The organism is Roseovarius nanhaiticus (assembly GCF_900156535.1).
Classification (GTDB): domain Bacteria; phylum Pseudomonadota; class Alphaproteobacteria; order Rhodobacterales; family Rhodobacteraceae; genus Roseovarius; species Roseovarius nanhaiticus.
Map to the genome: position 1 here is coordinate 1,518,793 of NZ_FTNV01000001.1, position 55,195 is coordinate 1,573,987.

The following is a 55,195-nucleotide window of genomic DNA, read 5'->3' on the forward strand; positions in this document are numbered from 1 at the left end:
ACAAAAAAGCGAAGCGGAAGTAAGTCATGGGCAAGGAAAAGAACCCCCGCCGCGTGGCCGATAACGAGGCCCGGAGCAAGCTCCGGATGCTTCGCACCAGCCCGCAGAAACTGAACCTTCTGGCACAGCTGATCCGTGGCAAGAAAGTGGACAAGGCCCTGACGGACCTCACCTTCTCGCAAAAGCGGATTGCCGAGGACGTGCGCAAGTGCCTCCAGTCGGCCATCGCCAATGCCGAGAACAACCACAATCTGGACGTCGATGAGCTTGTCGTGGCCGAGGCCTATGTCGGCAAGAACCTCGTGATGAAGCGCGGCCGTCCGCGTGCCCGTGGCCGGTTTGGCGCCCTGCGCAAGCCGTTCTCGGAAATCACGATCATCGTGCGTCAAGTCGAGGAGCAAGCCTGATGGGTAACAAAGTCAATCCGATCGGCATGCGCCTCCAGGTCAACCGCACCTGGGACAGCCGCTGGTATGCCGACACCAAGGACTACGGCAATCTTCTGCTTGAGGACATCGCCATGCGCGAGTTCATCAAGAAAGAGTGCAAGCAGGCCGGCGTCAGCCGCGTGATCATCGAACGTCCGCACAAGAAGTGCCGAGTCACGGTGCACACGGCCCGCCCCGGCGTCATCATCGGCAAGAAAGGCGCGGATATCGAAACGCTGCGCAAGAAGCTGGCCGCGATGACCGACAGCGAGCTGCACCTCAACATCGTCGAAGTGCGCAAGCCCGAGCTGGATGCCGCGCTGGTGGGTGAGAGCATCGCCCAGCAGCTGGAGCGCCGGGTCAGCTTCCGCCGTGCGATGAAGCGCGCCGTGCAGAACGCCATGCGTATGGGTGCCTTGGGCATCCGTGTGAACCTCGCCGGCCGCCTTGGCGGCGCCGAGATCGCCCGGACCGAATGGTACCGTGAGGGCCGCGTTCCGCTGCACACGCTGCGGGCCGATATCGATTACGCGCATGTCGAGGCGCTGACCGCCTACGGCATCATCGGGATCAAGACCTGGATCTTCAAAGGCGAGATCATGGATCACGACCCGTCCGCGCGTGACCGGAAGGCTCAGGAACTTCAGGACGGTCCGGCACCTCGCGGTGCTGGTGGCCGTCGCTAAGGGGGAATGACAGATGCTACAACCAAAACGCACTAAATTCCGCAAGCAGTTCAAGGGCCGCATCAAGGGCGAAGCCAAGGGCGGGTCTGACCTGAACTTTGGCTCGTTCGGCCTGAAGGCGACACAGCCCGAGCGTGTGACAGCGCGTCAGATCGAAGCGGCCCGCCGCGCGATGACCCGCCACATGAAGCGTCAGGGCCGTGTCTGGATCCGGATCTTCCCGGATGTGCCGGTGACGTCCAAGCCGACCGAAGTCCGTATGGGTAAGGGTAAAGGCTCGGTCGATTACTGGGCTGCCCGCGTCAAGCCGGGCCGCGTCATGTTCGAGATCGACGGCGTCAGCGAAGAAATCGCGTTCGAGGCCCTGCGCCTTGCTGCGATGAAGCTGCCGATCAAGACCCGCGTCGTGGTCCGCGAAGACTGGTAAGGTCGAAAACGCGCAGCGTTTTCTGGCCGGTGCGATATAGCGAATTCCCATAGGAAAATCGCGGATCGCACCCCGGGTGAGAAAATTAAAACCCCCGCCGAGAGATCGGCGGGGGTTTTTTCTTGGACGGGTCATTTTTCAGATCGTTGTTGCGAGGCTTCGGTTCACGATCCGCGTGGGGGCCGGAGTTAAGCGTCCCGATCGCCGTGCGCGCGTGTCATCGCCAGCGGCTCCTTGAATGTCAGCGTTCGATAGGGGAAGGGTATCTCGATCCCCGCATCATCCAAGGCGCGTTTGACCGCAGCAACCACCTGATCGCGGGATTGGCGCACGGCCAGGGGCGTGGACCCGGTCCACCATGTTACTTCGAAGTTGATCGAAGACGAAGCGAACTCCTGAGCAAAGATTTGCACCGGTTTATCGTCACTGATGACGGTGTCGCAGCCCTGAACGGCCTGCGAAATAACGGAGCGCGCCGTATCGACATCGACGTCATAGGCCACGCCGCAGATGACCGTGACGCGGCGATGGTCCAAATGGGTTTTGATGGTTAAGGGGTTCTTGAAAAGGATCGAGTTCGGCACGATCACAAGCTGCCCGTCGGTTTGCCGAATATGGCTTTCTCGAATTGCGATGCGCGACACCTCGCCCTCGATATCCTCGCATTCCACGAAGTCGCCGATGCGCATTTCCTTTCGAAAGAGGATAATGATCCCGGCCAGGAAGTTCTCAAAGACATCCTTGAACGCAAAGCCGATGGCGACAGATCCGATGCCGAGGCCGGCGAGAATGCTGGCCGGGGTGAGGCCGGGAAAGAGAATGACAGCGGCTGTCATGATGCCCAGAACCCAGACCGCGATCGAGGTAAGCAGGGCAAAAAGCTCTTGCAAGCTTTTGCGCAGCCGGGTCCGTTCCAGCATGCGCGAGAGCAGGCTCGCCGTTATTTTGCTGACCAGCCAAGTCAAAAGGATCACCACAAGGGCGACAGCCAGGCTGGGTAAAACTTCTATCGAATTTCGCGCGATGCCGCGCAACTGGTCCAAGAGGATGTTGACAGGTTCCAGGGCACGTCTCCTTGCTGCGATGCACAATAACGCGGAAGGATCGAGATGGTTCAATATGGGCAGATTCGGACGGGCCTATCCCCAAGCGTAGTTGAAGCTCACGCTGATCCGGTCGTCCTCGCTCATATTCACCGGCACCTCGTGACGCAGCCACGACTCCCACAGCAGAACCTCGCCCGCCTCGGGCGCCTCATAGCGAAAGGCGCGCAACTCCTCGCGCGCATCTTTGCGGCGGGGTGGGGCGGCCATCATGCGGGCCAGGCGCGGATCTTCGAGTTTGAGCGCGCTGGTCCCTTCGGGCATGGTCACATAGGTCGTGCCGGAGATCACAGAATGTGGATGGATATGCGACGAATGGGTGCCACCTTCGGGTAGGATATTGATCCAAAGGCTGTCGAGTTTCAGCTTTTTACCGCCCAGATCAAATTCCAGATCCTCGGCAAACGCCGCGACATGCTTGTCCAGCACCTTCTCCAGATCGCGGAAAATCGGGAAGCGGTAGGGCAGATCGTCGAGCGAGGCATAGGATGTATAGCCCGGATAGCCGTTCTCTTCGCACCATTCCTGGCCCGCCTCGTCATCCTCGGCGATGGACCAGCAAGAGGCCTCCAGCTCGGAGGCGTCGATGGGTTTGCCCAGCTCGCTCAGCTGGGCGCGGTATAGACGGGTTACGAAGAGGGATGTTATATGTGCCATGCCTCGCGTCTTAGCGCAGGGCGGCGCCCATGGCGAGACCCGTTTGAACTATGGGGTTGCGCCGGACGTGGTGGCCCTCTATACGCGCCCAATCACGAATGATCTCCACCGGAATCAGGGTGACCAACTGCATCGCGACCATGATGCATGTCGGGCCCTCCAGTGATGTTGAAAGGAACAAGGCGATGGACGCCAAGGAACTACGCGAAAAGACACCGGATCAGCTGCGCGAAGAGCTGTCGAACCTGAAGAAGGCACAGTTCAACCTGCGCTTTCAGGCTGCGACCGGCCAGCTGGAGAATGCTGCGCAGATGCGCACCGCGCGCCGCAATGCCGCGCGTGTATTGACCATTCTCAATGAGAAAGCCGCTGCTGCGGCAGCAGAATAAGGAGCCTGCAAGATGCCCAAACGTATCCTCTCTGGCACCGTGACCAGCGACGCCAACGCTCAGACCGTTTCCGTTTCGGTCGAGCGCCGCTTCAAGCACCCGGTTCTGCAAAAGACGATCCGGAAGTCCAAGAAATACCGCGCCCATGACGAGAACAACACGTTCAAAGTGGGTGACAAGGTGCGCATCATCGAATGCCCGCCCCGGTCCAAGACCAAACGCTGGGAGGTTCTGGAGGGCTGAGCCCACCAAAACCTGCCACATTAATCGAAACCCCGGGGCAAGGGCCGCATCGCCCCCCGGTAGGTCGGGAGAAACCAAATGATCCAGATGCAGACAAACCTGGATGTTGCTGACAATAGCGGCGCGCGCCGCGTTCAGTGCATCAAGGTCCTGGGTGGTTCCAAGCGTCGTTACGCGAGTGTCGGTGACATTATCGTCGTTTCGGTCAAGGAAGCCATCCCCCGGGGCCGTGTGAAGAAGGGTGACGTGCGCAAGGCCGTCGTCGTTCGCACCGCCAAGGAAGTGCGCCGCGAAGACGGCACCGCAATCCGTTTTGACCGCAACGCCGCCGTGATCCTGAACAACGCAGGTGAGCCGGTCGGTACGCGTATCTTCGGCCCGGTGGTCCGCGAGCTGCGCGCCAAGAAATTCATGAAAATCATCTCGCTCGCCCCGGAGGTGCTGTGACATGGCTGCCAAACTGAAGAAAGGCGACAAGGTCGTCGTCCTCGCCGGTAAGGACAAGGGCAAGGAAGGCACCATCGCCTCCGTTGACCCGAAGGCCGGCAAGGCTGTTGTTGACGGCGTCAACATGGCCATCCGCCACACCCGCCAGAGCCAGACCGCACAGGGCGGCCGCCTGCCCAAGGCAATGCCGATCGACCTGAGCAACATTGCGCTGCTGGATGCCAAGGGCAAGCCGACGCGCGTTGGCTTTGACATCAAGGACGGCAAAAAAGTGCGCGTCGCCAAGACCACGGGGGATGTGATCGATGCTTGATACTGCAAACTACACCCCGCGCCTGCAGACGCAGTTCCGCGACGAGATCAAGGCCAAGCTGAAAGAAGAGTTTGGCTACACCAACGACATGATGATCCCTCGTCTGGACAAGATCGTGCTGAACATCGGTTGCGGTGCAGAGGCCGTGCGCGACAGCAAGAAGGCCAAGTCGGCTCAGGATGATCTGAGCACGATCGCTGGTCAGAAGGCCGTCGTGACCAAGGCAAAGAATTCGATCGCGGGCTTCCGCGTTCGTGAGGACATGCCCCTCGGCACCAAGGTCACCCTGCGCGGTGCCCGCATGTACGACTTCCTCGACCGTCTCATCACGGTCGCGATGCCCCGGATCCGCGACTTCCGCGGTGTTTCGGGCAAGTCCTTCGATGGCCGTGGCAACTATGCCTTCGGCATCAAGGAACACATCGTCTTCCCCGAGATCAACTTCGACAAGATCGACGAGTCTTGGGGCATGGATGTCATCATCGCAACCACGGCGAAGACCGATGCCGAAGCAAAGGCGCTGTTGAAGCACTTCAACATGCCTTTCAACAGCTGATCGGCGGAAGAGAGAGTTATGGCTAAGAAAGCAATGATCGAGCGCGAGAAGAAGCGCCAGAAACTGGTCGAGAAGTACGCCGCCAAGCGCGCCGCACTCAAAGAGATCATCAATGACGAGAGCAAGCCGATGGAAGAGCGTTTCCGCGCGACCCTGAAGCTGGCCGACCTGCCGCGCAACAGCAGTGCAACCCGTTTGCACAACCGCTGCCAGCTGACGGGTCGTCCGCATGCGTATTATCGCAAGCTCAAAGTGTCGCGTATCGCGCTGCGGGAACTGGGCCAGTCTGGCCTTGCTCCGGGCCTCGTGAAATCCAGCTGGTAAGGGAGATTTGAAATGAATGATCCTATCGGCGATATGCTCACGCGGATCCGCAACGCCTCGATGCGCGGCAAGTCCACGGTGATGACCCCGGCCTCCAAAATGCGCGAGCGTGTGCTCGGTGTTCTGGCGGACGAAGGCTATATCCGCGGTTTTGAAGCGACGACTGGCAAAGATGGCCACCCGGCCATCGAGATCAGCCTGAAGTACTTCGATGGCGCCCCCGTCATTCGCGAAATGAAGCGGGTCTCCAAGCCCGGTCGTCGCGTCTATCTGGGCGTCAAGGACATCCCTTCGGTCCGTCAGGGCCTCGGTGTGTCGATTGTCTCCACCCCCAAGGGTGTGATGTCGGATGCAAGCGCGCGCAGCCACAATGTTGGCGGCGAAGTGCTCTGCACGATATTCTAAGGAGGCCTGAATATGTCTCGTATCGGCAAATTGCCCGTCTCGCTCCCCGATGGTGTCACTGCGTCCCTCAGCGGTCAGCAGCTTGAGATCAAGGGGCCCAAGGACGCCAAGGTGTTCACGTTCACGGATGACGTCACGATCGCTATCGAAGATAGCAAGATCACCGTCACCCCGCGTGGCAAGTCCAAGCGCGCCCGCCAGCAGTGGGGCATGACCCGCACTGTGGTGGCCAATATGGTCCACGGCGCCAAGGAGACGTTCAAGAAAGAGCTGGAAATCCGCGGCGTGGGTTACCGGGCTCAGCTTCAGGGCAATGTCCTGAAACTGAACCTCGGCCTGTCGCACGACGTTGATTTTCAAATTCCGGAAGGTGTGACTGTTACCGTCCCCAAGCCCACCGAAATGGTGGTCGAAGGTACGGACAAGCAGCTCGTCGGTCAGGTCGCGGCAAATATCCGCGATTGGCGTCGTCCCGAGCCCTATAAGGGCAAAGGCATTCGCTACAAAGACGAGTATATCTTCCAGAAAGAAGGCAAGAAGAAGTAAGGAACGGGTAGATGGCAAACAGCAAAAGAAAACTGTTTCTGAAACGCCGCCTGCGCGTTCGGAACAAACTTCGTCAGGTCAATGCAGGGCGCATGCGCCTCAGCGTTCACCGCAGCAACAAGAACATCAGCGCTCAGCTGATCGACGATGCGAACGGCGTGACGCTCGCATCGGCCTCGACCCTCGAGAAGGATCTGGGCATGGTCGGCAAATGCAACGTCGAGGCGGCCATCAAGGTCGGCACGGCGATTGCCGAGCGCGCCAAGAAGGCCGGGGTGAGCGAAGCTTACTTCGACCGTGGCGGCTTCCTCTTCCACGGCAAGGTGAAGGCTCTGGCCGACGCCGCGCGTGAAGGTGGTCTGAAGATCTGATTTCAGCGTAGGCGGCCCCCAATTCGGGGCCGCCTCGATGATCCGGGGGCGCTTTTGCCCACCTGGATTGAGACATTACAGGCGCCAAGCGTTGCGCCGCCAAGATAAAGGATTTGCCACATGGCAAGAGATGACAACCGTGGCGGTGGCCGCCGCAACCAGCGTGAAGAGGCCCCCGAATTTGCAGACCGTCTGGTCGCGATCAACCGCGTTTCCAAAACCGTCAAAGGCGGCAAGCGCTTTGGCTTTGCGGCGCTCGTCGTCGTAGGTGACCAGAAGGGCCGTGTCGGCTTTGGCAAGGGTAAGGCCAAGGAGGTCCCCGAGGCCATCCGCAAGGCGACCGAAGCTGCCAAGCGTGGCATGATCCGCGTTCCGCTGCGCGAGGGCCGCACTCTGCACCACGACATGGAAGGTCGCCATGGCGCCGGCAAGATCGTGATGCGGACCGCCCCCCAGGGTACCGGCATCATCGCCGGTGGTCCGATGCGCGCCGTGTTCGAAATGCTGGGCGTTCAGGACGTCGTTGCGAAATCCAACGGCAGCCAGAACCCCTACAACATGATACGCGCCACCATGAACGGCCTGACCAAAGAGTCGAGCCCGCGTCAGGTGGCACAGCGCCGCGGCAAGAAAGTCGCCGACATCATGGCGACATCCGACGCGCCCGCCATCAAGGGCGAGCAAGCGCCCGTCGCTCAGGAGGGTTAAGACATGGCCAAGACTATCGTGATCAAGCAGGTGGGCAGCCCCATCCGCCGCCCCGGCGACCAGCGCGCAACGCTGATCGGCCTCGGCCTGAACAAGATGCACCGCGTGCGCGAGCTGGAGGACACGCCCAGTGTTCGCGGCATGATCAACAAGATCCCGCACATGGTCGAGATCTTGGAAGAGAAGGGCTGAGGTTTACGCTTCGCCCGCGAGATAAAAGCGCCCCGGCCTGCGATGGCCGGGGCGCTTTGCGTTCAGCCCACGGAGAATTCTGCCATGTTCGTCAAAACCTTGTCCGACACCCTTGGCACCGCCGATCACGTAACCGGTGATGCGTTTGAAAGTCGCCGCGTCTTGCTGGCCCGCGACGGCCTTGGCTATTCGTTTCACGATACGCTGATAAAGGCCGGCAGCACGCAGCACCTTGAATACAAGAACCATGTCGAGGCAAATTATTGCATCGCGGGCGAAGGCGAGGTCGAGGAGGTTGCCACTGGCCGCACCTGGCCGCTGACCCCCGGCACGATGGGATAACTATGACGCCCACATCATACGGGCACGAACCGACATGCGCCTGCTTTGCGTTTTTACCCCTGCGCTGGCCGGAACGGAAACGCATGACGCGGATGGCAGCTACAATCTGCCCGAGTAGGCCGCCGGCATCAGGCCGCCCTTGCGCGCCGCCGCTGCCCCCGCTATACGCGCCCGAGGTCGGCCGGATTGCCGACTCACAACCCAAGCAAAGCCGCGTTCGGCCGCTCCCGTCGCTGGGGGCCGCATCCGGCACAAGGAGAAGCGACATGAAATTGCATGAACTGCGCGATAATGACGGCGCAACGAAAAAGAAAAAGCGCATCGGCCGTGGTCCCGGCTCGGGCATGGGCAAGACCGGTGGCCGCGGTATCAAGGGTCAGAAGTCCCGCTCGGGTGTGGCCATCAAGGGCTTTGAGGGCGGCCAGATGCCGCTCTACCAGCGTCTGCCCAAGCGCGGCTTTACCAAGCCGAACCGCAAGGAATACTCCGTCGTCAATCTGGGCCTGATCCAGAAATTCATCGACGCGGACAAGCTGGACGCGGGCAAGACCATCACAGAGGACGCGCTGATCGAAGCGGGCCTCGTGCGCCGCAAGCTTGATGGGGTGCGTGTCCTGTGCAAGGGTGATGTAACGTCCAAGCTGACCATCGAAGTCACCGGCGCGTCGAAATCGGCGGTCGAGGCAGTCGAGAAGGCGGGTGGCAAGCTGACAGTCACAAGCGCCGAGAAGCCTGAATAGTCTGGCGGCCGAATAAGAGGTTGTGAGCGGCGGGCCCGCCGCTTACACACTCCGTAGTTTTTCAAAACACGCCGCCGGGCCGCTGGAAAACAGCACCCTGGCGGCGTTGTCATTTCGAGAGAGAGCCGAATGGTATCTGCAGCAGAACAAATGGCGGCCAACACCAGCTGGGCAGCGCTCGGCAAGGCCACCGATCTTCGCAAGCGCATCGTCTATACCCTGATGCTGCTGATCGTCTATCGTCTCGGCACCTGGATCCCGGTGCCCGGCATCGACGGCGTCGAGCTGCGTGCGTTCATGTCCGAAGCAGGGGCCAGCATCGGCGGCATGCTATCCATGTTCACGGGTGGTGCGCTTGGGCGGATGGGAATCTTTGCCCTTGGTATCATGCCCTATATCTCGGCCTCGATCATCGTCCAGCTGATGACCGCCATGGTCCCCGCGCTTGAGCAACTCAAGAAAGAGGGCGAGGCGGGCCGCAAGAAGATCAACCAGTACACGCGCTACGGCACCGTTTTCCTGGCGACGCTGCAGTCCTACGGCCTCGCCGTCAGCTTGCAGGGCGGTGATCTGGTCACCAATCCCGGCACGTTCTTTATCGTCTCCTGCATGATCACGCTGATCGGTGGCACCATGTTCCTGATGTGGCTGGGCGAGCAGATCACGGCCCGCGGCATCGGCAACGGTATCTCGCTGATCATCTTTGTCGGCATCATCGCCGAGGTTCCCGCGGCCCTCGCGCAATTCTTTGCCAGTGGCCGCTCGGGCGCGATCAGTCCCGCCGTGATCATTGGCGTGATCGTCATGGTGATCGCCGTGATCGCCTTTGTGGTGTTCATGGAGCGCAGTTTGCGCAAGGTGCATATCCAATACCCGCGCCGCCAGGTCGGCATGAAGGTCTATGATGGCGGCTCGTCGCACTTGCCGGTCAAGGTGAACCCGGCGGGCGTGATCCCCGCGATCTTTGCCTCGTCGCTGCTGCTGTTGCCGACAACGATCAGCGCGTTTTCGGGCGGGCAGGGCAGTAGCCCGATCATGTCGACGATCTTGGCCTATTTCGGCCCGGGCCAGCCGCTTTATCTGCTGTTCTTCACCGGCATGATCGTCTTCTTTGCGTATTTCTATACCTACAACGTCGCGTTCAAACCCGATGAAGTGGCCGAGAACCTCAAGAACCAGAATGGTTTCGTCCCCGGCATCCGTCCCGGCAAGCGGACGGCGGAATACCTCGAATATGTGGTCAGCCGCATCCTAGTCCTTGGCTCGGGTTATCTGGCGCTTGTCTGCCTTTTGCCGGAAATTCTGCGTGCGCAGTTCGCCATCCCCTTTTACTTCGGTGGCACTTCGGTTCTTATCGTCGTGTCGGTCACGATGGATACGATTCAGCAGGTGCAAAGCCATCTTCTGGCGCATCAATATGAGGGCCTGATTGAAAAGTCGCAGCTCGGCGGCAAAGGAAAGCGCCGCGCACGGCGCAAAGGGACAGGACGTAAGTAAATGAACATCATTCTTCTCGGACCGCCGGGCGCGGGCAAGGGCACCCAGGCACAGCATCTGGTCAAGACGCGGGACATGATCCAGCTCAGCACCGGCGACATGCTGCGCGAGGCCAAGGCCTCCGGCACCGAGATGGGCAAGAAGGTTGCCGAAGTGATGGCGCGTGGCGATCTGGTGACGGACGAGATCGTGATCGGCCTGATCCGCGAGAAGCTGGAAGGCGAGAAGGGGGGCGGCTTCATTTTCGACGGCTTCCCGCGCACCCTGCCGCAGGCCGATGCACTTGGAAAATTGCTCAAGGAAGAGGGCGAGAGCCTGGACGCCGTGATCGAGATGCAGGTGGATGACGAGGCGCTTGTGGACCGCATCACGGCCCGTTCCACCTGCGGCGGATGCGGCGCGGTCTATAACGACAATACCAAGCCGATCCCGGAAGATGGCGTTTGCACCAATTGCGGCAAGAAGGACGATTTTGTCCGCCGTGCCGACGACAACGAGGAGGCGCTGCGCAATCGCCTTATGGAATACTACAAAAAGACGTCGCCGCTGATTGGTTATTATTACGCCAAGAATATGCTGAGTACCGTCAATGGCCTCGGGTCGATGGAAGAAGTGACGGCCTCGATCGCGGGCATTCTCGACGCGTAAACGCACGGGTTCGCCGCAGCCCGGTAGGGTAGGCGCACAAGATTTGCGCGCTGCCCTTGACGCCCCCGGCAAATCCCCCTAACCAGCACCATCCCGCAAGGGACGCTGATTCATATGGGGTTTGCCCATACCGAATCGATCACCTGAATTCAGCTACGGCCCAGGGCGACCGCCTCGGGCCTGCGTTGTGAAAAAAGGGCCCGGAATTACGGGCTCGCAACGAAAAGGAATATGCACGTGGCACGTATCGCCGGCGTCAACATCCCGACGCATAAACGGGTTCCCATCGCCCTCACCTATGTCACCGGTATCGGCCATTCGACGGCCAAGACCATCTGCGACGCGGTCGGCATCGACCATTCGCGCCGCGTCAACGAGCTGAGCGACACCGAAGCCGTCCAGCTGCGCGAGTATATCGACGCGAACCTGACCGTCGAAGGCGACCTGCGCCGTGAGACGCAGATGAACATCAAGCGTCTGATGGACCTTGGCTGCTATCGCGGTCTGCGCCACCGCCGGAACCTGCCGGTTCGCGGCCAGCGTACCCATACCAATGCTCGCACCCGCAAAGGCCCCGCAAAGGCCATTGCCGGCAAGAAGAAATAAGGGAGGGCTCACGACATGGCACGCGATACCCGCCGCACGAAAAAGAAGGTTTCCAAGAACATCGCCACTGGCGTTGCGCATGTGAACTCTTCGTTCAACAACACCAAGATCCTGATCTCCGACGTTCAGGGCAATGCGATTGCATGGTCCTCGGCCGGCAGCTGTGGCTTCAAGGGCTCGCGCAAGTCGACGCCCTACGCCGCCCAGCTGGCCGCAGAAGATGCCGGCAAGAAGGCGCAAGAGCACGGCATGCGCACGCTGGAAGTCGAAGTGCAGGGCCCCGGTTCGGGCCGCGAGAGCGCGCTGCGCGCTCTGGCTGCCGTCGGCTTCAACATCACGTCCATCCGCGACGTGACGCCGATGGCGCATAACGGCTGCCGTCCGCCGAAGCGCCGCCGCGTCTGAGGCCACTATTTCAAGTGGGGCTGCGCATGTCCGCGCGGCCCCATTTACGTCATTTAGAAACCTCGGGCGTCTCGGCCGTCGGACATGCGGGCGGGACTGGTATGGAGGGACACATGATCCACAAAAATTGGGCTGAATTGATCAAGCCGACCCAGCTTGACGTCAAGCCGGGCAATGACCCGCTGCGTCACGCCACGGTCGTCGCCGAGCCGCTGGAACGCGGCTTTGGTCTGACCCTTGGCAACGCGCTGCGCCGCGTTCTGATGTCGTCGCTGCAAGGCGCGGCCATCACCGCCGTTCAGATCGACAACGTGCTGCACGAGTTTTCGTCGGTCGCGGGTGTCCGCGAGGATGTCACCGACATCATCCTGAACCTCAAGGGCGTTGCGCTCCGCATGGAAGTCGAAGGGCCCAAGCGCCTGTCGATCAGTGCCAAGGGCCCCGGCATCGTCACCGCTGGCGATATCTCGGACAGCTCGGGCATCGAGGTTCTGAACCGCGATCACGTGATCTGCCACCTCGACGAGGGCGCGGATCTCTTCATGGAGCTGACCGTCAACACCGGCAAAGGTTACGTCGCGGCTGACAAGAACAAGCCCGAGGATGCGCCGATCGGCATGATCCCCGTCGACGCGATCTACAGCCCCGTCCGCCGTGTCAGCTATGACGTGCAGCCCACCCGCGAGGGCCAGGTGCTGGATTATGACAAGCTGACGATGAAGATCGAAACCGATGGCTCGATCAGCCCCGATGATGCCGTGGCCTATGCCGCGCGCATTCTGCAGGACCAGCTGAGCATCTTCGTCAACTTCGACGAGCCCGAGTCCGCTGGCCGCCAAGACGACGAGGACGGTCTTGAGTTTAACCCGCTTCTGCTCAAGAAGGTGGACGAGCTGGAACTGTCGGTGCGTTCGGCCAACTGCCTCAAGAACGACAACATCGTCTATATCGGCGATCTGATCCAGAAGACCGAAGCCGAGATGCTGCGCACGCCGAACTTCGGCCGCAAGTCCTTGAACGAGATCAAGGAAGTGCTGTCGGGCATGGGCCTGCACCTTGGCATGGATGTCGAGGATTGGCCGCCCGACAATATCGAGGATCTGGCGAAGAAATTCGAAGACGCCTTTTGATGAATTCGCAGGTCGGGCCCTATGGTCCGGCCTGCAAATACCCGGGCACATGCCCCAAGGAGAGCGGCGCGGCACGCACCCCGCCGCCAGACAAAGCAAAACGGCCCGTAGAGGGCAAATCTAGGAGTATTACACATGCGTCACGCAAGAGGTTACCGCCGCCTGAACCGCACCCACGAGCACCGCAAGGCGCTGTGGGCGAACATGGCCGGCTCGCTCATCGAACATGAGCAGATCAAGACGACACTGCCGAAAGCCAAGGAACTGCGCCGCATCATCGAAAAGATGATCACGCTGGGCAAGCGCGGCGATCTGCACGCCCGCCGCCAGGCTGCCGCACAGCTGAAGCAGGACCAGTATGTCGAGAAGCTGTTCGCGGTTCTGGGCCCGCGCTACAAGGACCGTCAGGGTGGCTATGTCCGCGTTCTGAAGGCCGGCTTCCGCTATGGCGACATGGCCCCGATGGCGATCATCGAATTCGTCGACCGCGATCCGGCCGCCAAGGGCAAGGCCGACAAAGAGCGTGTCGCTGCCGAAATGGCGGATCTGGACGAAGAATAAGCGCCGCCCGAAAGGGCAGGTGACGAGGGCCCTCGCCGGGATCGGCGGGGGCCTTTTGCTTTTCTGTCCAGGTGCGCGGAAACTTGCAATCGCGCGCTACGGGGCGCATATCGCGTGGGCAGACCTGCTTTCGGAGGCGCTCATGCTGAAACCCCTCGCCATCGCGCTTATTGCTTTTGCTGTGCCCGCCGCGGCGCAAATGACAGTCCCGCAAAGCAGTGCCCAGATCCAGATGGGCTTCGTGCCGGTGGTCAAGTCCGTGACCCCCGCCGTCGTCAACATCTACGCGCGCCGCGTGATCGAGGGGCGGGCCAGCCCCTTCGCCGACGATCCATTCTTTGGCCAGCTTTTCCAGAATTTCGGCGGGCAGCGCCCGCGCGTGGAAAACTCGCTCGGCTCCGGTGTCATCCTTGGCAGTGACGGTATCGTGGTGTCCAATTATCATGTCGTGGGGCAGGCGACCGATATTCGCGTCGTTCTGAATGACCGCCGCGAATTCGATGCAACGGTCCTTCTGGCCGACGAGGAAAGCGATCTGGCGATCCTGAAACTCGAGGACGGTGCCGACCTGCCCGCGCTCGCGCTGCGCGACAGCGACAGCGTCGAGGTGGGCGAGCTGGTGCTGGCCGTGGGCAACCCCTTTGGCGTGGGCCAGACCGTCAGCAGCGGCATCGTCTCGGGCCTTGCGCGGTCGGGGACCGCCACGGGCAATGCGCGCGGCTATTTCATCCAGACGGACGCGCCGATCAATCCGGGCAATTCGGGCGGCGCGCTGGTGGATGTGAACGGCGCGCTCATCGGGATCAACACGTCGATCCTCAGCCGCTCGGGCGGCTCGAACGGGATCGGCTTTGCCATTCCCGCCGCGCTGGTGCGCCAATTCGTCGATCAGGCCCGCGCGGGAGAGACGCGGTTTCAGCGGCCATGGGCGGGCGTCAGCGGACAGCCGGTCAGCTATGACATGGCCGAGGGGCTGGGCCTGCCGCGTGCCAGCGGCATCATCCTGTCGGACATGCATCCGGCCAGCCCCTTCGCCGCCGCGGGTCTGCGGACGGGGGACGTGATCCTGACGGTGGACGGGCAGGAGGTGAACGGCCCGGCCGAGATGATCTACCGTATGAGCGTCGCGGGGCTAGGCGCAGATGTGACGCTGGATGTGGTGCAGCGGGGCGAGACCCGGCAGGTCAGCGTACCCATGCTGCGCGCGCCGGATGAGCCGCCCCGCGCGACGCTGACCACCGGCGCGCGCGCGGCTGTGCCGGGCGTGACGCTCAGCACCGTGAACCCTGCCGTGATGGCCGAGTATGACCTGCCGCTGACCGCTCAGGGCGCACTGGTCGAGAACCCGGGCGAAGTGGGCGCGCGGGCGGGCTTGCGCGCGGGTGATGTGATCCTCAGCATAAACGGCGCCGCTGTCACCGATAGCGCCACCGCAGAGGCCGCGCTGGAGGCCGCCGAGCGGCGCCTCGCGCTGGATATTCAGCGCGGGCAGCGGCGGCTGACCATGCGCTTCCGGCTCTAGGTCATGGCGGATCTCTTTGATACCGGCGAGGCGCCGATCGGCCAGCCGCAGGGGCATCGCCCGCTGGCGGATCGTCTGCGCCCCAAGGCCTTGGGTGAGGTGATTGGGCAGGAGCAGGTGCTGGGCGATGAGGCGCCGCTCGGTGTCATGCTGGCCGCCGGCAGCCTTGGCAGCCTGATTTTCTGGGGTCCGCCCGGCGTGGGCAAGACGACCATCGCGCGCCTTTTGGCGGATGTGACGGATCTGCATTTCATCCAGATCAGCGCTATCTTTTCGGGCGTGGCGGACCTCAAGAAGGTCTTTCAGGAGGCCAAGCACCGTGCCGCGAACGGGCAGGGGACGCTGCTCTTCGTGGACGAGATCCACCGTTTCAACAAGGCGCAGCAGGACGGCTTCCTGCCCTATATGGAGGATGGCACGATCCTTCTGGTCGGCGCCACCACCGAGAACCCGAGTTTCGAGTTGAACGCCGCCCTTCTCAGCCGCTCTCAGGTCTTGATACTGACCCGCCTGACCCTCGCGGACCTTGAGCGCCTTGCCCAGCGGGCCGAGCGAGAACTGGACCGTGCGCTGCCGCTGGATGGCCCGGCGCGCGAGGCTCTGCTGGAGATGGCCGACGGCGACGGGCGCGCGCTGCTCAATCTGATCGAGCAGATCATGGCCTGGAAGATCGAGGGCAAGCTGGACACCGAAGGACTGGCCAGCCGCCTGATGCGCCGCGCCGCGAAATACGACAAATCGGGCGACGAGCATTACAATCTCATCTCGGCCCTGCACAAATCCGTGCGCGGATCCGATCCCGATGCCGCTGCCTACTGGCTGGCGCGCATGCTGACCGGGGGCGAGGATCCGCGCTATCTCGCGCGGCGCATCACGCGCATGGCGGTCGAGGATATCGGCCTTGCCGACACGCATGCGCACCGCGTCTGCCTGGACGCCTGGGAGACCTATGAGAGGCTGGGCTCGCCCGAGGGGGAATTGGCCTTGGGGCAGGCGGTGATCTATCTCGCCCTCGCGCCGAAATCGAATGCCGGATATGCCGCATTCAAGGCGGCGATGCGCGAGGCCAAGAAAACCGGATCCGAGCCGCCGCCCAAACATATTCTGAACGCGCCGACCAAGCTGATGAAAGAGCAGGGCTTTGGCGCGGGCTACGCTTATGATCACGACGCAGAAGACGCGTTTTCGGGCCAGAACTACTTCCCCGAGACAATGAAGCGCCCGGTCCTCTATCAGCCGGTCGAGCGGGGATTCGAGCGCGAGTTGAAAAAACGCGTGGATTACTTCGCCAAGCTGCGGATGAAGCGGGATTAGATCTCGTCGGCACAACCCCAGCGGGAAAGTGGCCTGTTTGCGACATTTCGGGCGGCCGAATTTGGGCGTGACGCCACGTAATCTGACGGTGGTGACCTCCCTTTTTTATAGGGCATTAGATCACGAACACTGCGGGTCAAGCCATAAAAACAAGGGATTGTGCGGTATTCTTACTGGCGGTGCGCGCTGTGACGTGTTGTAATCCGCACATGTCGCAATCAGTCTATTGCTTTGCAGTGCTGAACCAACGCCGCGCCGTCCCGGCTTTCACCGGGGTTGGGTGCCATGGGGGGCGCTGACATTTGCATGCCCAAGCCTGACTGATTGTACGATCAAACGATCCACCACAGACGGAGGTTTTCTATGACCAATACGAAAAACAGCGACCTGATGACGCGCCTCGGGGATGCCGCAAAATCCGGTACCATTTCGCGCCGCTCATTCATGAATTACTCGATGGCCGCCGGCGTCGGCGCCAGCGCGGCCACGGGCCTGTGGACGACCAAGGCGAACGCGGCTCCTCAAAAGGGTGGCTTGTTCCGCTTTGGTGTCCATGACGGCAACTCGTCGGACACCCATGATCCCGGTACGTATGTCAGCCGCCAGCAGATCTATCTGGCGCACCAGTATCGTTCCTATCTGACGATGATCAATCCCGACGGCAGCCTCGGCAATGACCTTGCCACCGGCTGGGAGCCGAATGACGATGCGTCGGTCTGGACCTTCGAGATCAACCAGAATGCCAGCTTCCACTCGGGCAAGCCGGTCACGTCCGAGGATGTCGTCGACTCGCTAAATTTCCACCGGGGCGAGGCATCGACATCGGCGGCGAAATCGCTTCTGTCGGGTGTGAAGGATATCCGCGCGGATGGCGAGCATACCGTCGTGGTCGAATTGACGGGCGGCAATGCCGATGTTCCGTGGCTCATGACGGATTATCACTTCGCGATCTGCCCCAGCAATGGCGATGGCACGATTGATTGGCAGTCCGGCGACGGCTCTGGCCCCTACAAGATCGATAATGCCGAATGGGGTGTCCAATTCCGGCTGTCACGCCACGATGGCTGGCACCTTGAAGGCGCCTATTTCGATGAGCTCCTGATGCTGGTTCTCAACGATCCGAACGCGCGCCAGACGGCGCTTGTAACGGGCGATGTGGACGCCGTGTCGCTGGTCGATCTCAAGACCAAGTCCCTGCTGGAGCGCGATCCGTCGATCGAGATCCTGTCGGTGCCCTCGGCGGCGGCCATCACGATGCCGATGTTCTGCGACACGGCGCCGTTCGACGATGTGAATGTGCGCAACGCGCTGAAATTGTCGATGGACCGTGACGAGATCATCCAGAAGATCGCCTTTGGCGAAGCGACGATGGGCAATGACTTCCATCACAGCCCTGCGATGCCCTACTTCCCCGAGGGGATCGAGCAGCGCACATACGATCCCGATCAGGCCAAGTCGCTGCTCAAGAAGGCAGGGGCAGAAAATCTCGAGGTCAGCCTCAGCACCGCGGATTCGGTGTTCTCCGGCGCGGTCGACATGTGCGTGCTTTACGCCGAGCAAGCCGCCGCAGCGGGCATCAAGGTGAACGTCGTTCGTGAGCCGAACGATGGTTACTATTCGGATGTCTGGCTGAAAAAGCCCTTCACTGCCGTCAGCTGGGGCGCACGCCCCACGCCCGACGTCATGTATTCGCTGGCCTATCAGTCGGATGCCGCCTGGAACGAGTCGCGCTGGCAGAACGAGAAGTTCAACGAGCTGCTGCAAAAGGCCAAGGCCGAGCTCAACGATGAACGTCGTTCCGAGATGTACCGCGAAATGGCGCTTCTGGCCCGGAATGACGGGGGGACGATCATCCCGTTCTTCAACAACTTCGTCTATGCGGTGCGTGACAACGTGCAGACTGGCGAAAATCTGGCCCCCAGCTGGGAGCTGGACGGTGCCCGCGGCCCAAGCCGCTGGTGGTTCGCAAGCTGATAGATCGAACGCATCAAGGGTCCGGCGCAGACGCGCCGGACCCGTCCATATGCGGCATGATTTCAGGCGACCTTACACAAAAGATTTCGGCTATCCTTTGCGCAAAAAAAGTTGAACGGCAGGAAAATGCGATCCAAATCATCAACTTGGTATAAAGTTGTGGATGAAGGGTCCCATTCGTGTTTTGCTGTTGAAGGGTCGGTTTTGGACCTATTGCAGCGCGGCGATGCGCCGACACTGACAAGGCTCCGGACGGATCGCCCGGTGGCCCAACAAAAATTATAAGACTCTCAGGGAGAAGATATGAAAAACCCAATAAACCAGCAGATGCTGGACCGACTGGCAGACGCTGCCCGCGAGGGGCGCATTTCGCGTCGTTCGTTCATGAATTATTCAATGGCGGCAGGCGTGACCGCAAGCGCCGCAACCGGCCTCTGGGGCACCGCAGCCCGCGCCGAGCCCAAGCGCGGCGGCACGTTCCGGATCGCTCAGCATGACGGCAACTCGGGCGACACGCATGATCCCGGCATTTACGAATCCAATGCCGAGATCCTTTTGGCGCACACGTTCCGCGCCTTCCTGACGCAGATCAACACCGATGGCACATTGGGTGCGGACGTCGCAACCGAATGGTCCGCGACGCCCGATGCGTCCGAATGGACGTTCAAGCTGAACCCGAATGCCAAGTTCCATTCGGGCGGCAAGGTCACGGCAGAGGATGTCGTCGCGTCGATGAATTTCCACCGCGGCGAAGAATCCACGTCGGCCGCCAAGTCCCTTCTGGGCTCGGTCACCGAGATCGTTGCCGATGACGAGGAAACCGTCACGTTCAAGCTGGATGCAGGCAACGCCGACCTGCCGTGGCTGATGACGGACTACCACCTGGTCATCCTGCCCCGTAACGAGGACGGCACCGCAAACTGGCAGTCCGGCGATGGCTGCGGCCCCTACGTGCTGAATAAATGGGAGCCGGGCGTGAATGCATCTCTGACCCGGTTCGAGGATTGGCATGGTGAGGGCGCCTATTTCGATGCGATCGAAGTCACCTTCATCAACGATCCCAACGCACGCCAGACCGCGCTGGTCACCGGCGACGCGGATGCCACGAGCCTTCTTGAAAACAAGACGATGTCCCTGCTCGAGCGGTCGCCCGACGTTCAGGTCATCAATATCCCGTCGGCACAGGCGATCACGATGCCGATGTTCTGCGACGTCGCGCCCTTCGACAATGTCGATGTGCGCAAGGCGCTGAAGCTGTCGATGAACCGCGACGAGCTGGTCGAGAAGATTTCCTTCGGCGCGGCAACTGTCGGCAACGACTTCCACCATTCGCCGGCGATGCCCTACTATCCCGAAGGGATCGAGCAGACACCCTATGACCCGGATCAGGCCAAATCCCTGCTGAAAAAGGCGGGCATGGAAAACCTGTCGGTCGATTTCAGTGTTGCGGATTCGATCACTGCGGGCGCCGTGGACCTAGCTATTCTCTACAAGGAGCAGGCGAATGCGTCGGGTATCAACATCAATGTCACGCGGGAGCCGAGCGATGGATACTATTCCGACGTCTGGCTGAAAAAGCCGTGGTGCATGGTCGTCTGGGGCGCGCGCCCTACGCCCGACGTGATGTATTCGCTGGCCTACAAGGACGATGCCGCCTGGAACGAGAGCCATTGGCAGAACGAGCGCTTCAACGAGCTGCTGTTGCAAGCGAAGGCCGAGCTTGACGACAGCCTGCGCGCCGAGATGTACCGCGAGATGGCGATCCTGGCCAAGGACGACGGCGGCACGATCATCCCGTTCTTCCCGAACTTCGTCTATGGCATCCGCAGCAATGTGGGCACCACAGGCGAGTATGCGGCCAGCTGGCATATGGACGGCTACCGCGCCGCCAGCCGCTGGTGGTTCAAGGACTGATCAGTTGCACTGCGGCCCGGCGCGAACGCGCCGGGCCGCTATCGCGGCCTCATCGCAGGCTGCAACGACATATATACGGGCGCGTTCCGCGCAGTGCGCGACGCCGGCGCACCACACCGCCGCAGCCCGATTGAGTTAAGAACGATCCGCGCCGTCACACCGGCGCCACCAAGGTTAAAAACCGCAGGAGGGACAAATGGGAGACATTCTGGGGCTCGTTGCAAAACGGCTCGGACTGGGGCTGCTCATACTACTCGTGATTTCAGTCATCATCTTCTTCATGGTCGAACTGCTGCCCGGCGACATCGCCGAGGCGGTTCTGGGCCAGGGGGCGACCGAAGAGAACGTCAGAAACCTGCGCGAGCAGATGGGACTGAACGATCCGGCCCTCGTGCGCTATTTCGAGTGGCTGAAAGGGGCGGTTTTCCTCGATTTCGGGCGTTCGATTGTGACGCAGGAACCCGTGATGAGCGTGATCGGCGAGCGTTTCCGCAACACGCTTTTCTTGGCCACGTATGCAGCGGTGATCGCCGTTCCCTTTGCCATCATCCTCGGCGTGATCGTCGCGCTCTTGCGCAATTCGATCTTCGACCGCGTGGCAAACGTGCTGACGCTGACCTCGATCTCCAGCCCGGAATTCTTCCTCGGCTACATTCTGATCCTCTACTTCTCGGTCAAGTGGGGCATGTTCCCCGCCATCGCCAGCCTCAATGATGGCATGAACTTCTGGGATCTACTTCAGCGCACATTCCTGCCGGCGCTGACCCTGGTCCTTGTCGTTACGGCCCACATGATGCGCATGACGCGCGCGGCGATCATCAACCTGCTTGCCTCTCCCTATATCGAGATGGCCAAGCTGAAGGGCACGCCGCCCTGGAAGGTGATCGTGCGGCACGCGCTGCCCAATGCCTGGGCACCCATCATCAACGTCGTCGCGCTGAACCTGGCCTACCTCATCACGGGCGTCGTCCTAGTCGAGGTGGTCTTCGTCTACCCCGGCATTGGACAGGCACTCGTCGATGCGGTTTCCAAGCGTGATTTCCCGGTGGTGCAGGCCTGCTGCCTGATCTTTGCCGCCACCTTCATTCTGCTGAACCTTGCGGCAGATGTCGGCGCAATCCTCACCAACCCGCGCCTGCGGCATCCGAAGTAAGGGAGAGAGACCATGGAAGATATTTCGACCCTATTGTACTTCGGCATGTCGCCCAGCTTGTTCGCGGTGGTCTACTACGCGATCCTGCTGATCGCGTCCTGTGCCTTCGCCTACTACAATCAGCGCTCGCCGTTCCTGCTGGTGTTCTCGCTGACCTTGCTGTCGATCATCGTCGGCATCGTGGGCGGGGCCAGCGCGCTCTCGATGATTGCCGTCACGGCTTTTGTCATCGCGATGGCGGCGATGATGTCCTATGCGTTCCGCGAATTCCTGATCCTGATCGTCTCGACCGAGATGGCCAAGGAACTCAGGACCGCGCCGCTGACCGCCGCCTTCGGCATGTTCATCATCTTCATCTATGCGATCGCGGGCATTTTCGCGCCCTGGATCGCGCCCCACGGTGAGGCCGAGGTTATCAGCAGCGCGTTTGCGCCAGCCGATGAAAACATGCTGCTGGGCGCCGACCAGCTGGGCCGCGACCTTTTTAGCCGGCTCATCTATGGCACGCGCAACTCGGTCGGCCTGGCGCTGACCGCGACGATGCTGGCCTTCCTCGCGGGTGCGTTTCTCGGCCTTCTGGCCGCCGTCAAAGGTGGCTGGCTCGACAACCTCTTGGGCCGGGTCGCGGATGTGATCATGTCGATCCCGTCGCTGATCTTTGCCCTGCTGATGCTGTCGATCTTCGGCCCGTCCATGCCGGTCATCATCGGTGCGGTCGCCATCATCTACGCGCCGCGCGTCTTCCGCCTGACGCGGGCCGTGGCGGGCGACGTTGTCGTCATGGACTATATCGAGGCCGCAAAGCTGCGTGGCGAGGGCACCGGATATCTCATCCGGCGCGAGATCCTGCCGAACTCGACCGCGCCACTGGTGGCGGAATTCGGGCTGGAATTTTGCTTCGTGTTCCTCTTGGTCGCGGGCCTGTCGTTCCTGGGTCTGGGTATCCAGCCGCCCACGGCCGACTGGGGCTCGATGGTGCGCGAGAACGCGACGCTAATCTCGTTCGGAGAAATCACACCGCTTATCCCGGCCGCCGCCATTGCGCTGTTGACCGTCGGCGTCAACTTCGTGGTGGACTGGATGCTGCACCGGTCCTCGGGACTGAAGGAGTAAATGACGATGAACGATAAAAAGAAAAAAGAAGTCCTGCTCAAGATCCGAAACCTCAAGATCGAGGGCTACACGGACGAGACGTGGGTGCCCATCATCAAGGGCGTGGATCTGACCCTGCATCGCGGTGAGGTCATGGGCCTCATCGGCGAGAGCGGCGCAGGCAAATCCACCATCGGCGCTGCCGCCATGGGCTATGCCCGTGACGGCACGCGGATCACGCCGGACAGCTCGATCGAGTTCGACGGGATGGAGCTGACGACCGCCACCGAAGGCGAGCGGCGCGGCCTGCGGGGCGCGCGCATCGCCTATGTCGCGCAATCGGCGGCAGCCTCGTTCAACCCGGCGCACAAGATCATCGACCAGCACACCGAGGCGCCGCTGCACTACCGCCTGCAAAAGCGGATGGCGGCGCAGGAGGACGCGATCGAGCTTTACAACAAGCTGCGCCTGCCCAACCCGGACGAAATCGGCTTTCGCTATCCGCACCAGGTGTCGGGTGGTCAGCTTCAGCGCGCGATGACCGCGATGGCCATGTCCTGCCGGCCCGATCTGATCATCTTCGACGAGCCGACGACGGCGCTCGACGTGACAACGCAGATCGAGGTTCTGGCCGCGATCCGCGATATCGTGGACGAGTTCAACACCGCCGCGCTCTACATCACGCATGATCTGGCCGTGGTTGCCCAGATGGCCGACACGATCAAGGTCCTGCTCAAGGGCGAAGAGGTCGAAGAGGCGCCGACCAAGCAGATGCTGGACAACCCCAAGGAGGATTACACCAAATCCCTCTGGGCCGTCCGCAGCTTCGAATCCCCGCAGCGCAAGCGGGAGGGCCGCGAGCCGCTGATCGAGGTCAAGAACGTCGATGCGTCCTACGCCTCGGGCCCCAAGATCCTCGATGATGTCAGCTTTGACATCTACGAGGGGATGACTGTTGCCGTGGTGGGCGAGTCCGGTTCGGGTAAATCGACCACTGCGCGCGTGATCACAGGCCTTTTGCCGCCGGAAAAGGGCGAGGTTCTCTTCAAGGGGCAGCCCTTCCCGGCGGATTACAAACAGCGCAACAAGGAACAGCTGCGCCAATGCCAGATGATCTATCAGATGGCCGACACCGCGCTGAATCCCAAGGTCAAGATCAGCGAGATCATCGGGCGCCCTGCGAAATTCTACTCGGGTCTTTCGGGTGCCGCGCTGAAAAACCGTGTGGATGAGCTTCTCGATCTGATCGAGCTGGAGCCGTCGCAATACTACAACCGCTACCCACCCGAGCTATCGGGCGGTCAGAAGCAGCGGATCGGTATTGCGCGCGCCCTCGCGGCCGAGCCCAGTTTCATCGTCTGCGACGAGGTGACGTCCGCGCTCGATCAGCTGGTGGCCGAGGGAATTTTGCGCCTGCTGGACCGTCTGCAGGACGAGTTGAACCTCGCCTATATGTTCATCACACATGATCTTGCCACAGTCCGGTCGATCGCGGATGAGGTCGTCGTGATGCAGCATGGCAAGGTGGTGGAGCAGGGGCCGAAGGACAAGATGTTCACGCCGCCGCATCACCCCTATACCGATCTGCTGCTGAGCTCGGTGCCCGAGATGGACCCCGAGTGGCTGACCACCCTCCTCGAAGAGCGGGGTCTGGAAAATCTGGGAGAAGCCGCGTCGGACAAGATCGATCCGGAAGACAAGAAGGTCGCCGCGACCAAGGCCTGAAGCAGGACGGGGCAGGGGCGCTAGAGCCCCTGTCTGAAAGGGCCGAACGGACATGAAAAAGCGGCGGATGGGGGACCATCCGCCGCTTTGACTTGAATACTGTTTGTCGAGCGGTCCTCAGACCATTGCCATCCCGGTCAGGATCATCGTCCCCAGAATGACGGCATAGACGATGAGGACAGCGGGCCATGAGGCGCTGTGCATGCGCAGTTCGCGGTTCAGTTGGTCTCTGGTCATGGGCATAATCGCTTCTGTCGCTACCGGTGTGCTCCGTTTCACCGGCAGAAATGGGTATTGGCGCATGGGTGTTTCCCATCCGCCGCTGCGCTCGCTGAACTTTTCGAAAAGCCGGACCGTGAGGTCCGGCGTAGGCCATGGATGTCAGGTCATCGACATCGCGGACAGGACCATGGTCCCGACAATAAGGCCATAGACGATCAGCACAGCGGGCCAAGTCGCACTATGCATGCGAAGTTCGCGGTTCAGTTGATCCCGGGTCATGGGTGCCCTCCTTTGATCTGCGCTTCCGTCTCTTAGGGCGTTTCCGTTTGCCCTGACCCGCATCTACCCATTTTATTTGCCTTTGCAATGGGCAAATGAATAAAATTACATGCACACTGCGCATAGCTGCTGAGCCGGGTGTGCATGAGTTGCTTTTATCGCTTTAAATGCTTGATTTAAATCACAAAAAAACCGAAGGATCACCCGCGAAATATTATTGCGGGCAAGGCGCTGTCGATTTTGTCACATCTTGTGATCGAATGGCGCCCTTGATGGCGGGTATCTGTTCATGACCGCCGAACCAACGCTGCGGCCTGAGAGGCGTCTCAGGCCGCGCTGGGGCCCTGTAGGGGCATAACAGTCAGATCGCCCTCATTACGCGCCCGCATCGCCTGTGCGGCCGCCAAAGAGGCCGCGGCGGTCGTGAAGTAGGGGATCTTGTCATAAAGCGCGACCGAGCGGATCTCGCGGCTGTCCTCGACCGACAGCGCGCCTTCAGTCGTGTTCATCACAACGGCGATTTCGTTGTTCTTCAGCATGTCGACGATATTGGGCCGCCCCTCGTAGACCTTGTTGACGGTGGTGCAGGCGATCCCCTCTGCCTTGAGGAAGGCCGCGGTACCGCGCGTCGCCACGATGGTGAAGCCCATGTCGACCATGATCTGCGCCGCCTCGGTGATCTGAGCTGTCTTGTCGGCCTCCTTGACCGAAAAGAAGACCTGCCCTTCGGTCGGCAGAACCACGCCCGCGCCCATCTGCGCCTTGAGGAAGGCGCGGGCAAAGCTGACATCCCAGCCCATGACTTCGCCGGTCGAGCGCATTTCCGGCCCCAGGATCGTGTCCACACCGGGGAAGCGGGCGAAGGGCATCACGGCCTCTTTGACCGAGAACCACGGCATCGCGTAGTCGGCCAGCGTCATCTGGTCCGCCATCGGCAGGCTGCCGGGGGTGGCATCCGCCGGGTAGGCGCCGCGATGGGGGAAGTTCGACAGCGGCTCGCCCGCCATGAGGCGCGCTGCGATGGAGGCGATGGCGCTATCGGTGGCCTTGGCGACAAAAGGCACGGTGCGGCTGGCGCGGGGGTTCACCTCGATCAGGTAGATCTCGCCATCCTTGACCGCGAATTGCACGTTCATCAGGCCGACGACCTTCAGCGCGCGGGCAAGCGCGATGGTCTGGCGCTCGATCTCGGCGATGACATCGGCCCCCAGCGTATAGGGCGGGATCGAGCAGGCGCTGTCGCCGGAATGCACGCCCGCCTCCTCGATATGCTGCATGATGCCGGCGACATGCACATTCTCGCCGTCACACAGCGCATCCACATCGCATTCGATCGCACCCGACAGATAGCTGTCCAGCAGCACGGGCGACTTGCCCGACACGACGACCGCCTCGGCGATGTAGCGCTCGAGATGCGGCATGTCGCGCACGATCTCCATCGCCCGTCCGCCCAGCACGTAGGAGGGGCGGATCACCAGCGGAAAGCCGATCCCCTCGGCAATCGCGAAGGCTTGGGCGTCGGTTGATGCGATGCCGTTATGCGGCTGCTTCAGATCCAGCCGGTTGACCAGATCCTGGAACCGCTCACGATCCTCCGCCAGGTCGATAGCGTCGGGCGAGGTGCCGAGGATCGGGATACCTTCGGCCTCCAGCGCATTGGCCAGCTTCAGCGGCGTCTGCCCGCCGAATTGCACGATCACACCGTGCAGCGTGCCGTTCTGCTGCTCGACGCGCAGGATTTCCATCACATGCTCGAACGTGAGCGGCTCGAAATAGAGGCGATCCGAGGTGTCGTAATCGGTGCTGACCGTCTCGGGATTGCAGTTGATCATGATCGTCTCGTAGCCCGCATCCGACAGCGCATAGCAGGCATGGCAGCAGCAATAATCGAACTCGATCCCTTGCCCGATCCGGTTGGGGCCGCCGCCGAGGATGACGACCTTTTTCGCCGCGCTGGGACGCGCCTCGCATTCCACGTCGCCCATCATCGGGGCCTCGTAGGTGGAATACATGTAGGGCGTCTGAGCTTCGAATTCGGCGGCGCAGGTGTCGATCCGCTTGAAGACGGCGGTGACGCCGGCGGCGCGGCGCGCGGCGCGCACGGCCTCCTCGGTCATGCCGGTCAGCATCGCGAGGCGCGCATCGGTGAAGCCCATCATCTTGAGGTGACGTAGCCCCGCCTCGCCGCTGGGCAGGCCTGCGCTGCGCACCTCTTCCTCGGCCTCGACGATCTCGCGGATCCGGGCCAGGAACCATGGGTCATACATGGTCACCGCATGGATATCGTCATCGCTCAGCCCATGGCGCATCGCCTGCGCGATCACGCGGATGCGGTCCGGCGTCTGCTTGGCCAGTGCGCGCGTGATGGCGGGCATTTCGGGTGCGCCCTCAATCTCGATCTCGTCGAAACCGCTCAGCCCCGTCTCCATAGAGGCCAGCGCCTTTTGGAGCGACTCGTGGATGGTCCGGCCAATCGCCATCGCCTCGCCCACCGATTTCATCGCCGTCGTCAGATGCGGCTCGCTGCCGGCGAACTTCTCAAAGGCGAAACGCGGGATCTTGGTCACGACGTAATCAATCGTCGGTTCGAAGCTGGCCGGGGTGACTTGCGTGATGTCATTGTCCAGCTCATCCAGCGTATAGCCCACGGCAAGCTTGGCCGCGATCTTGGCAATCGGAAAACCCGTGGCCTTCGACGCCAGCGCCGAGGACCGGCTGACGCGCGGGTTCATCTCGATCACCACCATGCGACCATCCACCGGGTTGATCGCCCATTGCACGTTCGAGCCGCCCGTTTCGACCCCGATCTCGCGCAGCACGGCGATGCTCTGGTTGCGCATCACCTGATATTCCTTGTCCGTAAGCGTCAGGGCAGGGGCCACGGTGATGCTGTCGCCGGTATGTACGCCCATCGGATCGACGTTTTCGATGGCGCAGACGATGATGGCATTATCGGCACGGTCGCGCACGACCTCCATCTCGAACTCTTTCCAGCCCAGCAGCGACTCGTCGATCAGGATCTGACCGACAGGCGAGGCATCAAGGCCCGTCTTGCAGTAATGCTCGTAATCGTCGCGGTTATAGGCCACGCCGCCGCCAGTACCGCCCAGCGTATAGGCGGGGCGGATGATTGCAGGAAGGCCAACGTAATCAATGGCATCCATGCATTCCTGCATGGTGTTGGCGATGGTCGCCTTGGGGTTCTCGATGCCCAGGCGGTCCATCGCCTCGCGAAAGAGCTTGCGGTCCTCGGCCATCTCGATCGCGGCGCGGTTGGCACCGATCAGCTCGACGCCGAACTTCTCCAGCACGCCCATATCCGCGACAGCCAGCGCGGTGTTAAGGCCGGTCTGCCCGCCCATCGTGGGCAAAAGGGCGTCGGGGCGCTCTTTCTCGATGATCTTGGTAACGATTTCGGGCGTGATCGGCTCGATATAGGTGGCATCGGCAAGGCCCGGATCCGTCATGATCGTCGCGGGGTTCGAATTGACCAGGATGACGCGGTAACCTTCTTCCCGCAGTGCCTTGCAGGCCTGGGCGCCCGAATAGTCGAACTCGCAAGCCTGTCCGATGATGATGGGCCCGGCCCCGATGATCATGATGGATTTGATATCGTCGCGCTTTGGCATGGCGGTCCCCATTTGGCAGCTGTGATCGCGCGAGGCCCGCCAGGGCGCATCGAGAGCTTGGGTCGGCGCAAGGGTGCGAGCGGCGGGCGCGCAAATTGTTGGCGTTATATCCATGCATCCGCGCGGCGCAAGGGAATAGGGCTGCGCTCCGCGTGGACGATTGTGGATTGGCCCTGTTTTTTGTGGCGCGACCGTTCTAGGTAGCGCGGCAAAGGGCACAAGGCAGGAGGGGCGGTTGGAGATTCGTTTCGATCAGGGGCCGGATGGCACCGGGGCCGCACGCTTTGCGGCGCCATCGCGCATCATCGAAGCGCGTGATCCCGCCGACGTTCAGGACGCGCTGGCAGCGCTGGACGCCGCGCGTGCGGGCGGCGCGTGGCTTGCCGGATATGCCAGCTATGAGCTCGGCTATGCGCTCGAGCCGCGGCTGGCGCCCTTGATGCCGCCGCGCCGCCGCCTGCCTTTGCTGAGAATAGGCGTCTATGACGCGCCCGAGGCTGCGCCCGAACTTGCCGCCGGGCCTGCCAGCCTGTCGGATCTCTCGCCCGCTTGGGATGCCGCGCGCTATGGCGAGGCATTTCGCACCGTGCATGATTTCATCGGCGCGGGCGACATCTACCAGGCAAACCTGACCTTCCCGCTCAGCGCAACGGCCACCGGCGATCCCGGCGCGCTCTATGCTGCGCTCAGCGCGGTGCAGCCGCTGCGCTACGGCGCCCTGGTCCTGCAAGAGGATGGTCCCGCGATCCTGTCGCGCTCTCCCGAGCTCTTCTTCCGCACCGATGCCGAAGGCCGGATCGAGACGCGCCCGATGAAGGGCACGCAGCCGCGCAGCCCGGACGCCGCCGAGGACGCACGCCGCCGCATTTTCCTGTCAGCCGATGACAAGAACCGCGCCGAGAACCTGATGATCGTCGATCTCTTGCGCAATGATCTCAGCCGCGTCTGCGCCCCCGGCAGCGTCACCGTGCCCGAGCTTTTCACCGTCGAGAGCTACAGCACCGTCCATCAGATGACCTCGCTCATCGCGGGGCAGATGATGGCGGGCACCGGGCTCGGCGATGTTCTCGCCGCGCTCTTTCCCTGCGGCTCGATCACCGGCGCGCCAAAATTGCGCGCGATGCAGGTGCTGGCCGATCTGGAAGAGACCCCGCGCGAAATTTATTGCGGCACCATTGGCTGGGCCGCGCCGGATGGCAGGGCCGAATTCAACGTCGCCATCCGCACGCTCATGGTCGAGGACGGTAACGCCGTTCTGAATGTCGGCGGCGGCGTCGTCCATGACAGCACCGCCGAGGCCGAATACGAGGAGGCGCTGTGGAAAACACGCTTCGCCAGGATTTGAACACGCCGTTGGGGCACGATTTCGCCCTGATCGAGACGATGCTGTGGACTCCCGAGGACGGCGTCCAGCACCGCGCGCGCCACATGGCGCGGCTTACCCGCTCGGCCCGGCATTTCGGGATTGCGCCGCAGGGCTTGGATGCGGCGCTGGACGCCGTTACCGGCACCAGCCCGCTGCGCCTGCGCCTGACCGTCAGCGCGGATGGCGCAGCCCGCATCACCTCGGCCCCGTTCACGCCCCTCGCACCCGGCGCCCGCTGGCGCATCGCCATCCACTCCGAACGCCTCGATGCCGCCGACCCGTGGCTGGCGCACAAGACGACCCGCCGCGCGCTTTACGATGCCGCGCGCGCCGCGCTGCCCGAGGGCATTGACGAATACATCTTCCTCAACCGCGGCGGCGCCCTCTGCGAAGGCGCGATCACCAATATCTATGTCGATCCCGGCGATGGCATCCTGCGCACCCCGCCCCGCGCCTGCGGTTGCCTGCCCGGCATCGGGCGCGAGGCGCTGATCGCCGCCCGCCGCGCGCGCCCCCAGCGCCTCACACCGGATGATCTGCGGGCCGCCCAGGCAATCTTCGTCGGCAACGCGCTGCGCGGCCTCATCCCTGCAACACTCGTTTCTTCTTGCTGAAAATATCCCCGCCGGAGGCTCCGACCCCGGCCAAAGGGCGCGCCCCTTGACTTTGGCGGCGCAGCCATGTGTATCGGCGGCACGCCAGACCCGCCAAAGAGGATGACCCGCATGCACGCCTATCGCAGCCATACCTGCGCCGACCTGACCAAGCAAAACGTGGGCGATACCGTGCGCCTCTCGGGCTGGGTCCACCGCATCCGCGACCATGGCGGCGTGCTCTTCGTCGATCTGCGCGACCATTACGGCATGACCCAGCTCATTTGCGATCCCGACAGCGCGGCCTTCGCCGCCGTGGATGCCGTGCGCAGCGAGTGGTGCATCCGCATCGATGGCGAGGTCAAGGCGCGCGACGCATCGCTGGTGAATCCCAAGCTGCCGACCGGTGAGATCGAGGTGTTCATCCGCGACATCGAGGTACTGGGCGCCGCCAAGGAGCTGCCGCTGATGGTCTTCGGCGATCAAGACTACCCCGAGGAGACGCGGCTCAAGCACCGCTATCTGGACCTGCGCCGCGAGGCGATGCAGCGCAACATGACCCTGCGCAGCGATGTCGTGGCCTCGATGCGCCGCCGCATGTGGGACCAGAAATTCCGCGAATATCAGACGCCGATCATCACCGCCTCGTCCCCCGAGGGCGCGCGCGACTTCCTGGTGCCCTCGCGCCTGCACCCGGGCAAATTCTACGCGCTTCCCCAGGCGCCGCAGCTTTTCAAGCAGCTCATCATGGTCTCGGGCTTCGACAAGTATTTCCAGATTGCGCCCTGCTTCCGCGACGAGGACCCGCGTGCCGACCGCTCGCCCACCGATTTCTACCAGCTCGATCTCGAAATGAGCTTTGTCGAGCAGCAGGACGTGTTCGACACGATCCAGCCTGTCATTCAGGGCATCTTTGAGGAATTCGGCGGCGGGCGCAAAGTCGATACCACCTGGGAGCAGATCAGCTACGCCGACGCCGCGCTCTGGTACGGCACCGACAAGCCCGACCTGCGCAACCCGATCAAGATGCAGGTTGTCTCGGATCATTTCCGCGGCTCGGGATTTGCCATCTTCGCCAAGCTTCTGGAGCAGGACGGCACCGAGATCCGCGCCATCCCCGCCCCCGGTGGCGGCAGCCGCAAATTCTGCGACCGCATGAACGCCTTTGCCCAGAGAGAGGGCCTGCCGGGGATGGGCTATATCTTCTGGCGTGCGGGCGATGACGGCATGGAAGCCGCAGGCCCCTTGGCCAAGAATATCGGACCCGAGCGCACCGAGGCGATCCGCCAGCAACTGGGTCTGGGCGAGGGCGACGCCGCCTTCTTCCTAGGCGGCAAGCCCGCCAGCTTCGAGCGTGTCGCGGGCAAGGCCCGCACCGAGATCGGCAATGAACTGGCCCTCACGGATGAAAACCGCTTCGCCTTTGCCTGGATCGTCGATTTTCCGATGTACGAGGCCGACGAGGAGACGGGCAAGATCGACTTCTCGCACAACCCCTTCTCGATGCCGCAGGGCGGGCTTGAGGCGCTGCAAGGCGATCCGCTCAAAGTGCTGGGATATCAGTATGATCTGGCGTGCAATGGATACGAGCTTGTCTCCGGCGCGATCCGGAACCATCGCCTCGACGTAATGATCGCCGCGTTCGAAAAGGCAGGATATGACGAAGCCGAGGTGCATAGCCGTTTTGGCGGACTGGTGCAGGCGTTCCAATATGGCGCTCCGCCCCATGGTGGCTGCGCGGCGGGTATCGACCGCATCGTGATGCTGCTGGCGGATGAGGCGAATATCCGCGAGGTCATCATGTTCCCGATGAACCAGCGCGCCGAGGATCTGATGATGAACGCTCCCAGCGCGCCGTCGTCGGATCAGCTAATGGAGCTTGGCCTGCGGGTGATCCCGCAGGACAAGTAACGCCGAAAAGCGGGGTCAGTCTTCCAGACTGTCCTCGCGCTTTTCCTCGATCAGCCCCATCTCCTCTTCCTTGCGCTTGGCGAACCGCTCGCCATAGCCTTTGATTTCGTCCTCGGGAATGACCTCGCGGGCGCGCGCAAAGACTTCGTTCTCTTCTTCGTCGATGTGATGTTCGTAATCGTGGCGCAGCTTCTTGAACTTCTCCAACCACGCGCCTTCGGACATATCCATCTCGCGCAGCTCTTCCATCAGATCGTCGATCTGCTGATGCTCATGCACCGAATGGCGGGCCGAATCCTGGCCCCATGTCTTGGAAATCAGCTTGGAGTAGAACGTCTCTTCCTCGGCGGCGCCGTGCGACTTGACGTCTGAGTAGAATTCTTCCCACGCCTTCTTGCGGTCTTCGGACGCGCCTGACGTGTCCGAGATCTTCTCCAAAAGCTCGCGGTGGTGGTCGTGGTCGGCTTTGATTGCGGAATAAATGTCACTCATGGCTACGGTCCTTTTCGCTGAGAGTTAGCGAATGAACGCAATGATGGCCCGGCGGTTCCGAGTTTAGCGCCGCAGGGCAGGATCGCTGGCCACCCGCACCAGCCGTGTCAGATCGCTCAGGGACGAGCGCTGGCGGTCCTGCGCGTCGAAATTCGAAGGATCGAGCCAAAGGCGAAACGCCTCGTCCAGAGCGGGCCATTCGGCGTCGATGGCGGCAAACCACGCGGTATCGCGGTTGCGCCCCTTGACCACCGTCGCCTGCCGGAAAACGCCCTCATAGCTGAAGCCCAGCCGCTCGGCGGCGCGGCGCGACGGCAGGTTGAGTGCGTCGCATTTCCACTCATACCGACGATAGCCCGCCTGAAACGCCCATTTCATCATCAGATACATCGCCTCGGTCGCCGCAATCGTGCGTTGGAGCCGGGGCGCCATGGCGATATAGCCCACCTCGATTGATCCCGCCGACGGCTGAACCCTCAAGTAGGAGGCAAAGCCGCCATACGCTTCTGCCTTGGTGTCGTAGATCGCGAAAAAGACGTAATCCGGCGAGGCGGTGATGTCGCGCATCCAGCGGTGGAACTGCGCCGAGGACGCGAACGGCCCGGCGGGCATGTAATCCCACACCTCGTCATGGCCGTCATAGGCGCGAAAGAGAAGGGCCGCATGCGCCTCGGCGCCCAGCGGCTCCAGCCGGGCATAACGGCCCATCATCGCCCGGCGCTCGGGCAAGGGCGGCGGGGTCCAGCCCTTGATCACGGGGCCGCGCGGGCGTTTCTCGCTCATGTCAATTCTCGCTCCTCAGGCCGGGTTGATCATAGGCGCCGGGGGCGTCGAGGAAAGCGAAAACTAGAGGATCAGCCGCGCGTCGGCGCCCATGTCGAGGCCAGGAAAGATGTCACGCTCCAGCGCGGCGATCTCGGTGTCGTAGAGATGCCGGATCATCCAGGCCAGATGCGCGCGCAGATCGCGCGTGGGGCGCAGATCGCGCCGCTCGAAGAGGTCCGCCTCGGCCAGTCCCGGCCAATCGGCCAACACTTGGCCGCCGCGCAGCGCGCCGCCCGCCATGATCATGGCGCCTGCCGTCCCATGGTCCGTCCCGCCCGAGCCGTTGAGGCGCACGGTGCGCCCGAATTCGGTGATGGCGACGACAGCCGTCTTTTGCCATGCGGGGCCCAGCCCGGTCTGCAAGGTGGTGATGGCACTGGCGAGCCGGTCCAGCGCGCGGGGCAGGCTGCGATGCTGGCTGGCATGGGTGTCGAACCCGGTCAGCGAAAAGGCCGCGATGCGCGCCTCTTCGCGCAGCCGCTCGGCGGCGAAGGCGGCGATGGCATCGGGGCGCGCGGCGGGCAGGGCGTTGGCGCTCATCATGTCTGCGGTGCTGGGCGCCTCCATGTCGGCGCTGCCCCCGGCGGACAGCTCCAGCGCCTCCATCGCGGCATCGCGAAAGAGCGGGTCGTCGTGCAGGATCCCTTCCAATAGGCGCTCGGCCTGTGGGCTGAGGATGAGCGCCGCGTCGGGCGACCAGTTGGATACGGGCGCCGCGCCCTGAAGCAGCAGCATGTCGCCGCGCCCCACCGCATAGGCCGTGCCCGCCTCGGCGCCTGGGATCTGCCGTAAAAGGCGATTAAGCCAGCCATCCCGCAGACGCCCCATCGCATCCATGCCGGTCCCGGCCTCGAGCATGTCCTGCCCGTCGAAATGGCTACGCTGGCCCTGATACGGGGTCGAGACGGCGTGCGCGAAAGCCAGCTCGCCCTTGTCCCAGAGCGGCTTCAGTGGCCCAAGGGCGGGGTGCATGCCGTAAAAACCCCCGAGGTCCAGCGCGTCGACCTCGGGCCGCAATGCGGCGTGGGCCGGATCGCCCAAAGGCGGCACCGCGCCGATGCCGTCCATCGCGCCGCGCAGGATGATTACGACGAGGCGCGCGTCGCCCGGCGTGCTGGCCAGCGTGACGGGCGTGACGAGGGGCGATGCGGCCAGAGAGCAGCCCATGGCGAGGCTGCGGGTCAGGAAATTGCGGCGGCTGAGGCGGGACATGGCGTCAAACCCTTTGAAAGGCGGGGGAGGCAAGGACAAGGCCGATCCCCTCGGCCCGCGTCTCGGCGCGCCGGGCGGCCCGCGCCACCGGTTCCGGCAAGGCAGGACCAAGCGCGTGCCGGGCGAAATGGCCTGGGTCGGGAAGCGTGCGGCGCAACTGGAATGGGACGGTCATCGCCCAGCCCAGCCGTGCGGCGAAACGCTGGGGCGTGATCCAGTCGGCATCCGCCTCAGGCCAGCCATCGGGGCCGGGTGGCCGGGCCTGGGGCTGCCCCATCAACTCAAGCGGAGCAAGGAAAAGCTGGTTCATCTCCTTGGCGTTCTCGGCCGGGACATGCGCGGCCACGAGGCCAAGCGCGCGCAGGGCGGAGCCGACGAAATCGACGGGCGGCTTTACGTTGCTACGCTCGGGTATCCAGGCGGCGGGATGCTCCAGCATGGCACGGGTCATCGCGGCCAAGTCGCCGCCTGTGGTCAGGAAGGCGCTGCGCATCGCCTCCACCAGCGCGGGATCGGGCTGATCCGAGATAAAATGCACAGCCATCTTGCGCGCCAGATGCTGCGCCGTGGCGGGATGATGAGCCAGCAGGTCGAGCGCGGCATGCACATGTGCCTCTTCAGGGTCCGGCCCGCCCAGCGGTTGGCCCAGGAGTACATGCGGCCCCGGCTCGGCCAGCGCGGCACGATAACTGTAGCCGCGCCCCAGCTTGTAGCTGAGCCCGGTCAGCAGCCGTGCCAGCGCGGCAACATCTGCCTGCTCGTACGGCCCGCCCGCGCCCAGCGTGTGCAGCTCCAGCAGCTCGCGTGCGAAATTCTCGTTCAGCCCGCCCCGGACCTTTTTCAAGGCCCGCGCGCTGTTCGGCCCTACGGATTTGCTCTGATCGAGATAGACCAGCATCAACGGCTCTTGGCTGACAGCGCGCAGCATATCCACAAAGCGCCCGGCGACATGCGGGCGGATGGCCGTCTCGACATAGGGAAGATGCGCTTCGGGCCAGACGAAGCCGGCACCGCGCGCGGTGAAGTGATCGGCCCAAAAGGCGGTCAGCCGCTCGCGCAGGCCATCGCCCGTGAGCACACGGCGACGCAGCATTTGCCCGGTCCAGCCGGCGGCCTCGGCGCGCGTGGCGCGGATCATCCGGCGATAGACCTTGCGCGCCTCGTCCTTTGCCTCTTGGCCCTCCACCTTGCGGCGCGCCTTGCGCGCAGCCTGCACATGGACCATCCGCTCAAGATAGGCGGCGGTATCCGGTATGGGAAACGCGTGGGCGGCCTCGTCCGGGCCGGCAAGCCGGGCCATCATCGCGTCAATCGAAGCGGGCGGATCAATGCCGGGCGCAAGGCCGCAACCGAACCGAATCTCGGCCTGATCGGGATCGAATGGCATGGCGCGCTCCGCTGGTCCGGGCGGGCCGTTCTGGCCCGCCGTGCCGCCATGATATCCGATGCGCGCTGCCGCGCCAGTGCGGCAGCAGGTCCGTCGGCGCTACATCGCCGCCCGGTTGCCCAGACGCTCCTGTACCATGCCGGCAATCTCGGCGAGGCGCGAATTCAGCGCCTTGCCGCCGCGCCGCTGGGCACCCAGTGCATCGGCGGCCTGCGCCAGTTGCCCGTCATCGGCCGAGCGTGCGACGCCGCCCAGAAATTGCGCCACATAATCCAGAACCGGCCCCTCGGAATGCTCGTCCAGCAGGTTCGACACGTGTACCATGTCATCGCGATAGGCCATCGGATCCGGGCGCACGTCCTCATTGCGCAGAAGGCGGGGTCCGGCAGGCTGTCTGTCATTCGGAAGGGTGGCGAGGATGGTTTGCTGGAAAACGCCCAGATTGATCAGGGGCTTGGCCAGAAACCCGTCCGCTCCTGCGGCCAGGGAGGCGGCCTCGGCGCCCTCGGTTCCGCTGGCCCCGAGTATCGAGGTCACGCGCGGCTCGGCCACCGCCAATTCCGCGATCAGATCGAGGCCCGAGCCGTCGGGCAGGCCCAGATCCACGATCACCGCGGTCGGACGATAGACTTGCAGATGCCGCCGCGCCGAGCGCAGGCAATCCGCGCGGCGGATGCGCGCGCCGGAATGCAGGCACATCAGGCGCATCGCGTCGCAGGCATAAAGGCTGTCTTCGACCACCAGAATAGTCATGCCCAAAAGGGGGCGGGCCGAGGTGGGGCAGGGGATCGGGGTCAGTCCGGGCAGATCGTCCATGGTTTCATCCTTTGGGTTGGCAGCTATCTGACCCTAAGCGTTACGCAGACTTGGCTAACGCAGGGTTAACGCCTGCGTCGAAAAGTCGGCGATGCTTGTGGATGGTGCTTTCAGGGTCCGCCACCCCCGCGCCGGCGCGCGTGGTCCGGTGCGACGCCGCGCCACTTGCCCTTGGCCACCGGGCGCCCCATAAAGTGATCATGTCGCAGGGCCGAACCAAGAGCAGGCTCTGCCACGGCCAGTAAAACAAAGGACCGCACATGATCGGACGTCTCAACCATGTGGCCATTGCAGTGCCGGATCTGGAAGCCGCCATGGCGCAGTATAGCGGCGCACTGGGCGCCAATGTCGGCGCGCCCCAGGACGAGCCGGACCATGGCGTGACCGTTGTTTTCATCGAATTGCCGAATACCAAGATCGAGCTGCTTTATCCCCTGGGCGACGAGAGCCCGATTCGCGGATTTCTGGACAAGAACCCCGCGGGCGGCATTCATCATGTCTGCTACGAGGTCGAGGACATCGCTGCCGCCGCTGCCCGCCTGACCGAAAGCGGCGCGCGCGTTCTGGGCAATGGCGCGCCCAAGATCGGCGCCCATGGCAAACCCGTGTTGTTCCTGCATCCCAAGGATTTCAACGGATGCCTCATTGAGTTGGAGGAAGTCTGATGGGCCCCGTTTCCGGCCTCGTTCTCTATGCCGTCATCTGGTTCATGACGTTTTTCGTCGCCATTCCCATTCGCCTCCAAACCCAAGGCGAAGCGGGCAAGACGGTGCCGGGCACGCATCACGGCTCGCCCGAGCGGCACGATCTCAAGAAGAAGGCCTGGATCACCACCGGCGTCGCCTTCGTCATATGGGCCATTCTGGCGTGGATCATCCTCGGGGGTGTCATCTCGATGGATGATATCGACCTTTTCAGCCGGTTCGGGCCGGGTCCGATCGAAGAGCGTGGACTAGGTGGGTAAAGGTCGCGGCGCCAAGGATCGGAATCAGGAGGTTGATCAGCGGCACCGATAGCGGAATCGCCATCAAGACGCCCGCCGCCCAAACCGTCAGCCAATGCCGGCGGCGCAGATCCTGCGCGCCGGCGCGGCCAAGCCTGCGCATCGCGGCCAGCTGAAAATATTCGCGCCCCAGAAGATAGCCGTTCAACCCCCAAAAGATGGCAAACGCCCCAAAGGGCAGCGCAATATAAAGGATCAGCGCCAAGAGGTTTGCGCCGATCAGAACGCCCAGAAATCCTGCCGTGTCGCGCAGCGCGTCGGACCATGGCATGGGCGCGACCGGGGGAAGCGCGGGATAATGCCGCGCCTCGACCGCCGCCGCGACGTCTTCCAGAAACAGCGAGGTGATCGCGGAGGCAACGGGCACCATCAGAAAAATCGACATGATCATCATGGCGACAAGGCTGCTCCAGCCCAAGAGGTCATCCAGCCAGCGCACCTCGCCCACCAACGGCAGGGTCACGGCATCGCCCGTCAGCCAGGAAATCGCAATCAGCACCAGCGCATAGACCGCGAAAAGCAGCGCAATGGTCAGCGCCAACCCCAAGATCAGCACACGGCGAAAGCGCGGATCGCCCAGCTGGCCGAGCGCCTTGGCAAAGGCAGTCAGGATCATGCCTCGACCCAGGTTGTGATGGCGCCCAGATCGGGGCGCGGACGCTCGGGCGGGGCGCTTGTTTCGGTACCGATATGGATCAGGCCGGCGATACGCTCGTGGGGGGCAAGGCCCATGACGCCCTCGGCAAAGGCGCGGTCATGGCTGGCCCAACCGCTGAGCCAATTGGCACCCCATCCCGACGCAAGCGCGGCGTTGAGCAGCGCGAGGCAGACGGCGCCCGCGGAATAGGTTTGTTCGATGGCGGGGATCTTGGGGGAGGGGCGCTGGACCTCGATCACCGCCACGGCCAGATGTGCGTCCCGGAACTGCGCCTGCGCCTTTTCCAACGCCTCCGGGTCTTGCGCGCCGTTCAGCCCGGCGATCTCACCCGCGATGCGCGTCAGCGCCGCGCGCTCCAGCACGAGAAAGCGCCACGGCTCCAGCTTGCCATGATCGGGCGTGCGCGCTGCCATCTCGAGGATCGGCATCAGCTCGGCGCGGGACGGGATCGGCAGGCCCAGCGTCTTGGCGGGGCGCGAGCGACGCGTCGCCAGAAAATCCAGCACGTCGGGGCGGGGAGTTGGCATGTGTAGGCTCCGGCTTTTGCTTTTGTCCTGATGGGCGTTATGCGCTTGCCCTTATGTCGGGCGCCCGGTGCGCCGGGTCAAGGGCGCGCCGTGCCATTCGGGCCGCGCGGCACGCTGGTATAGACGCCTTCGGGCAGGTTCAGCGCCGCGGCCAGATCGCGCAGCTGCGTCATGGAGAGGGTGATGTCGCGCATCTCGCCCAGTCGGGCGTCAAATTGGCGGACCACGATGCACTCCTCGAAGGCCTCGATCACGACGTCCTCCTGCAAGGGCGCGGCGCCCTCATCGACAAGGGTGATGACGCTGGCGTCAAATTCATGCTCGATGGAAAACATGGCGCGCTCCTTGGATGGCTGTCGCGGCCCTTGCCGCGCTCGCGCTCAGGGTGGCGGCATCGGCGGCGCCTTGCAAGGGCGGCGCAATCGCTCTGGTCCTCGCGCAACAGGGTGGCTAGGATGGGGAAAATTGCGATTGTCCGGAGGATTTCGATGCGAAAGCTCACTCTGCTTTGCGTGCTGGCACTGGCCGCATGCGATGCCCCTGCGCCCACCAGCGGCCGGGCGCCCGGTCAGGCGACCGCCGCCGCCCCGTCCAAGCCACCTGCCACGCCGACCTCTGCCAAGATCGCGCAGTTTAAATCCGTCGTCGCGGCGGTCGAGCCGGTGGCCGAGCGCGAGTGCAACGCGCGCACCAGCAACATCAACTGTGATTTTCGAATTGTCGTCGATGATCGCCCCGGCCAGCCGGCCAACGCGTTCCAGACGGTCGACAAGCAGGGCCGCCCCATCCTGGCCTTCAACCTCGCGCTGATTGCCGAGGTGCGCAACCGCGACGAACTGGCCTTTGTCATGGGCCATGAGGCGGCTCATCACATCGCCGGACATCTGGACCGGCAGCGCAGCAACGCCATGACCGGCGCCATCCTTCTGGGCGGGCTTGCGGCCATCACGGGCGCGGGTCAGAGCACCGTGCAAAGCGCAACCGATATTGGCGCCGGCCTCGGTGCGCGCACCTACTCCAAGGATTACGAGCTGGAGGCGGATGCGCTGGGCACAGTCATCACCAGGCGCGCTGGCTACAATCCCGTGCGCGGTGCTGAATTCTTTACCCAGATCGCAGATCCGGGCGACCGCTTCCTCGGCACGCACCCACCCAACGCGCAGCGCATCGAGACAGTGAGGCGTGTCGACGCCGGGCTTTGATCCCGGCGTGGCGGGCCCCCGCATCTATCAACTGACCGGCGTGGTCAGCGACCGGGGATCGAAATACGCGGTCTCCGGTGGTGCCGCCGCGTCGCGCGAAGACGCGGACGCGTTTCTCAAGCACCTGAAGCGGGACAAGAAATTCGCCAAGGCAACCCATAACACCTGGGCTGTGATCCTACCGGACGGCACACCGCTGAAGGGCGACGATGGTGAGGCAGGGGCGGGCATGGTGATCGTGCGCATGCTCGAACGCGAGGGGCTGAACGGCTACATCGTGGTCGTGACGCGCTGGTACGGTGGCAAGCATCTGGGCGGTGACCGCTTTCGCCATGTGCAGGCATGCGTCGAGGCATGGCTGGCCGAGTTTGCGCGCTAGGAGGGGGCCGGCAGCAGACCCGCCGCGCTGACGATCCCGCCAAAGAAGCAGGCCGAGGCCATCAGAACGAAAACGTGCCAGATCGCGTTGGAATAGCGCAGCTTTTCCCACGTATAAAAGGCCAGTCCCGCCGTATAGAGCAGGCCGCCCGCAAGGAGGAAACCTAGGCTGAGCCAAGGCAGGATCCAGATCAGCGGCACGAACAGGGTCAGCCCGAGCCATCCAAGCACCAGATACGGCAGAAAGCCCGTGTGCATCCGCCCCGGCCCCGTCGCCAGCTTGGCCGCGGCGCCCGCCAGCGCCAGCGCCCAGACCACGCTTAGGGTGACATATCCAAACGCGGTCCCGAGAAGGGCCGCAAGCGGCGTGAACGTGCCCGCAATCTTGACGTAGATTGCCGCGTGATCCAACCGCCGCAGCGCAGGGCGCAGCACGGTATGGGCCAGCATGTGATAGGCGCCTGACGCGCTTAGCATGATCATGAGAGCGGCGGAATAAACGGCGAGCGCCGCCCAGATCCCCGCATCCGCCGTGCCGGGCATTTGCAAAAATAGCCGAGCGACGGCTGCAATGCCAAGGGCAATACCAATGCAATGCACGATGGCATCGGCCAACCGCTCACCACGGGAATAGGCGGGATAGGACATCAGATGGCGTCCCTCTCAGGTCGAAATGTGACGATAGCCGCGCCGGAGCATCCGCCGCATGACCAGCATCTGACACCGATCGCGCCGTTTTCAAGCCCACCTAGCGGAGGCGCGCGCCCCAAAGGTCATACTCGCCCGCCTCGTCCACTTCGACACGCACCAGATCACCGACGCTGAGGCCCTCGGTATCCTCGTCGATAAAGAGGTTGCCGTCGATCTCGGGCGCATCGGCCTTTGTGCGGCAGGTCGCAATACCGTCCTCATCGATATCGTCGATCAGGACGTCTTGCACGGATCCAACCTTGGCTGCCAATTTCTCTACCGAAATGGCCTGCGCCTTTTCCATAAAACGATCCCACCGCTCCTGCTTGACCGCGTCCGGCACGTGATCCGGCAGATCGTTCGAGCGCGCGCCAGCGACATTCTCGTACTGGAAACAGCCGACGCGATCGAGTTGCGCCTCGTCCAGCCAGTCGAGCAGGGTCTGAAACTCGGCTTCCGTCTCACCCGGATAACCGACGATGAAGGTGCTGCGCAGCGTGATGTCTGGACAAATGTCGCGCCAGGCCGCGATCTCGTCCAGCGTCTTGGCCGCAGCAGCGGGGCGGGCCATGCGGCGCAAGACATCGGGATGCGCGTGCTGGAAGGGAATATCGAGATAGGGCAGCACGAGGCTCTCCGCCATTAGCGGAATGAGGTTGCGCACATGCGGATAGGGATAGACGTAATGCAGCCGCACCCACGCGCCCAGACTGCCCAGATCGCGCGCCAGATCAGTGATATGCGCGCGGTGGCCACGCTCCTCTGCATGCTTGATATCGACGCCGTAGGCGGAGGTATCCTGGCTGATGACCAGCAGTTCCTTGACCCCGTTCTCGACCAGCTTTTCCGCCTCGCGCATCACCGCATGCGCCGGGCGCGACGCAAGCCGACCGCGCATGTCGGGGATGATGCAGAACTTGCACTTGTGATTGCAACCCTCTGAAATCTTTAGGTAAGAGTAATGTCGCGGCGTCAGGCTGACACCCGAGGCTGGCAGAAGGTCGATATAGGGATCGGGCCGCGGGGGCACGGCGGCATGCACGGCGTCCAGCACCTGCTCATACTGGTGCGGGCCGGTCACGGCCATGACGCTGGGATGCGCGCCGGTGATGTATTCGGGCTCTGCCCCGAGGCAGCCGGTGACGATGACGCGGCCGTTCTCGGCCAGCGCCTCGCCGATGGCGGCAAGGCTTTCGGCCTTGGCGCTGTCCAGAAACCCGCACGTGTTGACGATCACCGCATCCGCGCCGGTATAATCGGGCGAGATGCCATATCCCTCGGCACGTAGCCGCGTCAGGATGCGCTCGCTGTCGACCAGCGCCTTGGGACAGCCCAGCGACACCATGCCGATATGCGGCTGCCCCTCGCGGCGGGGGGCGGGGGTCAGGCGGGCGCGGGCCAGATCGGGCCGCAGATCGGGGGGATTTGTGCTCATTGGCGCGATATAGACGCTCCGGGCTGGCGGCAAAAGGGGCAAACTATTGCCGCGCCGCGGGCGCGCGCCTAAGCTGCCCCGCAAAAGGGCGCCGCAATGCCCGAGACAGCGAGGCTGCACATGAAATTCCTGACCAAGATCATCGGCTTCGTCCTGGTTGCGGCGCTTCTGGCCGTGGGCGCGCTCTTTTTCCTGCCGGGCGAACGGATCGCGCGCATCGCCGCCGAGCGGATCAGCACCATGACGGGCCGCGAGGTCACGATGACGGGCGATACCTCGATCAGTTTCTACCCGGTTCTGGGCATCAGCACGGGCCGCACGACCATCGCCAATGCCGATTGGGCCAGCGGAGGCCCCATGCTCGAAGCGGACAGTTTCAAGGTGGGCGTCGATCCCGTGGCCCTGATCGGCGGCGAAGTGCGTATCACCGGCCTCGAGGTCGCGCGCCCCCGCATCGTGATCGAGCGGGACGCGAATGGCCGGGGCAACTGGGAAATCGGCGTCGACGGCGTGGCCCAATCGGGGCAGGGCGCAGGCGGCGGCGCAGGCGGTTCAGGCGGCGAGGCGGCGCAGTCGCGCGCCTTGGCCCTGACGCTGGACCGGGCGCTTATCACCGATGCGTCGGTCACCTATATCGACGCGCGCAGCGGCACCCGGCAACAGATGTCGGGCGTCAGCCTGGAACTGCGCTGGCCCGATTACAACGGTGAGGCGACGTTCGATCTGGTCCTGCGGCCCGCCGATCAGGACGTGCGCTTTGCGGGAACGATCAATCAGCTTGGCCCGCTGATCGAGGGCGGCGTGTCACCCCTCGACGTCACCGTGTCCACGGATGGCGTCACCCTCAGGCTTGACGGCCGCGCCAGCGCCGCGCCGCAACTGGACGCGCGCATGACGGCGGACATCGACAGCACCGCCCGCTTCATGGGCGCGCTTGGCCTGCCGCCGGCCGATCTGCCCCGGGGGCTGGGCCGCGAAATCTCGGCCACGGGTCAGCTGAGCGTGACCGAGGATCTCCGCATCTCCCTGCGCGACATGACGCTGGGCCTTGGCGGCAACACCCTGACCGGCGCGCTTGATGTGGTGACCGCAGGCACCCGCCCGCGCCTCACCGCGCGGCTGGATGCGGGCGCGCTGGACCTCGCCATGCTCTCGCCCGGCGGTGGCGGCGGCGGCGGCCCCGCACCGGCCAGCGGCGATGATGGCTGGTCGCGCGCGCCTATCAATGCCAGCGCGCTGGGCCTTGCCGATGCGGATATCGCGCTGACTGCCGATAGCCTCGATCTGGGCCAGTTCACCTTCGGCGCCGCCGATATCGGCCTCACCATCGACAATGCGCGCGCCGTCGCAACGCTGCGCCGGCTCGAGGGCTATGGCGGCGCGCTGACGGGGCAGGCGGTGGCCAACAACCGCTCGGGCCTATCGGTGGGCGGCGATCTCGAGGCGCGCGGCATCGATATGGAGCGCTTCCTGACCGATGCCGCGGGGATCACACGCTTTTCCACCACCGGCACCCTGGCGGTCGATTTTCTGGGCGTCGGCCAATCGGTGCACGACATCATGAACAGTCTCAGCGGCAATCTCAGCGTCGCCACCGGGCGCGGGGTCATTTCGGGCTTCGACCTCGACCGCCTGATGCGCACCGGCGATGGCAGCGGCGGCACCACCGTTTTTGATCAGACGGGCGCCAGCTTCGTGATCGAGGGGGGCAACATGCGCGGCGATGATCTCAGGATGTCGATGCCGCTGGCCACCGCGACCGGCAAGGGCCGCATCGGCCTTGGTGCGCGCGATATCGACTATCTCTTCACGCCCGTCCTTCTGCAAGGCGAGAACAGCCGCGGCCTTGCCATCCCGGTCAGCATAACCGGCCCATGGTCAAATCCACGCATCCGGCCCGATCTGGAAAAGGCGATTGACCTCAACCTGCGCGAAGAACGCAAGGAGCTTGAGAAGAAGGCCCGCGAGGAGGTGGACCGCGAGATCGACAAATTCGTCGAGAAGGAGCTGGGCGTCACCCGGCAAGAAGGCCGGTCGGTTGAAGATGCGCTGAGGGACAGTGTCAAGGATCAGGCTGTCAAGGAGCTCTTCAAGCTCTTCGACTGACTGCCCGTCTTCATCTTGGCAGAAATACTCGCGCCGCAGGCATCCCCAGACCTGCAAAAGCCCCGCCGGATCGGACGGGGCTCTAGGCAGGTCATAAAAACCGTTTAGCGCCGGCGATCCCGACGCGAACTCATCGGCTGGAACGCGACGCCCACATGCGCCTCGCAATAGGGCTTGCCGGCCTGAGAGGGCAGGCCGCAGAACCAGAAATCATCTGTGGCCGGATCGCCCACGGGCCATTTGCAGGTGCGCGACGTCAGCTCCATCAAAGACAGCTTTTTGGCTTTCTTCTCGACTTCACTGACTTTGGCGAGCGCCTTGGGATCGATCTCATTGGTCGAGGGCTGCGGCGGCAGGGGCTGACCTGCGGGAATGATCGGCTTGATCCGGGTCACGGGCGCGGCGGGCGCCTCCTCGGCCTTGTCTTCTTCGGGCGCAGGGGCCGGATCTGCCTTGGCGGGATGTGCCGACGCGGATTTTGCTGCGGGCTTGGACGGCTTTGCCGCGGGTTTGGGTGCGGGTTTTGGCGTCTCGGACGCGGGCGCCTCGGAGGCGGCACTGGCCCCGGCACTGCCCGCACCGCCATTGCGGTTCGACAGGCCCAAGCGGTGCACCTTCCCGATCACGGCGTTACGCGTCACGCCGCCCAGCTCTTTCGCGATCTGGCTGGCGGATTGGCCCTCGCCCCACATTCTCTTCAGCGTCTCGACGCGTTCGTCGCTCCAGGACATAGGCGGCCCGTTCCTTACCTCTGGGATGCGCGGCCTTCGGGGCAGCGCTTTCCCGTAAATTTCAAGAGTGCTCTATTCTAATCACTCATGTCCGAGTTACAAGGTGTCGAATCGGCCCCGCCGAGCTCTTGGCGCCCCGCCGAACGCCCGCATACTGCGCGGCCTATCCGAGCCGCCACGTCCGCGCGCCGCAAAAGACAAATGAGGCATGACATGCAGACCCGATCCTCCGATGCCGCCAGCCGCCCCGCCCGTGATTTCACCGATATGGGCACTCGCCGTTTCGGCGCGGTCAACTGGCTTGGTCTTGGCACACTTTGCTGGCGCGAGATCATGCGCTTCACCGCCGTCTGGACGCAGACGCTGCTGGCGCCGCTGGCCACCGCCGCTCTCTTCCTTGTCATCTTTACGATCGCCATTGGCCCCACGCGCGGCGATGTGATGGGCGTGCCGTTCACGCATTTCATCGCGCCGGGCATCCTTATGATGACCGTGATTCAGAACGCCTTTGCCAACACCTCGTCTTCGATCGTGATCGGAAAGGTGCAAGGCAATATCGTCGACACCCTCATGCCGCCCCTCAGCCCGGCCGAGCTGGTCACTGGCTATCTTGTCGGTGCCATCGGACGCGGCCTTTTTGTGGCGGTGGCCATCTCGGCAGGCATCGCCATCTTCCTCGGCATCATGCCGCTGCATCCCTTCATGCTGATCGGCTATGTCATTCTCGGCTCGGCTTTCATGGGGGCAGTCGGCATCGTCGCGGGGATTTTTGCCAACAAGTTTGATCAGATGGCCGCGATCACGAATTTCGTCGTAACCCCGCTCGCGTTTCTGTCCGGCACCTTCTACTCAGTCGAAGCGCTGCCCCCGGTGCTGAACGAGATCACCCATTTCAACCCGATTTTCTACCTGATCGACGGGCTGCGCTATTCGGTGCTGGGCGTGTCTGACAGCGCCCCTGCACTCGGGGCCACCATTGCGCTTCTCTCGACGCTGGCGGTGTCGGGGATCGCGCTTGCGATGTTCATGCGGGGCTACCGGCTCAAGGCGTAACGGGGCCAGCGGCGCCGCGCCGCCGAGTTGACAGGCGCGCGTGCCTGCGGCACTCCTTGGCGCCTGACCCAAAGGAACTGCCGCCATGATCCCGTCCATCCTGCCCACCTATAATCGCGCGCCGCTCAGCTTTGTCCGAGGCGAGGGCGCCTGGCTGATCGAGGCGGACGGCAGGCGATTTCTCGATCTCGGCGCCGGGATCGCCGTCAATGCGCTGGGCCACGCACACCCCGCGCTGGTCGCGGCGCTGACCGCGCAGGCAGGCACGCTTTGGCACACCTCGAACCTCTACCAGATCCCCGCGCAGCAAGAGCTGGCAGACCGGCTGACTGCCGCCACCTTTGCCGATACGGTCTTTTTCACCAACTCCGGCACCGAGGCGTGCGAGTTGGCCGTCAAGATGGCGCGCCGTCATTTCCATGACGCGGGCCAGCCCGACCGCACCCAGATCATCGCATTCGAAGGCTCGTTCCACGGCCGCTCCTCGGCCGGGATCGCGGCGGCAGGCTCGGAAAAGATGACGCATGGCTTCGGCCCGCTCCTGCCGGGCTTTACGCATCTGCCCTGGGGCGATCACGACGCGCTTCAGGGCGCCATCACGGGCCAAACCGCCGCCATCCTGATCGAGCCGGTGCAGGGCGAGGGCGGCATCCGCCCGCTGCCCGATCAATGCCTCAAGGGCCTGCGCGATCTCTGCGACGAACGCGGCATCCTGCTGATCCTTGACGAGGTGCAATGCGGCATGGGCCGCACGGGCCGCCTCTTTGCCCATGAATGGGCCGGTGTGGAGCCCGACATCATGATGGTCGCCAAGGGTATCGGCGGCGGCTTTCCCTTGGGCGCGGTGCTGGCCACCGAACACGCCGCCAGCGCCATGGTGGCGGGCACCCACGGCTCCACCTATGGAGGCAACCCGCTGGCCTGTGCTGTTGGCAACGCGGTGATGGAGGAGGTGGCGACCGAGGCGTTTCTGCAATCCGTGCGCGCTCGCGCCGGATACATGCGCCAACGGCTCGAGGCGCTGGTTGCCGCACACCCGGACGTGTTTGAGGCCGTGCGCGGCACCGGGTTGATGCTGGGCCTCAAATGCAAGGCGCCCAACACGGATGTGCTGGCTGCCTGCTACGATCAGCTCCTTTGCACCGTCCCCGCCGCCGATAACGTGCTGCGCCTGCTGCCCCCGCTCAATATCACCGAGGCCGAAATCGCCGAGGCGCTCTCCCGCCTCGACAAAGCCGCCAGCACGCTTTCTTCTTGCTGAAAATATCCTACGGGGGTGCGGGGGTGTAAAACCCCTGCCGCCGCCCGCAACGGGACCTGCACATGAACCATTTTCTCGACATCCACAAAACCGATCCCGCTGCGCTGCGCGGCATCATCGACAATGCCGCCGCGATGAAGACGGCCCGCGCGGGCCGCACGCGCGGCGCGTCAGATGACGAGCTGCCTCTGGCGGGACGGATGGTCGCGCTCATCTTCGAGAAACCCTCGACGCGCACGCGCGTCAGCTTCGATGTGGGCGTGCGCCAGATGGGCGGGCAGTCCATGCTGCTCTCGGGCACCGAAATGCAGCTGGGCCATGGCGAGACCATCGCCGACACGGCCCGCGTCCTCAGCCGTTACGTCGATCTCATCATGATCCGCACCTTCGACGAGTCGGTCCTGATCGAGATGGCGGATTACGCCGATGTGCCCGTCATCAATGGCCTGACCGACCGCACCCATCCCTGCCAGATCATGGCCGATATCCTCACCTATGAGGAGCATCGCGGACCAATCAAAGGCAAGAAGGTCGTCTGGTCGGGCGATGGCAACAATGTTTGCGCATCCTTTTTGCATGCGGCGGCGCAGTTCGGCTTCGACCTCACTTTTACCGGGCCGGTCCAGCTGGAGCCCGAGCAGGAGTTCATCGGCCTCGCCCGCAAGGCCGGCGCGCGCATCACGGTCGAGCGGGATCCGCACAAGGCGGTCGCGGGCGCCGATCTGGTCGTTACGGATACCTGGGTCAGCATGCATGACAGCCAATCCGCCAAGGAGCGGCGCCATAACATGCTGCGCCCCTATCAGGTGAATGAGGCATTGATGGCCTCGGCCAAGCCCGACGCGCTGTTCATGCACTGCCTGCCGGCCCACCGCGAGGAAGAGGTCACGAGCGCCGTCATGGATGGCCCCGGCTCGGTCGTCTTCGACGAGGCCGAGAACCGCCTTCACGCGCAGAAGGCGATCATGCGCTGGTGCCTCGGCGTCTGAGCGCCGCCTTGCAAACGCCCGCGCCGCGCGCCTAGGCTGCAGCCATAGCAGGGGGAGTGCGACATGACACAAGCGGCACGTATCGGCATTTACGGCCTCGGCACGATGGGCAGCGCATTGGCGCTGAACATGGCCGAACAGGGCTTTGACGTTGCTGTCGCCAATCGTGAGGCCGACTGGCTGCCGGCGTTCATGTCCGAGGCGGGCGATCTTGCCCGGCGCCTGCACCCACACGAGACTCTGGAAGCCTTCGTCGCGGGCTTGGCCCTGCCGCGCATCATTCTTTTCATGATCCCCTCGGGCGCGCCAATGGATGCGATGATCGAGGCGGTTCTGCCGCTGCTGTCGCCCGGGGACACGATCATCGACGGCGGCAACGCCGATTTCCACGCCACCCGCCGCCGCAATGCGGACCTTTCCGCGCGCGACATTCACTTCGTCGGGATGGGGGTCTCGGGCGGTGAGGCCGGGGCGCGGCACGGTCCCTCGATGATGGTGGGCGGCAGCGATCACAGCTGGGCACAGCTGGGACCCATTCTTACAGCCATCGCCGCGCGTCACGAGGGCGATCCCTGCGCCGCGCATCTGGGCCCGGACGGTGCCGGTCATTTCGTCAAGACGGTGCATAACGGCATCGAGTACGCCGACATGCAGGTCATCGCCGAGATCTACGGTCTCATGCGCTATGGCCTCGTGCGCGCCCCGCACGAGATAGGCGAGGCCTTCGCGCGGTGGAACGCGGGCCCGCTGCGCTCATACCTCACCGAGATCACCGCCGAGCTTCTGGGCTACCGCGATCCCGTGACGGGGCACCCTGCGATCGACGTGATCAAGGACGCTGCCGGCCAGAAGGGCACCGGGCGCTGGACAGTGATCGAAGCCGTGCGGCTTGGTCAGTCGGCCAGCATGATCGACGCGGCCGTGGCGGCGCGGAGCTGGTCCTCGGAAAAACAGACGCGCGTCGCGATCGAGGGGGCCCTGGGCGGCGCGCGCAGTGCGCTGGATCTGGGCGAGGACGTGCTGGAGCGAGCTTTTCTGGCCGCACGCATCCTGTGCTACGCGCAGGGCTTTCGCATTCTGAAAGCGGCGAGCGAGGAATATGGCTGGAGTCTCGATCTCGCGCGCATCGCCGAAATCTGGCGCGCGGGCTGCATCATCCGCTCGGACCTTCTGGACGACATCGCGCTTGCGTTTCACCAGGATCTAGAAGGCGGCCAGCTCATTCTCGCGCCCGCTATGGCCTCCGAGCTGGAGCGCACCATCCCCGCGCTGCGCCGCACCGTCGCGGCGGCGGTCACCGGCGGTCACGCGGCCCCGGCGCTGAGTGCCGCCATCGGCTGGTTCGACACCATGCGTCAAGGTCGGGGCACAGCCGATCTGATCCAGGCACAGCGCGATTTCTTTGGCCATCATGGGTTTGAAAGACTTGGTGAGGCGGGATCGCATCATGGGCCATGGTGGGACTGACCGGCGCCGACGGGATTTGAGTATTTTTGCCAAGATGAACGGGGGCGGACGCGCTATTTGCGCGGCTTGGCGCGCAGGGTGGGGTCTGCCTGGCTTGGGTCTTCGGGCCAGGGGTGGCGCGGGTAGCGCCCGCGCATATCGCGCCGCACATCGGCATAGCTGTTGGCCCAGAAGCCGGGAATGTCCATCGTGGTCTGCACCGGACGCTGCGCGGGCGACAGGAGCGTGACGCGCAGCGGCGTATGGCCCACCATGGGATGTGTGGTCTGGCCGAACATTTCCTGGAGGCGCAGCTGAATTTCGGGCGGGTCGGTGTCATAGTCGATGGGTATGCGGCGGCCTAGAGGCGTGGTGAAATGGGCGGGTGCCAGCGCGTCGAGCGATTGCATCTGTTGGTAGTCGAGCTGCGCGCGCAGCGCCTCCAGAATGTCGAACCGGCGCCATGCGGCCGCGCTGCGGGTGCCTTGCAGGAAGGGCAGCAGCCAGTCCTCGAGCCTGTCCATCAGGGCCGCGTCGCTCATCTCCGGCAGGTCCATGCCGGCGGCGCGCCCCAGCGCCACGCGCGCGGCAAAGCGGCGGGCGGCATCCGTCCAGACGAGGCCCATCTCGCGCACACCGCCCAGCATGGCGCGCGTCATGGCCTCCAGCGGCGCATCCTTCCATTGGCGGTCATCGAGAACGAGCGCGCCGTAGCGCTCTTGCTGGCGTGCCGTCACGCGGCCCTCGCGGCGCGACCAGGCGCAGATGTCGTGCCAGTGGATGCGGTCGGCGTAGAGGCCGCGCAGCTGCGCCTCCGAGATCGGGATCGCCTGCCGGATGCGCGCCTCGCGCGGGTTGCCGTCGGTATCCGTCACCACGATCAGGCGCTGGCCTGCCAGCGGATCCTCGGCGCTCAAAACAGCGCCCTTGCCGCCTGAGAGAAGGTAGCGCGGCGCCTCGCCCGAGCGGCGCAGCCCGATGCGGTCGGGATAGGCGATGGCGGCCATTTCAGCGTCGCTTAAATCGGAGTGCTGCGCCGGTTTGGCCGCGCTGGCGAGGCGGCGCGCGGCTTGGGCAATGCGCGCCAGCACCGCGCGGCTGGGCGCGTGGGGGTGCGGCCCCTTGGGCCTGCGGATCGCGGCGAGGCGCAGGCCCAAATCGGCGGGGGCGCTGCGCGGCAGGGGATCACGCTCTGACAGGAGCGCGGCGAGGGGTGCCGCCTCGGGGCCCGCCAGCGCCAGCATATGCGCAAGGCGCGGATGCAGCGGCAACGCGGCCAGGCTGCGCCCGTGATCTGTGATATGCCCTGTCTCATCGAGTGCGCCCAGCATGGCCAGCAGCGCCTGCGCCTCGGCATAGCTGCCGGGGTTGGGCTGTGTCAGCAGCGGCAGCGCCTCGGGCGCCGCGCCCCAGAGCGCCAGTTCCAGTGCGAGCGGGGCGAGGTCCGCCGCCTCGATCTCGGCCGGGGGGAAGGCGGGCAGGGCGCCTTCTTCGCCGCGGGTCCAGAGGCGGTAGCAGGTGCCCGGCGCCACGCGTCCCGCGCGGCCCTGGCGCTGGGTCGCCTCGGCACGGCTCACCGGCTCGGTCACGAGGCGGGCCATCCCGGCGCCCGGATCGAAGCGCATGCGCCGCGCGCGGCCGCCGTCGATGACCACGCGCACATCCTCGATCGTCAGTGAGGTTTCGGCGATCGAGGTGGCGAGCACGATCTTGCGCCTGGCCGGGTCGGGCGCGATGGCCGCGTGCTGGGCTTTAAACTCCATCGCGCCGAAGAGGGGACGCAGGACGCAGTCCGCGCCGATTCGCGGCGCCAGCAGCCCCTCCAGCCGGCGGATCTCGCCCTCGCCGGGCAGAAAGATCAGCACGCCGCCCTCCGTTTCGGCCAGCGCCTCGCAGGTCACATCGGCCAGCGCCGCCTCCAGCCGCTGCGCCTTGGGGCGGGGCCGGTCCAGCCAGCGGGTCTGGACCGTATAGGCGCGCCCCTCGCTGGTGATGAGCGGCGCGTCCCCCATGAGCGCCGCCACCGGCGCCGCGTCCAGCGTGGCGGACATCGCCAAGAGCTGCAGATCGGGGCGCAGCGCGCCTGCAATTTCGAGGCAGAGCGCGAGGCCCAGATCGCCGTCGAGGCTGCGCTCGTGAAACTCGTCGAAGATAACGGTGCCAATACCCGTAAGCTCGGGGTCGGATTGAATGCGCCGGGTCAGGATGCCGGTGGTGACCACCTCGATCCGCGTCGCCTTGCCGGTGCGCGCCTCTCCGCGCACGCGGTAGCCGACAGTGCCGCCCACCTCCTCGCCGAGGCTCTGGGCCATGCGCTCGGCTGCGGTGCGCGCGGCCAGGCGGCGCGGCTCCAGCATCACGATGCGGCCGGGGGCGAGGCCCGCCTCCATCAACGCCAGCGGCACGCGGGTTGTCTTGCCCGCACCGGGCGGCGCCTGCAGCACGGCGCGCCCCCGGCTGCGCATGGCGTCCAGAAGGCGCGGCAGCGCCTCGTCGATGGGCAGCGGCTCGGCCATGCTACTCGCGCGTCATCGAGGCGGTGCCGTAGGCGGATTTGACCGACAGCGCCTCGGCCCGCATCTCCCCGCCCTGGGAGGTGTAGGTGACGGTAAAGGGATAGACCGTCTGGCGCTTCATCTCGGAGGCGGAAAACCCGGCAAGACGCGTGTAGGCGCCGGTGCAGGTGGCGCCCGACCCGGTCATGCCGCCGCCCGTCATGGCAAGGCGCGATCGCCGCTGGCCATCGAAGATGACCACGTCATATCGGCAGATGCCCGCTGCGGGCCGGACGCGCAGCACGCCCCAGAGTGCGGTCAGCGGATCGACCGTGCCGCGCTGCTGCGCCGGGTCGAGCGCGCCCGGATCGGCTGCCACCTCGGCCATCACGCTGCCGCCCGTCAGGCGCGGCACGCCGCCCTCGTAGCTGAGTTGGGCAGTGCTGCTGCGGCTGCCGGTATCGATCTTTTCGTCATAGCGCCGGGGGGCGAGCGCGCCGTTTCGGATGCGCCCGGTGGCGCTGAGGCGAAAGCCCGCATCGGCGATGCGCCCGATCCCGCTGGCCGAAAAGAGGCCGGTAACCGCATAGGCGCCGTCCCGCTCGCGGGCGGCGAATTGCATCTTGCCCACCGGCAGGCCCAGCAGGCGCACGTCATAGGTCACGGCGGTATCCTCGGCCCGCAGGGGCAGGGCGAGCCAGATCAGCGCGGCCAGAAGGCCGAGCCGGGCAGGGATGGCGGCGGGATGTGTCATCGGGTCTCCGGAGGTCAGGAACGACTGCGGTTGGACTGGACAAATCCCGGCCCGGCGCGGCAGATAGGGGGCGAGGCGGGGACAAGGGCAAGGGCAATCATGAGCATCGACATTGCACAGCTTGAGCGCGGGATTGTCAAAGGGGATCGGCGGGCGCTGTCGCGTGCGATTACCCTGGTCGAGAGCACACGCCCCGATCACCGCGCCATGGCGGCTGAGCTGGTCGAGGCGCTCAAGGGCGCGGACGGCGTGGATCGCCAGGCGCTGCGCATCGGGCTGTCGGGCACGCCGGGGGTCGGCAAGTCGACCTTCATCGAAGGATTCGGCGGCATGCTGACTGGGCAGGGCCTGCGCGTCGCGGTCCTCGCGGTCGATCCCAGTTCGGCCCGCTCGGGCGGCTCGATTCTGGGCGACAAGACACGCATGGACCGGCTCAGCCGCGATCCGAACGCCTTCATCCGGCCCTCGCCCAGCCAGACGCATCTGGGCGGCGTCGGTCGCCGCTCCCGCGAGGCGGTGGCGCTGTGCGAGGCGGCTGGCTTCGACGTGGTGCTGATCGAGACGGTCGGGGTGGGCCAGTCAGAGACGGTGGTGGCCGAAATGTCGGACCTTTTCGTCCTCTTGCTGGCGCCTGCGGGCGGCGACGAGCTTCAGGGCGTCAAGCGCGGGATCATGGAGATCGCTGACATTATCCTGATCAACAAGGCTGACGGCGATTTGAAATCCGCCGCCAGCCGCACCTGCGCCGACTATTCTGGCGCGCTGCGCCTCTTGCGCAAGCGCCCGCAGGATCCCGAGGGCTTTCCCAAGGCGATGATGGTTTCGGCCCTCGAAGATACCGGCATGCAGCCGGCTTGGGGGGAGATGCAGGCGCTGACCAAGTGGCGCCGTGAGAACGGCCATTGGGACGCCCGGCGGGCCGCGCAGGCGCGCTACTGGTTCGGCGAGGAAGTGCGCCAGGGGCTGCTGTCCCAGCTTGCCACGCCCGAGGCGCGCGCCGCGATGGAGGAACTGGGCGCCGCCGTGGCTGAGGGGCGCACCACACCTGCCATCGCGGCGAGGGAGCTGCTCGAGCGGATCGGCGCGGGCGTTTGGAACGGGTGAGGGGCGCTGCCCCTCCGCCGCTGCGCGGCTCCTCCCCGGGATATTTCCAGGCAAGAAGAAGGGTGTCTTTTCTTCTTGCCGAAAAATATCCTCGCCGAAGGCAAGAATCTCTTTTGGCGGGCCCTGAATTGGCCGGGGCGCCACTTGACGGGCCGGGCGATTCCGCCTATTCACCGCCAACGGAATTTCGGGCGTCGCTGCGGCGGCGTCACG

Annotated in this window: 60 protein-coding genes (1 of these 60 cut by a window edge); 44 read left to right on the forward strand and 16 right to left on the reverse strand. The window is 64.0% G+C overall.

The window, feature by feature from the left end:
• The 4 genes in view from rpsS to rplP are tightly spaced (at most 13 nt apart) and all read left to right on the forward strand, a layout consistent with a single transcriptional unit that may run on beyond the window.
• On the forward strand, nt 1–23 hold the final stretch of the coding sequence (rpsS, locus tag BW975_RS07310; RefSeq protein ID WP_072857159.1) for a 30S ribosomal protein S19. The gene continues 256 nt to the left of window position 1, outside the view; the window shows 23 of its 279 coding nt (coding positions 257–279); its start codon lies beyond the left edge, outside the window; the stop codon is at nt 21–23.
• A 3-nt stretch (nt 24–26) separates the two neighbouring features.
• Entirely contained in the window at nt 27–407 is a 381-nt protein-coding gene (rplV, locus tag BW975_RS07315) for a 50S ribosomal protein L22 (RefSeq protein WP_076532290.1), read from the forward strand.
• Nucleotides 407–1,114, forward strand: coding sequence for a 30S ribosomal protein S3 (gene rpsC / locus BW975_RS07320; protein WP_076532292.1), 708 nt, complete (start codon nt 407–409; stop codon nt 1,112–1,114). Before rplV ends, rpsC begins: the two co-directional genes overlap by 1 nt.
• Before the next feature lie 13 nt (nt 1,115–1,127).
• Entirely contained in the window at nt 1,128–1,541 is a 414-nt protein-coding gene (gene rplP, locus BW975_RS07325) for a 50S ribosomal protein L16 (protein ID WP_076532294.1), read from the forward strand.
• A 188-nt stretch (nt 1,542–1,729) separates the two neighbouring features.
• Here rplP and BW975_RS07330 read toward each other — a convergent pair whose 3' ends face one another.
• Complete coding sequence (locus tag BW975_RS07330; RefSeq protein WP_335743493.1) at nt 1,730–2,659, reverse strand: mechanosensitive ion channel family protein; 930 nt, start codon at nt 2,657–2,659, stop codon at nt 1,730–1,732.
• Nucleotides 2,660–2,680: 21 nt separating this feature from the next.
• Nucleotides 2,681–3,301, reverse strand: a complete 621-nt coding sequence (locus tag BW975_RS07335; RefSeq protein WP_076532296.1) for a 2OG-Fe(II) oxygenase family protein — start codon at nt 3,299–3,301, stop codon at nt 2,681–2,683.
• A 185-nt stretch (nt 3,302–3,486) separates the two neighbouring features.
• On the opposite strand from BW975_RS07335, the gene rpmC reads away from it, so the two are divergent.
• The 27 genes from rpmC (at nt 3,487) to BW975_RS07465 (ending at nt 24,418) form a co-directional block, all read left to right on the forward strand.
• Entirely contained in the window at nt 3,487–3,690 is a 204-nt protein-coding gene (gene rpmC, locus BW975_RS07340) for a 50S ribosomal protein L29 (RefSeq protein ID WP_076532298.1), read from the forward strand.
• 12 nt (nt 3,691–3,702) lie between these two features.
• Complete coding sequence (rpsQ, locus tag BW975_RS07345) at nt 3,703–3,933, forward strand: 30S ribosomal protein S17 (RefSeq protein WP_076532300.1); 231 nt, start codon at nt 3,703–3,705, stop codon at nt 3,931–3,933.
• Nucleotides 3,934–4,011: 78 nt separating this feature from the next.
• Complete coding sequence (gene rplN, locus BW975_RS07350; RefSeq protein WP_076532302.1) at nt 4,012–4,380, forward strand: 50S ribosomal protein L14; 369 nt, start codon at nt 4,012–4,014, stop codon at nt 4,378–4,380.
• Nucleotide 4,381: 1 nt separating this feature from the next.
• The gene (gene rplX, locus BW975_RS07355; RefSeq protein WP_076532305.1) at nt 4,382–4,693 is read left to right on the forward strand and encodes a 50S ribosomal protein L24; all 312 of its coding nucleotides are present in this window, start codon (nt 4,382–4,384) and stop codon (nt 4,691–4,693) included.
• Nucleotides 4,686–5,249, forward strand: coding sequence for a 50S ribosomal protein L5 (rplE, locus tag BW975_RS07360; protein ID WP_076532307.1), 564 nt, complete (start codon nt 4,686–4,688; stop codon nt 5,247–5,249). The genes rplX and rplE overlap by 8 nt, the downstream gene beginning before the upstream one ends.
• A gap of 18 nt (nt 5,250–5,267) precedes the next feature.
• Nucleotides 5,268–5,573 (forward strand): 30S ribosomal protein S14, encoded by a 306-nt coding sequence (gene rpsN, locus BW975_RS07365; protein ID WP_076532310.1) that lies wholly within the window; start codon nt 5,268–5,270, stop codon nt 5,571–5,573.
• Between the two features lie 12 nt (nt 5,574–5,585).
• Nucleotides 5,586–5,978, forward strand: coding sequence for a 30S ribosomal protein S8 (rpsH, locus tag BW975_RS07370; RefSeq protein WP_076532312.1), 393 nt, complete (start codon nt 5,586–5,588; stop codon nt 5,976–5,978).
• A 12-nt stretch (nt 5,979–5,990) separates the two neighbouring features.
• Nucleotides 5,991–6,524 (forward strand): 50S ribosomal protein L6, encoded by a 534-nt coding sequence (gene rplF / locus BW975_RS07375; protein ID WP_076532314.1) that lies wholly within the window; start codon nt 5,991–5,993, stop codon nt 6,522–6,524.
• Nucleotides 6,525–6,535: 11 nt separating this feature from the next.
• Nucleotides 6,536–6,895 carry a 50S ribosomal protein L18 gene (gene rplR / locus BW975_RS07380; protein ID WP_076532316.1) on the forward strand — a complete coding sequence of 120 codons (360 nt, stop codon included), beginning with the start codon at nt 6,536–6,538 and terminating at the stop codon, nt 6,893–6,895.
• A 120-nt stretch (nt 6,896–7,015) separates the two neighbouring features.
• Nucleotides 7,016–7,603, forward strand: coding sequence for a 30S ribosomal protein S5 (rpsE, locus tag BW975_RS07385; RefSeq protein WP_076532318.1), 588 nt, complete (start codon nt 7,016–7,018; stop codon nt 7,601–7,603).
• A 3-nt stretch (nt 7,604–7,606) separates the two neighbouring features.
• Nucleotides 7,607–7,795 carry a 50S ribosomal protein L30 gene (gene rpmD, locus BW975_RS07390; RefSeq protein WP_076532320.1) on the forward strand — a complete coding sequence of 63 codons (189 nt, stop codon included), beginning with the start codon at nt 7,607–7,609 and terminating at the stop codon, nt 7,793–7,795.
• 84 nt (nt 7,796–7,879) lie between these two features.
• The gene (locus BW975_RS07395) at nt 7,880–8,137 is read left to right on the forward strand and encodes an ectoine synthase (protein ID WP_212634876.1); all 258 of its coding nucleotides are present in this window, start codon (nt 7,880–7,882) and stop codon (nt 8,135–8,137) included.
• Between the two features lie 34 nt (nt 8,138–8,171).
• Nucleotides 8,172–8,255, forward strand: a complete 84-nt coding sequence (locus BW975_RS18445) for an ectoine synthase (RefSeq protein ID WP_418314333.1) — start codon at nt 8,172–8,174, stop codon at nt 8,253–8,255.
• Between the two features lie 148 nt (nt 8,256–8,403).
• Entirely contained in the window at nt 8,404–8,877 is a 474-nt protein-coding gene (gene rplO / locus BW975_RS07400; protein ID WP_076532322.1) for a 50S ribosomal protein L15, read from the forward strand.
• Between the two features lie 129 nt (nt 8,878–9,006).
• Entirely contained in the window at nt 9,007–10,374 is a 1,368-nt protein-coding gene (secY, locus tag BW975_RS07405) for a preprotein translocase subunit SecY (protein ID WP_076532324.1), read from the forward strand.
• Nucleotides 10,375–11,022 carry an adenylate kinase gene (locus tag BW975_RS07410; protein WP_076532326.1) on the forward strand — a complete coding sequence of 216 codons (648 nt, stop codon included), beginning with the start codon at nt 10,375–10,377 and terminating at the stop codon, nt 11,020–11,022. It begins immediately after the preceding gene.
• 237 nt (nt 11,023–11,259) lie between these two features.
• Nucleotides 11,260–11,628: a 30S ribosomal protein S13 gene (gene rpsM, locus BW975_RS07415; RefSeq protein ID WP_076533504.1), complete on the forward strand. Its 369-nt coding sequence runs from the start codon at nt 11,260–11,262 to the stop codon at nt 11,626–11,628.
• Between the two features lie 15 nt (nt 11,629–11,643).
• Complete coding sequence (gene rpsK, locus BW975_RS07420) at nt 11,644–12,033, forward strand: 30S ribosomal protein S11 (RefSeq protein ID WP_076532328.1); 390 nt, start codon at nt 11,644–11,646, stop codon at nt 12,031–12,033.
• A 113-nt stretch (nt 12,034–12,146) separates the two neighbouring features.
• Nucleotides 12,147–13,163, forward strand: coding sequence for a DNA-directed RNA polymerase subunit alpha (locus BW975_RS07425; RefSeq protein ID WP_076532330.1), 1,017 nt, complete (start codon nt 12,147–12,149; stop codon nt 13,161–13,163).
• Between the two features lie 135 nt (nt 13,164–13,298).
• A complete protein-coding gene (gene rplQ, locus BW975_RS07430; RefSeq protein WP_076532332.1) occupies nt 13,299–13,724 on the forward strand; it encodes a 50S ribosomal protein L17 in 426 nt (141 codons plus the stop codon).
• Nucleotides 13,725–13,866: 142 nt separating this feature from the next.
• Nucleotides 13,867–15,246, forward strand: a complete 1,380-nt coding sequence (locus BW975_RS07435) for a trypsin-like peptidase domain-containing protein (protein ID WP_076533506.1) — start codon at nt 13,867–13,869, stop codon at nt 15,244–15,246.
• A 3-nt stretch (nt 15,247–15,249) separates the two neighbouring features.
• Nucleotides 15,250–16,560, forward strand: coding sequence for a replication-associated recombination protein A (locus BW975_RS07440; protein WP_076532334.1), 1,311 nt, complete (start codon nt 15,250–15,252; stop codon nt 16,558–16,560).
• A 363-nt stretch (nt 16,561–16,923) separates the two neighbouring features.
• Nucleotides 16,924–18,534: an ABC transporter substrate-binding protein gene (locus BW975_RS07445; protein WP_076532336.1), complete on the forward strand. Its 1,611-nt coding sequence runs from the start codon at nt 16,924–16,926 to the stop codon at nt 18,532–18,534.
• A 303-nt stretch (nt 18,535–18,837) separates the two neighbouring features.
• Nucleotides 18,838–20,448: an ABC transporter substrate-binding protein gene (locus BW975_RS07450; protein WP_076532338.1), complete on the forward strand. Its 1,611-nt coding sequence runs from the start codon at nt 18,838–18,840 to the stop codon at nt 20,446–20,448.
• A 196-nt stretch (nt 20,449–20,644) separates the two neighbouring features.
• The gene (locus BW975_RS07455; protein ID WP_076532340.1) at nt 20,645–21,601 is read left to right on the forward strand and encodes an ABC transporter permease; all 957 of its coding nucleotides are present in this window, start codon (nt 20,645–20,647) and stop codon (nt 21,599–21,601) included.
• 12 nt (nt 21,602–21,613) lie between these two features.
• On the forward strand, nt 21,614–22,714 hold the full coding sequence (locus BW975_RS07460) for an ABC transporter permease (protein WP_244512478.1): 1,101 nt from the start codon (nt 21,614–21,616) through the stop codon (nt 22,712–22,714).
• A gap of 6 nt (nt 22,715–22,720) precedes the next feature.
• Nucleotides 22,721–24,418 (forward strand): ABC transporter ATP-binding protein, encoded by a 1,698-nt coding sequence (locus BW975_RS07465; protein ID WP_076533510.1) that lies wholly within the window; start codon nt 22,721–22,723, stop codon nt 24,416–24,418.
• Nucleotides 24,419–25,245: 827 nt separating this feature from the next.
• On the opposite strand, the gene carB is transcribed toward BW975_RS07465, so the two are convergent.
• Nucleotides 25,246–28,548, reverse strand: coding sequence for a carbamoyl-phosphate synthase large subunit (carB, locus tag BW975_RS07470; RefSeq protein WP_076532342.1), 3,303 nt, complete (start codon nt 28,546–28,548; stop codon nt 25,246–25,248).
• 235 nt (nt 28,549–28,783) lie between these two features.
• On the opposite strand from carB, the gene BW975_RS07475 reads away from it, so the two are divergent.
• From BW975_RS07475 to aspS, 3 genes are all read left to right on the forward strand, one after another.
• The gene (locus BW975_RS07475; RefSeq protein ID WP_076532344.1) at nt 28,784–29,893 is read left to right on the forward strand and encodes an aminodeoxychorismate synthase component I; all 1,110 of its coding nucleotides are present in this window, start codon (nt 28,784–28,786) and stop codon (nt 29,891–29,893) included.
• A complete protein-coding gene (locus BW975_RS07480) occupies nt 29,866–30,528 on the forward strand; it encodes an aminotransferase class IV family protein (protein ID WP_076532346.1) in 663 nt (220 codons plus the stop codon). Before BW975_RS07475 ends, BW975_RS07480 begins: the two co-directional genes overlap by 28 nt.
• Nucleotides 30,529–30,639: 111 nt before the next feature.
• Nucleotides 30,640–32,418 carry an aspartate--tRNA ligase gene (gene aspS / locus BW975_RS07485; protein ID WP_076532348.1) on the forward strand — a complete coding sequence of 593 codons (1,779 nt, stop codon included), beginning with the start codon at nt 30,640–30,642 and terminating at the stop codon, nt 32,416–32,418.
• Between the two features lie 15 nt (nt 32,419–32,433).
• Here the strand turns inward: aspS and BW975_RS07490 are convergent, their stop codons facing one another.
• The 5 genes from BW975_RS07490 to BW975_RS07510 all read right to left on the reverse strand — a co-directional run bounded on the left by BW975_RS07490 (nt 32,434) and on the right by BW975_RS07510 (nt 37,150).
• Complete coding sequence (locus BW975_RS07490) at nt 32,434–32,910, reverse strand: hemerythrin domain-containing protein (protein WP_076532350.1); 477 nt, start codon at nt 32,908–32,910, stop codon at nt 32,434–32,436.
• A 63-nt stretch (nt 32,911–32,973) separates the two neighbouring features.
• The gene (locus BW975_RS07495) at nt 32,974–33,693 is read right to left on the reverse strand and encodes a GNAT family N-acetyltransferase (RefSeq protein WP_076532352.1); all 720 of its coding nucleotides are present in this window, start codon (nt 33,691–33,693) and stop codon (nt 32,974–32,976) included.
• A 63-nt stretch (nt 33,694–33,756) separates the two neighbouring features.
• A complete protein-coding gene (locus tag BW975_RS07500; RefSeq protein ID WP_076532354.1) occupies nt 33,757–34,947 on the reverse strand; it encodes a DUF1501 domain-containing protein in 1,191 nt (396 codons plus the stop codon).
• Between the two features lie 4 nt (nt 34,948–34,951).
• Nucleotides 34,952–36,334: a DUF1800 domain-containing protein gene (locus BW975_RS07505; protein ID WP_076532356.1), complete on the reverse strand. Its 1,383-nt coding sequence runs from the start codon at nt 36,332–36,334 to the stop codon at nt 34,952–34,954.
• Between the two features lie 99 nt (nt 36,335–36,433).
• Nucleotides 36,434–37,150 carry a response regulator gene (locus BW975_RS07510; RefSeq protein ID WP_076532358.1) on the reverse strand — a complete coding sequence of 239 codons (717 nt, stop codon included), beginning with the start codon at nt 37,148–37,150 and terminating at the stop codon, nt 36,434–36,436.
• 260 nt (nt 37,151–37,410) lie between these two features.
• On the opposite strand from BW975_RS07510, the gene mce reads away from it, so the two are divergent.
• Together mce and BW975_RS07520 are read left to right on the forward strand one after the other, a co-directional pair.
• Nucleotides 37,411–37,815 carry a methylmalonyl-CoA epimerase gene (gene mce / locus BW975_RS07515; RefSeq protein ID WP_076532360.1) on the forward strand — a complete coding sequence of 135 codons (405 nt, stop codon included), beginning with the start codon at nt 37,411–37,413 and terminating at the stop codon, nt 37,813–37,815.
• Complete coding sequence (locus BW975_RS07520; protein ID WP_076532361.1) at nt 37,815–38,114, forward strand: DUF1467 family protein; 300 nt, start codon at nt 37,815–37,817, stop codon at nt 38,112–38,114. The genes mce and BW975_RS07520 overlap by 1 nt, the downstream gene beginning before the upstream one ends.
• Here BW975_RS07520 and BW975_RS07525 read toward each other — a convergent pair.
• The 3 genes from BW975_RS07525 to BW975_RS07535 form a co-directional block, all read right to left on the reverse strand.
• The gene (locus tag BW975_RS07525) at nt 38,065–38,769 is read right to left on the reverse strand and encodes an EI24 domain-containing protein (protein ID WP_076532363.1); all 705 of its coding nucleotides are present in this window, start codon (nt 38,767–38,769) and stop codon (nt 38,065–38,067) included. The two genes, BW975_RS07520 and BW975_RS07525, sit on opposite strands and share 50 nt — an antisense overlap.
• Nucleotides 38,766–39,338 (reverse strand): nitroreductase family protein, encoded by a 573-nt coding sequence (locus BW975_RS07530; RefSeq protein ID WP_076532365.1) that lies wholly within the window; start codon nt 39,336–39,338, stop codon nt 38,766–38,768. The genes BW975_RS07525 and BW975_RS07530 overlap by 4 nt, the downstream gene beginning before the upstream one ends.
• A gap of 77 nt (nt 39,339–39,415) precedes the next feature.
• Complete coding sequence (locus BW975_RS07535) at nt 39,416–39,673, reverse strand: hypothetical protein (RefSeq protein ID WP_076532367.1); 258 nt, start codon at nt 39,671–39,673, stop codon at nt 39,416–39,418.
• A 153-nt stretch (nt 39,674–39,826) separates the two neighbouring features.
• On the opposite strand from BW975_RS07535, the gene BW975_RS07540 reads away from it, so the two are divergent.
• The gene (locus BW975_RS07540) at nt 39,827–40,540 is read left to right on the forward strand and encodes a M48 family metallopeptidase (protein ID WP_076533512.1); all 714 of its coding nucleotides are present in this window, start codon (nt 39,827–39,829) and stop codon (nt 40,538–40,540) included.
• A 22-nt stretch (nt 40,541–40,562) separates the two neighbouring features.
• Nucleotides 40,563–40,919: a YigZ family protein gene (locus tag BW975_RS07545; protein ID WP_076533514.1), complete on the forward strand. Its 357-nt coding sequence runs from the start codon at nt 40,563–40,565 to the stop codon at nt 40,917–40,919.
• On the opposite strand, the gene trhA is transcribed toward BW975_RS07545, so the two are convergent.
• On the reverse strand, nt 40,916–41,566 hold the full coding sequence (gene trhA, locus BW975_RS07550) for a PAQR family membrane homeostasis protein TrhA (RefSeq protein ID WP_076532369.1): 651 nt from the start codon (nt 41,564–41,566) through the stop codon (nt 40,916–40,918). The genes BW975_RS07545 and trhA overlap by 4 nt on opposite strands.
• A gap of 100 nt (nt 41,567–41,666) precedes the next feature.
• Complete coding sequence (gene rimO, locus BW975_RS07555) at nt 41,667–43,043, reverse strand: 30S ribosomal protein S12 methylthiotransferase RimO (RefSeq protein WP_076532371.1); 1,377 nt, start codon at nt 43,041–43,043, stop codon at nt 41,667–41,669.
• 96 nt (nt 43,044–43,139) lie between these two features.
• Here rimO and BW975_RS07560 point away from each other — a divergent pair, with 96 nt between their 5' ends.
• Nucleotides 43,140–45,149, forward strand: a complete 2,010-nt coding sequence (locus BW975_RS07560; protein ID WP_244512476.1) for an AsmA family protein — start codon at nt 43,140–43,142, stop codon at nt 45,147–45,149.
• Nucleotides 45,150–45,253: 104 nt separating this feature from the next.
• Here the strand turns inward: BW975_RS07560 and BW975_RS07565 are convergent, their stop codons facing one another.
• A complete protein-coding gene (locus tag BW975_RS07565) occupies nt 45,254–45,880 on the reverse strand; it encodes a GcrA family cell cycle regulator (protein WP_076532373.1) in 627 nt (208 codons plus the stop codon).
• A 213-nt stretch (nt 45,881–46,093) separates the two neighbouring features.
• Here BW975_RS07565 and BW975_RS07570 point away from each other — a divergent pair, with 213 nt between their 5' ends.
• The 4 genes from BW975_RS07570 (at nt 46,094) to gndA (ending at nt 50,650) form a co-directional block, all read left to right on the forward strand.
• The gene (locus BW975_RS07570; RefSeq protein WP_076532375.1) at nt 46,094–46,933 is read left to right on the forward strand and encodes an ABC transporter permease; all 840 of its coding nucleotides are present in this window, start codon (nt 46,094–46,096) and stop codon (nt 46,931–46,933) included.
• Between the two features lie 85 nt (nt 46,934–47,018).
• Nucleotides 47,019–48,194 carry an aspartate aminotransferase family protein gene (locus BW975_RS07575; protein WP_076532377.1) on the forward strand — a complete coding sequence of 392 codons (1,176 nt, stop codon included), beginning with the start codon at nt 47,019–47,021 and terminating at the stop codon, nt 48,192–48,194.
• Nucleotides 48,195–48,256: 62 nt separating this feature from the next.
• Nucleotides 48,257–49,183, forward strand: a complete 927-nt coding sequence (gene argF, locus BW975_RS07580) for an ornithine carbamoyltransferase (RefSeq protein WP_076532379.1) — start codon at nt 48,257–48,259, stop codon at nt 49,181–49,183.
• A 63-nt stretch (nt 49,184–49,246) separates the two neighbouring features.
• Entirely contained in the window at nt 49,247–50,650 is a 1,404-nt protein-coding gene (gene gndA, locus BW975_RS07585) for an NADP-dependent phosphogluconate dehydrogenase (RefSeq protein ID WP_076532381.1), read from the forward strand.
• A gap of 53 nt (nt 50,651–50,703) precedes the next feature.
• Here the strand turns inward: gndA and hrpB are convergent, their stop codons facing one another.
• Together hrpB and BW975_RS07595 are read right to left on the reverse strand one after the other, a co-directional pair.
• A complete protein-coding gene (hrpB, locus tag BW975_RS07590; protein ID WP_076532383.1) occupies nt 50,704–53,145 on the reverse strand; it encodes an ATP-dependent helicase HrpB in 2,442 nt (813 codons plus the stop codon).
• Nucleotide 53,146: 1 nt separating this feature from the next.
• Nucleotides 53,147–53,878: a DUF3108 domain-containing protein gene (locus tag BW975_RS07595; RefSeq protein WP_076532385.1), complete on the reverse strand. Its 732-nt coding sequence runs from the start codon at nt 53,876–53,878 to the stop codon at nt 53,147–53,149.
• 99 nt (nt 53,879–53,977) lie between these two features.
• On the opposite strand from BW975_RS07595, the gene meaB reads away from it, so the two are divergent.
• Complete coding sequence (meaB, locus tag BW975_RS07600) at nt 53,978–54,982, forward strand: methylmalonyl Co-A mutase-associated GTPase MeaB (protein ID WP_418314300.1); 1,005 nt, start codon at nt 53,978–53,980, stop codon at nt 54,980–54,982.
• Nucleotides 54,983–55,195: the final 213 nt, after the last annotated feature.

Coding starts and splice junctions, on each gene's coding strand:
- rplV (WP_076532290.1), top strand. CDS start 27: ATGGGCAAGGAAAAGAACCCCCGCCGCGTGGCCGATAACGAGGCCCGG.
- rpsC (WP_076532292.1), top strand. CDS start 407: ATGGGTAACAAAGTCAATCCGATCGGCATGCGCCTCCAGGTCAACCGC.
- rplP (WP_076532294.1), top strand. CDS start 1,128: ATGCTACAACCAAAACGCACTAAATTCCGCAAGCAGTTCAAGGGCCGC.
- BW975_RS07335 (WP_076532296.1), bottom strand. CDS start 3,301: ATGGCACATATAACATCCCTCTTCGTAACCCGTCTATACCGCGCCCAG.
- rpmC (WP_076532298.1), top strand. CDS start 3,487: ATGGACGCCAAGGAACTACGCGAAAAGACACCGGATCAGCTGCGCGAA.
- rpsQ (WP_076532300.1), top strand. CDS start 3,703: ATGCCCAAACGTATCCTCTCTGGCACCGTGACCAGCGACGCCAACGCT.
- rplN (WP_076532302.1), top strand. CDS start 4,012: ATGATCCAGATGCAGACAAACCTGGATGTTGCTGACAATAGCGGCGCG.
- rplX (WP_076532305.1), top strand. CDS start 4,382: ATGGCTGCCAAACTGAAGAAAGGCGACAAGGTCGTCGTCCTCGCCGGT.
- rplE (WP_076532307.1), top strand. CDS start 4,686: ATGCTTGATACTGCAAACTACACCCCGCGCCTGCAGACGCAGTTCCGC.
- rpsN (WP_076532310.1), top strand. CDS start 5,268: ATGGCTAAGAAAGCAATGATCGAGCGCGAGAAGAAGCGCCAGAAACTG.
- rpsH (WP_076532312.1), top strand. CDS start 5,586: ATGAATGATCCTATCGGCGATATGCTCACGCGGATCCGCAACGCCTCG.
- rplF (WP_076532314.1), top strand. CDS start 5,991: ATGTCTCGTATCGGCAAATTGCCCGTCTCGCTCCCCGATGGTGTCACT.
- rplR (WP_076532316.1), top strand. CDS start 6,536: ATGGCAAACAGCAAAAGAAAACTGTTTCTGAAACGCCGCCTGCGCGTT.
- rpsE (WP_076532318.1), top strand. CDS start 7,016: ATGGCAAGAGATGACAACCGTGGCGGTGGCCGCCGCAACCAGCGTGAA.
- rpmD (WP_076532320.1), top strand. CDS start 7,607: ATGGCCAAGACTATCGTGATCAAGCAGGTGGGCAGCCCCATCCGCCGC.
- BW975_RS07395 (WP_212634876.1), top strand. CDS start 7,880: ATGTTCGTCAAAACCTTGTCCGACACCCTTGGCACCGCCGATCACGTA.
- BW975_RS18445 (WP_418314333.1), top strand. CDS start 8,172: ATGCGCCTGCTTTGCGTTTTTACCCCTGCGCTGGCCGGAACGGAAACG.
- rplO (WP_076532322.1), top strand. CDS start 8,404: ATGAAATTGCATGAACTGCGCGATAATGACGGCGCAACGAAAAAGAAA.
- secY (WP_076532324.1), top strand. CDS start 9,007: ATGGTATCTGCAGCAGAACAAATGGCGGCCAACACCAGCTGGGCAGCG.
- BW975_RS07410 (WP_076532326.1), top strand. CDS start 10,375: ATGAACATCATTCTTCTCGGACCGCCGGGCGCGGGCAAGGGCACCCAG.
- rpsK (WP_076532328.1), top strand. CDS start 11,644: ATGGCACGCGATACCCGCCGCACGAAAAAGAAGGTTTCCAAGAACATC.
- BW975_RS07425 (WP_076532330.1), top strand. CDS start 12,147: ATGATCCACAAAAATTGGGCTGAATTGATCAAGCCGACCCAGCTTGAC.
- rplQ (WP_076532332.1), top strand. CDS start 13,299: ATGCGTCACGCAAGAGGTTACCGCCGCCTGAACCGCACCCACGAGCAC.
- BW975_RS07435 (WP_076533506.1), top strand. CDS start 13,867: ATGCTGAAACCCCTCGCCATCGCGCTTATTGCTTTTGCTGTGCCCGCC.
- BW975_RS07440 (WP_076532334.1), top strand. CDS start 15,250: ATGGCGGATCTCTTTGATACCGGCGAGGCGCCGATCGGCCAGCCGCAG.
- BW975_RS07445 (WP_076532336.1), top strand. CDS start 16,924: ATGACCAATACGAAAAACAGCGACCTGATGACGCGCCTCGGGGATGCC.
- BW975_RS07450 (WP_076532338.1), top strand. CDS start 18,838: ATGAAAAACCCAATAAACCAGCAGATGCTGGACCGACTGGCAGACGCT.
- BW975_RS07455 (WP_076532340.1), top strand. CDS start 20,645: ATGGGAGACATTCTGGGGCTCGTTGCAAAACGGCTCGGACTGGGGCTG.
- BW975_RS07460 (WP_244512478.1), top strand. CDS start 21,614: ATGGAAGATATTTCGACCCTATTGTACTTCGGCATGTCGCCCAGCTTG.
- BW975_RS07465 (WP_076533510.1), top strand. CDS start 22,721: ATGAACGATAAAAAGAAAAAAGAAGTCCTGCTCAAGATCCGAAACCTC.
- carB (WP_076532342.1), bottom strand. CDS start 28,548: ATGCCAAAGCGCGACGATATCAAATCCATCATGATCATCGGGGCCGGG.
- aspS (WP_076532348.1), top strand. CDS start 30,640: ATGCACGCCTATCGCAGCCATACCTGCGCCGACCTGACCAAGCAAAAC.
- BW975_RS07490 (WP_076532350.1), bottom strand. CDS start 32,910: ATGAGTGACATTTATTCCGCAATCAAAGCCGACCACGACCACCACCGC.
- BW975_RS07495 (WP_076532352.1), bottom strand. CDS start 33,693: ATGAGCGAGAAACGCCCGCGCGGCCCCGTGATCAAGGGCTGGACCCCG.
- BW975_RS07500 (WP_076532354.1), bottom strand. CDS start 34,947: ATGTCCCGCCTCAGCCGCCGCAATTTCCTGACCCGCAGCCTCGCCATG.
- BW975_RS07505 (WP_076532356.1), bottom strand. CDS start 36,334: ATGCCATTCGATCCCGATCAGGCCGAGATTCGGTTCGGTTGCGGCCTT.
- BW975_RS07510 (WP_076532358.1), bottom strand. CDS start 37,150: ATGGACGATCTGCCCGGACTGACCCCGATCCCCTGCCCCACCTCGGCC.
- mce (WP_076532360.1), top strand. CDS start 37,411: ATGATCGGACGTCTCAACCATGTGGCCATTGCAGTGCCGGATCTGGAA.
- BW975_RS07520 (WP_076532361.1), top strand. CDS start 37,815: ATGGGCCCCGTTTCCGGCCTCGTTCTCTATGCCGTCATCTGGTTCATG.
- BW975_RS07525 (WP_076532363.1), bottom strand. CDS start 38,769: ATGATCCTGACTGCCTTTGCCAAGGCGCTCGGCCAGCTGGGCGATCCG.
- BW975_RS07530 (WP_076532365.1), bottom strand. CDS start 39,338: ATGCCAACTCCCCGCCCCGACGTGCTGGATTTTCTGGCGACGCGTCGC.
- BW975_RS07535 (WP_076532367.1), bottom strand. CDS start 39,673: ATGTTTTCCATCGAGCATGAATTTGACGCCAGCGTCATCACCCTTGTC.
- BW975_RS07540 (WP_076533512.1), top strand. CDS start 39,827: ATGCGAAAGCTCACTCTGCTTTGCGTGCTGGCACTGGCCGCATGCGAT.
- trhA (WP_076532369.1), bottom strand. CDS start 41,566: ATGTCCTATCCCGCCTATTCCCGTGGTGAGCGGTTGGCCGATGCCATC.
- rimO (WP_076532371.1), bottom strand. CDS start 43,043: ATGAGCACAAATCCCCCCGATCTGCGGCCCGATCTGGCCCGCGCCCGC.
- BW975_RS07560 (WP_244512476.1), top strand. CDS start 43,140: ATGCCCGAGACAGCGAGGCTGCACATGAAATTCCTGACCAAGATCATC.
- BW975_RS07565 (WP_076532373.1), bottom strand. CDS start 45,880: ATGTCCTGGAGCGACGAACGCGTCGAGACGCTGAAGAGAATGTGGGGC.
- BW975_RS07570 (WP_076532375.1), top strand. CDS start 46,094: ATGCAGACCCGATCCTCCGATGCCGCCAGCCGCCCCGCCCGTGATTTC.
- BW975_RS07575 (WP_076532377.1), top strand. CDS start 47,019: ATGATCCCGTCCATCCTGCCCACCTATAATCGCGCGCCGCTCAGCTTT.
- argF (WP_076532379.1), top strand. CDS start 48,257: ATGAACCATTTTCTCGACATCCACAAAACCGATCCCGCTGCGCTGCGC.
- gndA (WP_076532381.1), top strand. CDS start 49,247: ATGACACAAGCGGCACGTATCGGCATTTACGGCCTCGGCACGATGGGC.
- hrpB (WP_076532383.1), bottom strand. CDS start 53,145: ATGGCCGAGCCGCTGCCCATCGACGAGGCGCTGCCGCGCCTTCTGGAC.
- BW975_RS07595 (WP_076532385.1), bottom strand. CDS start 53,878: ATGACACATCCCGCCGCCATCCCTGCCCGGCTCGGCCTTCTGGCCGCG.
- meaB (WP_418314300.1), top strand. CDS start 53,978: ATGAGCATCGACATTGCACAGCTTGAGCGCGGGATTGTCAAAGGGGAT.